Raw genomic sequence first — 55,584 nt, 5'->3', positions numbered from 1 at the left:
CAAACGATCCGACCTGCACCCGGATCGCAAACCGGCCATCCACCCGGGTCTGGGTCAGGTAGATCCGGCTATCATCGTTGATCCGGTTCAGAAGGTCTTCCGTCGCCGCGTCGTCCTTCAGGGCAAAGCTGAACAGCGACAGGCGCGGCTCGGTCACGATCTCGATCCCCGGCAAGGCGGCCAGCTGATCCCGTGCCGCCCTGGCCCAGGCGACATGGTTGCGGATCCGGCCCCGCAGGTTGTCCAGCCCGTAGGCCCGCAACACAAACCACAGCTTCAACGCCCGGAATCGGCGGCCAAGCGGCACGGTCCATTCGTTGAAGTTGACGATCTCCTCGCGTCCTGCCGTCTCCAGATAGGTCGGCCGCAGACCAAGGGTCCGCACCTGCGCTCCCGGGTCTTTCAGGAACTGGACGGAGCAGTCGAACTGCGCGCCAAGCCATTTGTGCGGGTTGAAGACGATGGAATCGGCCCCCTCGACCCCGGCCCAGAGATCGCGGAACTCGGGGCAGATCATCGCGCTGCCCGCCCAGGCCGCGTCGACATGCACCGGCAGGCCCTCGGCCTTGGCCACGGCCACGCAGTCTGCGATGCGGTCGAAGGCCCCTACCGATGTGCCCCCGGCGCACAGGATCACCCCCGCCGGATGCAGCCCCGCAGCGCGGTCCGCCGCAATCGCTGCCTGCAGGGCCGCGCCCGTCATCGCGCGGTCGCCGTCCGTCGCCACCTTCACCAGGTTCCGCTGCCCGATCCCCGCCACCCGGATCGCCTTGTCGACCGAGGAATGCGTCTCGGCGCTGGCATAGAACCGCAAGACCGGACCGCCCGACAGCCCCGCCTCCAGCCCCTGATACCCCAGGGCCTGTTCACGCATGGTCAGGACAGCGGACAGCGTCGCGTTGGTCGCCGAATCGTGGATCGTTCCCACGAAGTCGTCAGGCAGCCCCACTGCCTGCCGCAGCCAGTCGACCATCACCTGCTCGACTTCCGTGGCGGCGGGCGAGGTCTGCCAGATCAGCGCGTTGCTGGCCATCGCGTTGACCAGCTGCTCGGCCAGCATCGAGGCGGGCGCGGCATTGGCCGGGAAATAGGCGAAGAAGCGGGGATGCTGCCAATGGGTCATGCCATCTGGCACGATCCGCTCGAAGTCGCCCCAGATCGTCTCCATCGGTTCGGGTGCGTCAGGCGGGGCAGGGGGCAGTTGCCGCGCCACCGCCCCGGGCACCAGCGGCGCGCGGACTGGCCGGTCACGCAGGGTCGCGTGATACTCCGCCGCCCAGTCCGCCGCCCGTTTCGACCAGATCCGCAGATCTTCGTGATCCATATCCGCCTCCCATGCCCCGTCGCAAATGGGCATCTTGCCGCCGAAACGGCAAGGGGCGACCGCGATCCCGACACAGAGGCTCCTTTTTCCGGCCATTACCTGCCATTAAGAAATCTGTCGCAAGACTGTTGCCGAATACCTCCGCCCAAGAAATCCATGAGGCCCCCCCATGTCCCTGTCCCGCCGCGCCGCCCTTCTGGGGCTGTCCGCCTTGGCCCTGTCAGCCTGCGTCGGCGGCGGCACCTTCAAGACCGACTACAACCGTCTGCCACCCGAGGTGTCGCAAGGCTGGCGCCTGGCCGAGGTCCGGGTGGATGTGCCTCGCACGCTGGTCGTGTCCGAAGCGAAATCGCTGTTGCCCACGGCTGACATCGTCTGGCGCGAAGACCCGATGGGCGACCGTCACGTTCAGGTCGGCAAGATCATGCAGGCCGCCGTCCTGCGCGGGGCACAAGGCCTGCGCGGGTCGCGCCCGGTCATCATCAGCATCACCGTCACCCGGTTCCACGCCCTGACCTATGAGGCGGAACTGTCGAACTCTGACTGGGGCGTCCACAACGTCGACTTCACCGCCCAGGTCAACGATGCCCGCACCGGCGAGGTGCTGGTGCCCGCAACCGCGATCCGCGCCGAAACCCCGGCCTGGTCGGGCGCGCGGATGCGCGAGGCGCGGCGCAAGGGGATCACCCAGAAGTCGATGATCTCGAACCATGTCGCGGCCACGGTGGCGGGCTGGCTGGCGCTTGGCCCCGACAACCGGGGTGAGTTCAGCCGTCAAGGCAACTGAACGCTGCGCCGACGCGGAACCCAAGAATTTTCGCCGAAAATTCTTGGGCTGCGCAGGAGGCGGACCTTGAACTGCGACCTGCCGGTCTATCCCAGCGTGGACTGCACCCTTTTCGGCAGGCTTGCCCGGATCAGCGCGTAGGACGTGGCAACGCGTTCGGCCAGTTCTTCATCCGGGACCTGCCCATGCGGCAAAAGCATCCAGCTGGCGTGGAAATAGGGCGCCTTCATCGCCCGGCCCATCTCGATCACCAGGGCGGCGGTCTCAAGGCTGTCGGTCTTGACCACCGTGCCTTGGGCGCTGGTGACGGCAAAGATCTTGCCACCCACCTTCCAGACATCGGCGTCGGGACCGAACGGCTGGGATTTCTCGCCACCCGCCTGCCGGGCGCAGAGGGTGTTGGCAAAGGCCTGATCCTGCATGGCGGAATTTCCTTGGCGGCAGCGCGATGTCTGATGTATGTCTCCCACCCATGACGACATTGCGCAACATCTGCATCTGCTGCATTACCCGCTGACTTCGGTCGCGCGGGCGCTTCGTCATTCCCCTTGGATGAAAAGCCGGTCCCGCGCAGGGTGAAGCATGCCTGCAATCCGGGACGACCAAGATGACGACGATCCGCCTGACCAATTCGAAGACCCGCCGGAAGGAAGACTTCCAGCCGATCGACCCGTCGAATGTGCGGATGTATGTCTGCGGCCCCACGGTCTATGACCGCGCCCATCTGGGCAACGCCCGGCCCGTCGTGGTGTTCGACACCTTGTATCGCCTGCTTCGGCACGTCTACGGGGCCGCTCACGTCACCTATGTTCGCAACTTCACCGACGTAGACGACAAGATCAACGCCGAGGCCTTGCGGCGCCAGAAGGCGGGATCGCCCGGCACTCTGGAGGACCTCATCCACGAACGGACCGAGGAGACCATCGCCTGGTATCACGCCGATATGGACGCGCTGGGGGCGCTGCGGCCGAACCAAGAACCCCGCGCGACCGAGTTCATCGGCCAGATGATCGTGATGACCGAGGGGCTGATCGCAAGCGGTCACGCCTACGCGGTCGAGGGGCACGTCCTGTTCCGCGTCCGGTCCTACAAGGACTATGGCAAGCTGTCGGGCCGGTCGGTGGACGACATGATCGCGGGCGCAAGGGTTGAGGTCGCGCCCTTCAAGGAAGACCCGATGGACTTCGTGTTGTGGAAGCCGTCTTCGGGTGAGGAACCGGGATGGGCCTCCCCCTGGGGCAAGGGGCGGCCGGGCTGGCATATCGAATGCTCGGCGATGGCGCATGAGCTTCTGGGGGAGTCGTTCGACATTCATGGCGGGGGCCTCGACCTGCAGTTCCCGCACCATGAGAACGAGATCGCCCAATCCGCCTGCGCCCATCCGCACGGCGACTTCGCGCATTACTGGCTGCACAACGAGATGCTGCAGGTCGAGGGCAAGAAGATGTCCAAGAGCCTTGGCAACTTCTTCACGGTGCGGGATTTGCTGGACCAGGGCATCCCGGGCGAGGTGATCCGGTTCGTCTTCCTGATGACGCATTACCGCAGCCCGATGGACTGGACAGCGGAGAAGGCGCGGCAGGCCGAGGCGACGCTGCGGAAGATAGCGGATTTCCTTCATTCGGACCCGCTTACACAGCCTTGGGTAGACAGAAACTCGGTCAACGCTCCTCAAGAGGTGATTGACGCGTTGGCGAATGATCTGAACACCTCTTTGGCACTCACCCATCTGTCCAGATACCTGAAGGAAGGAGACTATGTCGCTTTGCTTGGGTCGCTGAGATTGCTCGGGTTCTACCCTGATGCTCTGAAAGTGAAGTTTGCGACGTTTGCCGCTGAGGCCCATGAGAACGACAGCACGAGTGGCTATAGCGTAAGCTCCCTAGGCCTAAGCAAACGCACTTCGGAAATCTTGGTCGAGAAACTGAAAGAGCTTACATCACTCCGGTCTTTAGCCATGGCCTCCAAGGACTTCGCCGCCGTCGACGCCCTCAAATCCGCCCTGATCGCCGCCGGCGTGGAAGTCCGCATGTCCAAGGCGGGCGTCGAACTTGTCCCCGGCCCCGACTTCGACCCGGCCAAGCTGGAGGCTTTGCAGTGACCGCCCAAGAAGAAAAATTTTCGTCCGAAAATTTTGCGGCCCCCCGCGACCGCCTTTTCCTTTTCGACACCACTCTGCGCGACGGCCAGCAGACCCAGGGCGTTCAGTTCTCCACCGCTGAGAAGGCCCAGATCGCCCAGGCCCTCGACCGGCTGGGAGTGGACCATATCGAGGGCGGCTGGCCCGGCGCGAACCCGACGGACTCTGACTTCTTCGCCGCCCCCCCGCAGACCCGCGCCACCCTTACCGCCTTCGGCATGACCCGCCGCGTGGGTCGCTCGGCCGAGAATGACGACGTCCTCGCCGCCGTCCTGAACGCGGGCACCCCGGCGGTCTGCCTTGTCGGCAAGACGCACGATTTCCACGTCACCACCGCCCTCGGCGTGACCCTGGAGGAAAACCGCGAGGCCATCGCCTCGTCGATCCGCCACCTCGTTGCGAAGGACCGCGAAGCCTTGTTCGACGCGGAACACTTCTTCGACGGCTACCGCGCAAACCCAAGCTATGCCCTGTCTTGCCTGAAAGCCGCGCTGGAAGCCAGGGCAAGATGGATCGTCCTCTGCGACACCAATGGCGGCACCTTGCCCGCCGAAGTGGGTCGCGTGACGGCCGAGGTCATCGCGGCGGGTATCCCCGGCGACAGACTGGGCATCCACTGCCATGACGATACCGGGAACGCCGTTGCCAACTCGCTTGCCGCGGTGGAGGCCGGGGCGCGGCAGATCCAGGGGACACTGAACGGCCTTGGCGAACGCTGCGGCAATGCGAACCTGACGACACTGATCCCGACGCTGCTGCTGAAGGAACCCTACGCGAGCCGGTTCGAGACCGGGGTCAGCCGCGACGCTCTGGCGGGCTTGCTGAAAACCAGCCGGATGCTGGACGACATCCTGAATCGGGTCCCTCTGCGCTCAGCCCCGTATGTCGGGGCCAGCGCCTTCGCCCACAAGGCGGGCCTGCATGCGAGTGCGATCCTGAAGGACCCGACGACCTACGAACACATCGACCCCGCGCTGGTGGGCAACGAGCGCGTCATCCCGATGTCGAACCAGGCGGGTCTGTCGAACCTGCGGGCGCGGCTGGCGGCGGCGGGGATCGAGGTTGACCCGAAGGACGCGCGGCTGGGCCGGATCATCGAGGTCATCAAGGACCGGGAGGATCAGGGCTATGCCTATGACGGCGCGCAGGCCTCGTTCGAACTGGTGGCCCGGCGCGAATTGGGCCTTTGCCCGGAGTTCTTCGAGGTCAAACGCTACCGGGTCACGGTCGAGCGGCGGAAGAACAAGTACGACCGGATGATCTCGCTTTCGGAAGCTGTGGTGGTAGTCAAGATCGGCGACCGCAAGAACATGTCGGTTTCGGACAGCATGGACGAGACGGGCAGCGACCGCGGGCCGGTGAACGCGCTGGCGAAGGCTCTGGGCAAGGACCTTGGGCCCTATCAGGCCTGTATCGACGACATGAAGCTGGTCGATTTCAAGGTGCGGATCACCAATGGCGGGACCGAGGCCGTGACGCGGGTCATCATCGACAGCGAGGACGGGCAGGGCCATCGCTGGTCCACGGTCGGGGTCAGCGCCAACATCATCGACGCCAGTTTCGAGGCGCTCTTGGACGCGATCCAGTGGAAGCTGATCCGCGACTTCGGGGCTCCGAAGTGAGCGTCGCGGCCTGCGCCGAGCTGGTGCGGCGGGGCGATCCGGACCGGTTTCTCGCCGTGATGGCCGCGCCGCCCGAGGCGCGGGTGCAACTTTTCCCGCTTTACGCCTTCAACCTGGAGGTCGCCCGCGCGCCCTGGGTCGCACAGGAGCCGATGATTGCCGAGATGCGGCTGCAATGGTGGCGCGATGTGGTGGAGAATGCGTCTTCGGGTGCGGCGCGGGCGCATGAGGTGGCGGGGCCGCTGCACGACCTGATCCGCGACTTCGGCCTGCCGGTCGATGTGCTGGACGCGCTGATCGCGGCACGGCGCTGGGACATCACCCGCGAACCGCATGCCGGGATCGAAGGGCTGACCGCCTATCTCGACGATACCGGGGGCGGGCTGATGTGGCTGGCCGGACGGGCGCTTGGCGCCCCCGACGCCGCGGAACATTCGTTGCGGGCCTTTGGCTGGGCCGCAGCGGCGGCAAGTTATCTGCAGGCGGTGCCGGAACTGGAAGCGCGGGGACGGCAGCCCTTGCCGCATGGCACCTCGGCGGAGGAGTTGGCCCGTCTCGCCTTGGTCAAACTCGCCACGGCGCGGCAGGCCCGGCCGCTGGTGCCAAAGGAAATCGCCCCCGCGTTCCTTGCGGGGTGGCAGACGAAAAGCCTGTTGCGTCAGGTGATTGCGACGGGGCGCTGCGACGTCCGCTTGTCCGAGTTCCAGCGCCGCTGGCGCCTGTTGTGGCAGGCCACGACCGGACGCTGGTAGGCGGCTCCTCGTTCGTCTCCGGCTTCTCGTCGAGAGCGTCACACCAGCGATGAGCGCATGAAATGCGACGAAGAGCGGCGGTCAGGCACGGGTTTCCTGCGGGCGAAGCCAGAGCCAGATCAACGCACCACCGGCCAGGACCAGGAAGGGCAGCATCGCCAGGTTGACCATCTGCCAGCCCGCCTGAACCGTTCCGCCCGAGCAGTTCATCAGCCCGCCCGAGGAGAACGAGGCCAGCGTCACCCCGCCAAAGACGACCAGATCGTTCAGGCCTTGCAGCCTCCCGCGTTCCTCGGGGCGTTGGGCGGAGGTCAGCATGGTCGTGGCGCCGATGAAGCCGAAGTTCCAGCCAAGGCCCAGAAGGATCAGGGCGATGAAGAAATTCTCCAGCTGGACGCCCGCCATCGCAACGGCCCCGGCGGCGGCGAGGATCGTCAGGCCAAGGGCGATGATCCGCTCGGTCCCGAACCGCGCGATCAGGTGGCCGGTGAAGAAGCTTGGGGCATACATCGCCAGGACATGGGCGGTGACCACATCCGCCGCATTGCCCTTGTCGAAGCCGCAGCCGACGACGGCCAGGGGCGAGGAGGTCATCACCAGGTTCATCAGCGCGTAGGAGACCGTGGCGCAGATCATCGCGACAAGGATGGTCGGGTTGCGCAAGAGTTCGGCCCGCGATCGGCCAGCCGGGCTGCCGGCAGCGGGGGCCTTGGGCTTCGGGATGTTCAGCGCCAGGAACAGCAGCGACCCGACAAGGTTCAGCCCGATGACGGTCAGGTAGGAGCCGAGGAAGGGCACGGCCATCTCGTCGGCGGTGATCTTCACCAGCTGCGGGCCGAAGACGGCGGACAGAAGGCCCCCCGCCATCACCCAGCTGATTGCCTTGGGGCGGAAGGCTTCGGACGCTGTATCTACAGCGGCAAAGCGGTAAAATCCGTTTGCGGACATGTAGATGCCGGACAGAAGCGCGCCGATGCAGAAGATCAGGAAGCTGCCGCTGGACAGACCCCAGGCGCCGATCGCCGCCCCGACGGCGCCCCCGGCGGCCCCGAAGAAGAACCCGGCGCGGCGGCCAAAGCGCTGCATCAGCATCGAGAGCGGCGTCGCAGTCAGCATTGAGCCGATGACCATCATCGTGATCGGCAGCGTCGCCCAGCAGGCGTTGGGCGCGAGGCTCGACCCGGCAAGCCCGGCGATGGTGAAGATCATCGGCAGTTGCGCGCCAAGGACGGCCTGGGCGGCGACAAGGACAAGGACGTTTCGGCAGGCGGTGGAGTCGTTGGTCATGCGCCAAGCCGTAGACCCGCCGACTGGCGGCGGCAAGGGGAGTTGCGGGGGAACCATAGGGATGCAAGGGTGCGCGCCATGGTGGGGCGGATCATCCAGACGCTGGACTGCGTGGCCGAGGGGGCGGACTGGCTTGCCCGGCAGGAGCCGCGCTTTGCCCATGCGCTGCCGCTGGTCGGCACCCTGCCGCTGCGGCGCGAGGCGGACGGGTTTGCGGCCCTGTTGCGCGCAATTGTCGGGCAGCAGGTGTCAGTCGCCAGCGCCCGCGCGATCTGGGCACGGCTGGAAGCGGCGGGTCTGACCGAGGCGGAGGCGATGGCGGCGGCCTCGGACGATGACCTTCGCGCGGCGGGCCTTAGCCGCCAGAAGGCGCGCTATGGGCGGGCACTGGCGCAGGCAGGTATCGATTTCAATGCCTTGCGCGGTGTTCCTGATGTGGATGTCGTGAAAACGCTGATCGCGGTGCCGGGGATCGGGATCTGGACGGCAGAGATCTATGCGATGTTCGCCCTCGGTCGCGCGGATGTCTTCGCTCCGGGGGATCTCGCGCTGCAAGAGGCGGCGCGGATGCTGTTCGGGCTGGAGGTGCGGCCCTCGGACAAGGCGCTTCGCGGGATGGCCGAAGCCTGGTCGCCGTGGCGGTCGGTTGCGGCGCGCATCCTTTGGGCCTACTACCGCGTGGCCAAGGAACGGGACGGGGTGATCTGATGCGGGAATTGCGGTTCGGCCGGAAGGGCATGGCGCAGGGAAAGGCCACCTCGCTGGTCGTCTTCCTGCATGGCTATGGCGCGGATGGGGCCGATCTTCTGGGACTGGCCGATGTGCTGGCCCCGCATCTTCCCGGTGCCGCCTTCGTGGCGCCCGACGCGCCCGAGCGGTGCGTGGGCGGCGGGTTCGGCTATCAGTGGTTCCCGATCCCCTGGCTGGACGGGTCGCCCCAGGCGGCGGCGGATGCGGGATTGGCGGCCTCTGTCAAGGACTTGAACGGGTTCCTTGATGCCCGCCTGACCGATGAGCGCCTGACTCCGGACCGCATGGTGCTGATCGGTTTCAGCCAGGGCGCGATGATGAGCCTGCATGTCGCCCCACGCCGGGACGCAGCCGTGGCAGGGGTGGTGGCGATTTCGGGGCGGCTTCTGCGCCCGGAGGCCTTGGCGACAGAGGCGCAGGTCAAGCCGCCGGTCCTGTTGATCCACGGCGATCAGGACCCGGTGGTGCCGTTCACCGATATGGCCAAAGCCGGCGATGCTTTGGTGGCGGCGGGCTTTCCGACCTATGGCCATGTGATGCAGGGCACCGGCCATGGTATCGCGCCGGACGGGTTGGGCGTGGCGTTGCAGTTCTTGAAAGAACGGCTGGCTTGACAGCAGCTTAGGGCTGGCTGTTCAGGTAGGCCGCGCAGCCGGTCAGCGCGGCGTAGTCGTCCTCGACCACGGTGACCGAGAAGTCCTTCAGCAGAAGATCGACGCGCCGCGCCTCGCGGAATGCGGTCTGCAGGCCGAAAGTCTGGAAATAGGGCGTCATCGCGCGGGACATCCCGCCGATCAGGAAGATCCCGCCATAGGGCAGGTGAATGAGGGCCAGATCGCCCAGCATCTGGCCAAGGATGTGTATATACAGGCGTGCGGCATGGGTTGCGACCGCATCGCCAGCCTCCAGCGCGCTCAGGACCTGCGCCGAGGTCAGTTCCGCCGGATGGCCTGCGGCATGGGCCGCGAAGGCATGCAGGTTGGCCAGCCCGCGACCGGCCAAAACCTCCTCCACACCCGCGTGGGGCACTTCGCCTTCGGCGCGCAGCCGCGCCTGGATGAAGCGGGCGAGCTGCACGTCTTCCTCGCTGCGGACGGGCATGTTGACATGGCCACATTCCGAAGGCGGGACAACACGGCCCTGCGGCCCGGGGTGAACGGGGGCGGCATTGACGCCGGTACCAAGCCCGACGACCAGCATGGACGCGCCGGTTTTCACCGGCCCGTCGATGACAGTGCGCAGATTGGCCGCTGGGATATGGCCAAGCGCCTGGCCCTGGGCTTGCAGGTCGTTCAGAATGGCAACCTTGCGCGCGCCGGTCGCGCCCGTCAGCTTGGCCGCATCCATCACCCAGTCGAGGTTGGTCATCGTCGCAACGCCGTCCTGCACGGGTCCCGCAGCAGCGACGCAAACGCCCGTCACCGTGGCCCCGGTTGCCGAAAGGTAGTCGCGCAGCACATGGGCGATGTCTTGGCCGCGCGCCTGATATTCAGCGTTGGGATAGCGGCGGATCGAGTCGAGTCGGACGGACGCTCCGTCGGCCAGCGCCACGCGGGTGTTGGTGCCACCGATATCGGCAAGGATCGCAAGGGTCATGGGCCGGGTCCGTCGTTCAGAAGACAGCTGCGTGATAGGGCGAAAGCGCCGGGCGCGCCAGTGGTTTCAAAGCGGTTCGAATCTGGTCAACGCTGCGGGGCCGGTCCGGTCGACATCCCTTCGACAAGCTCAGCCTCCAGGAGCTTCTGGACCTCGCCGGCACCTGGGTTTGCGATCCGCGCCAGCAGCATTTCCGCCACCAGCCGACCCGCCTCGCGCACCGAGGATCGCATGGCGGTGAAGATCGGGCGTTCCTCGCCGTTCTTCATGTAGCTCAGATCGTCGTCAAAGATGATGACCGAGACGTCGCGGCCAAGCTTCAGACCCGCCCCTTCGATCGCGCGGCGGACCCCCATGCCGGACAGCATCGAGGCCGCGACAAAGGCCGTGGGCGGATCGGGCAGGGCCAGCATGGCGCGCGCGGCGCGGTAGCCCGCAACTTCGGTCATCTCGTCAGAGGCCATCAGCGCCGGATCGGGCTCGATCTGCCGCGCGGCAAGCGCATCCAGATAGCCCCGGCGGCGGCGAATGGCGAAATCCATGAACTCAAGCCCGTTGACCAGCGCGATGCGGCGGTGGCCAAGATCTAGAAGATGCTCAGTCGCGCGCTGGATTGCGCGACGGTTGTTCACGTCCAGCCAGGAATAGTCCAGCGTGGCCCCGGTAGCACGGCCGTGCACGACGAAGGGCAGCCCGACTTCGTCCAGAAGCGCGATGCGCGGATCGTTTTCGCGCGGGCCATGCACGATGACGCCATCGACGTTGCCCTTCATCTTCATGGCGCGGTAGGTCTGTTCTTCCTCTTCATCGGGGACGACCGACAGCACCATGTCATAGTCGTTGCGGCTGTAGGTCTCGCCCGCGCCCGCGATGAAATCGGCAAAGACCGGGTTCACGATCTCATGCCGGTTGGCGATGGCGATGACATGGCCCACCGCCATCGCGCGGCCGGTGGCCAGACGGATGGCGCGGGCGTTGGGGTGGTAATTGTGTTCCTTGGCCGCCGCGATCACCCGTTCGCGGGTGGCCTCGTTGACCTCGGGATAGCCGTTCAGCGCCCGTGACACCGTTGTCGGCGACAGGCCAAGCCGATGAGCAAGATCCTTCAGGTTCATGTGGCAGCGCACTCAAGGCGGTTTGGACGCTAGGGACCATAGCCACAGCCCGCCGGTGCGTCAAAGCCTAAGGCAAGGAGTTTGGGCGGTCAAAGCCGCATCAACGCCACAAGCCCCAGCCAGAACAGGCTGAGGCCGCCACTGACGATCACCGGCACCCAGAGGGTCAGCCGGGGCGTGGGGGCAGGACAGCGTTTCAGCGAGACCTGTTTCATGGGACCGATTAACGCCACTGTAAGCTTTTCGTCCCGTTAATGGCGCATGGACAACTGCGCCGCATTCGACGGATTCCTGCCGTTCCAGCAAAGCGAGCCCTATGCGGCGGCGGCAGCAGCCGTGGGCGCGCGGCTGCGCTGGTGCGATCTGGACGCAGGCCGGGCGCTGGTGGTCGAACGCGGCCCGCTGCGGCTGATTTCGCGCGGGCCGGTCTGGGCTGCGGCGTGCAGCGCGCGGGATCAGCGCCGGGCCCTGCGTCAGCTGGCGCGGTGGCCAGGCCTGACCATCGCCACGCCCGAGGCCCCGGTGCAGGGGTTTGGCCTGGTTCCGCTGGTCACGCCGATGCACCACGCAGTCTGGCGGCTTGACACGGACCTGCGCACGGGACTTGCGGGCAAATGGCGCAACCGGCTGGCGGCGGCCGAACGCGCAGGCGTCACGGTTCGCCCCGGTAGCCGCGAGGCGTTTGACCGGCTGATTGCTGAGGAGTTGCGGCAGCGGCTGACCCGCGGCTACCGCAGCCTTCCCCGAGATTTCAGCCGCAACCTTCCCCCCGACGCGCTACGGGTTTGGGAGTGGCGGGAGAGGGGTGACCTTGCTGCCGCGATGGCCTTTGTCCGGCACGGCTGCTCGGCCACCTATCATCTGGGCTGGGCTTCTGACGCTGCGCGCGACAGGGGTGCACATGCCGTGATGCTGCTTGCCGCCGCCACTGCTCTGCAGGCCGAAGGGGTCCGCTGGCTGGATCTCGGCTCGGTCGATACCGAGCGGGCGCCGGGTCTTGCCCGGTTCAAGCTGGGGACCGGGGCCGTTCTGCGGCGGCTGGGGTCGACGATGCTGGTCCTGCCCTGACCCGCTTGCCGTCCCCATGCAACCGGGGCAGGGTGGCGGCAGCAAGGGGAGGCTGCCATGGTCACCGTGACGGATGAGATGATCGAGACCTACCAGCGCGACGGGGTCGTGCTGGTCAAGGGACTCTGGGCCGACTGGGTCGAGATGCTGCGCGCCGGGATCGCGCGGAACATGGCGAACCCGACGCAGCAGATGGCGACGCTGAAACCGGGCGAGCCGGGATACTTCTTCGACGATTACTGCAACTGGCAGAAGGTCCCGGAATTCGCCGCAGTGATCCGGCAGTCGCAGGCCGCCGAGGTTGCCGCCCGGCTGATGCGGTCGGACAGGGTGCAGCTGTTCCATGACCATGTCCTGGTGAAGGAACCCGGCACGACGAAGCCGACGCCCTGGCATACGGACGGGCCGTACTATTTTGTCGAGGGGCGGCAGACGGTCAGCTTCTGGTCGCCGCTGGATTCGGTGAAGGAGGTCTCTCTCCGCTGCGTGGCCGGCAGCCACCTCTGGCCCAAGGACGTGCTGCCGACCCGCTGGATGTCCGAGACGAACTTCTATCCCGGAGAGGATGACTACATGCCGGTCCCGGACCCCGAAGCCGAGGGGATGCGCATCGTCGAATGGGAGATGGAGCCGGGCGATGCGGTCGCCTTCAACTTCCGCACGCTGCACGGCGCGCGCGGCAATCTTGCGGCCACCCGGAGGCGGGCGTTTTCCTTGCGGCTGGTCGGGGACGATGCCCGCTATGTCGAGCGGCCGGGCCCGACCTCTCCGCCGTTTCCGGGCCACGGGATGGTTGCCGGTCAACGGCTGCGCGAGGACTGGTTCCCGCAGATCTGGCCGCAGGTGGCGTAGAGCATACCGCAGCTAACGAGTTGAGCGGGAAGGGTAATCGAGCAGTGCATATATGAAGGTAAATACAGCCGTATATACATTGCATTGTAGCCGCCTGTGTATACACGCAGGCACGTTTGGCCGCTCGACGTGTTGCACAAGGTTGAATGAGCTTTCGCTCGTTCGCCAATAGGGATGCGACATCCGGCGTGATCGACTGTGCGATCAGGCTGTGTTCAGTTAAAGGGAAAGGAGGAATTCCGTGGCTGCAGGTCCCGTCCGTCACCGGCCCAAGCTTTACCCGCCGCCGGAGTTCCCGCCGCGCAAGGTGAAGCTGTTTGCCACGACTCCGCCCGCGATATTTCCGCCGATCCTGGGGCTTCTGGGGCTGGCCACGGCCTTGCGGGTGGGGACCGCAGAGTGGGGCGTCGGGCAGGAACTTGCTGATCTCGCCTTCGGCCTTGCCCTGCCGCTTTGGGCCTTCGCCGCCTGTACATACATCGTAAAAATACTGCGGCGGATCAGCGTGGTAACAGATGATCTTAAGGTTATGCCCGCGCGGGCAGGGCTGGCGGCAGGAACCTTGGGCGGGATGGTGGCGGCGGGCCTGCTTGCTGGATTCGCCCCCAGTGCTGCTTCTGTCCTGCTTCTTGCGATGCTTGCGGCACATGCGCTGCTGGTCGGCCTGACCCTGCGGGTGCTGGCCAAATCGCCGCCGGAGGCACGGCAGGTCAATCCGGGGTGGCACATGACCTTTGTGGGGTTCATCGTCGCCACACCAGCTGCCGTGGCGCTGGGGCTAGACGGCCTTGCGCGTGGGATCTTCTACGCGACGCTGCCCGTTGCGCTGGCGATCTGGGCTGTCAGTCTCGTGCAATTGGTCCGACGGATTCCGCCAGCCCCCTTGCGCCCGTTGCTGGCGATACACTTGGCCCCGGCGGCCCTGTTGGCGACCACGGCAAACCTGACCGGGATGGCGATGCTGGCGCAGGTGTTCGCGGTGCTGGCACTGGTCATCCTGTTGGCCCTGGTCGCATCCGCGCGCTGGATTACCGAGTCGGGCTTCTCGGCCTTTTGGGGTGCATTCACCTTTCCGACTGCCGCCGCATCGACGGCGCTGATGCTGCAGGGCGGGGCGCTTGGCTGGCTGGGGCAGGGGCTGTTGGTTCTGGCGCTGGGGGTGATCCCGTGGATCGCCTATCGGGTGCTGAAGCTGTGGCCGCGCGGACACCTGGCGGCGAAGACCAACGCCGCCGAGGCCTAGATCAGCGCGACCCACGCGCGGGCAAGGGCAAGGCCGTGGGCATCGGCGGGCTTGCCTTTCACTTCCGCCTGGTCCGGATGGCGATCCGCCCAACCCGGCAGCATCCGGTCGATCACCTCGGGGAAGTGCGCGATCCAATCGCGCACGACTGTTCGACTGGCTTCGAAGTGGAACTGGGTGCCATAGGTAGCACGGCCGATGCGGAAGGCTTGGTGGGCTGCAGTCGGGCTTTGGGCCAAGTGGACAGCGCCTTCGGGCAGGGTGAAGGTGTCGGAGTGCCATTGGAAGATCGGAAAGGTCTTTGGCACCTGTGACAGGACCGGATCGGCACGGCCCGCATCGGTCAGGCTGACATCGACCCAGCCGAATTCCGGCGCGGTGCCAAGGTGGTTGTCCGCCCCGAAGGCGCGGGCAAGAACCTGGCTGCCAAGGCAAATGCCAAGGACCGGGCGGTCCATCGCGGTGTAGTCGGCCATCAGCCGGGCGAGGTCTGGCAGGTAGGGATGGGTATGGTCGTCACGCGCCGATTGCTCGCCGCCAAAGACCACCAGCGCGTCGGCATCCACGGTGCGGGGCAGGGGTTGGCCGGACCAGGGTTTGTAGAGGTCGATCAGGGCTGCGGCCTCGTGCAGGGCCACGCCGACCTGGCCGTGATGGGTGATCCGGGTGTTCTCGACAATGGCAACGCGCATGGGTGTCCCTTTGGTTCACGGGCCTAATCTGCATGGGGCGCAGGCGGGGGCAAGGGGGGACTCACGGGCGGATTTGCCCTTGCGCCCGGGCGCGGGGCGTGAAAAGGGGGACCGCCAAACGATGCTTGCTCCCGGAGGACCACCCCATGGAGATTCGTGAGGCTCTCACCTTTGACGACGTGCTTCTGGTGCCTGCGGCGTCCAGCGTTCTGCCGTCGGATGCGGACACCTCGACCTTCGTCACGAAGGCGATCCGGATGAACATTCCGCTTCTGTCGTCCGCGATGGATACGGTGACGGAAGGCCGGATGGCGATTGCCATGGCGCAGGCGGGGGGGATCGGGGTGATCCACCGCAACCTCGACCCCGAGGCGCAGGCGCGGGAAGTCAGCCGGGTGAAGCGGTTTGAAAGCGGGGTTGTCTACCAGCCGATCACGCTGACGCCGGACCAGACCCTGGCTGATGCCAAGCTGCTGATGGAGCGCTATTCAATCACCGGCTTCCCGGTGGTGGATGGCTCAGGTCGTGTCTTGGGGATCGTGACCAACCGCGACATGCGCTTTGCCAGCGACGACAAGACGCCGGTGCGGGTGATGATGACGTCCGAGAACCTGGCTGTCCTGCGCGAGCCCGTGGACCGGGCCGAGGCGATTTCCCTCATGAAGGCGCGGCGGATCGAGAAGCTTCTGGTGACGGACGGGCAGGGCAAGTTGACCGGGCTTCTGACCTTGAAGGACACCGAGAAGTCGGTGCTGAACCCGCATGCCTGCAAGGATGACATGGGGCGGCTGCGGGTCGCGGCGGCCTCGACCGTCGGGGATGCCGGGTTTGACCGGAGCCAGGCGCTGATCGACGCGGGCGTGGATCTGGTGGTGATCGACACGGCGCATGGTCACTCCGAAGGGGTGGCGAAGGCGGTGGAGCGGATCAAGAAGCTCTCGAACCGGGTGCAGGTCATCGCCGGGAACGTGGCGACGGCCGAGGCGACGCGGGCGCTGATCGGCGCAGGCGCGGATGCGGTGAAGGTCGGGATCGGCCCGGGGTCGATCTGCACGACGCGGATCGTCGCGGGCGTGGGCGTGCCGCAGCTGACCGCGATCATGGATTCGGCCCGCGCGGCGGGGGAGATCCCGGTGATTGCGGATGGCGGGATCAAGTATTCCGGCGACTTCGCCAAGGCGATCGCCGCGGGGGCATCCTGCGCGATGGTCGGCTCGGCGATTGCCGGGACGGACGAAAGCCCCGGCGAGGTGATCCTGTGGAACGGGCGGTCGTTCAAGGCCTATCGTGGGATGGGCAGCCTTGGCGCGATGGCGCGCGGCTCGGCGGACCGCTATTTCCAAAAGGATGCCGCCAGCGACAAGCTGGTGCCGGAAGGGATCGAGGGGCAGGTGCCCTACAAGGGCTCGGCCGCGGCAGTGATTCACCAGATGGTGGGCGGTCTTCGCGCGGCGATGGGCTATACCGGCTGCGCGACGGTGGCCGAGATGCGGACGCGGTGCCAGTTCGTGCGGATTACCGGGGCGGGTCTCAAGGAATCCCACGTCCATGACGTCCAGATCACCCGCGAAAGCCCGAACTATCGGGTGATGTGATGACGCCCGGCGCGCGGGCGGCTGCGGCGATCGAGGTGCTGGACCGGGTTCTGGCCGGAGAGCCCGCCGAGAAGGCTCTGACCAACTGGGGCCGCGCCAACCGTTATGCCGGCTCCGGCGACCGGGCTGCCGTCCGCGATCTGGTGTATGAGGCCCTGCGCCAGCGCCAGTCGGCCGCCGCACTGGGCGGCGGGCCTGGCGGGCGCGGGCTGGTGCTGGGGCTGGCGCGCGCGACGGGGCAAGAGGCCTGGTTCTCGGGCGAAGGCCATGCTCCGCCGCCGCCGGAAGCCAATGAGGCGGGGCGCGAGCCCACGGATACCGAACGCCTGGACCTGCCCGACTGGCTGGTGCCAGCCTTGCGCGAGAGCCTGGGCACGGATTTCCCGGCGGTGGCCGAGGCGCTGCGGTCACGCGCCCCTGTCTTCCTGCGGGCGAACCGGGTCAAGACGGATGTGGCGGGGGCCATCGCGGAACTGGCTGACGACGGGATCGTCGCCCGCCCGCATCCCTTGGCGAAGACCGCGCTGGAAGTCACCGGGAATGCTCGGAAAATCCAGAACTCGCGGGCCTATCGCAGCGGGTGGGTCGAGCTGCAGGATGCCTCGTCGCAGGCGGTCATCGAGGCCTTGCCGCTGGCTGACGGGATGAAGGTGCTTGACCACTGCGCGGGTGGGGGCGGCAAGACGCTTGCCGTGGCGGCCCGGGCCCGGCTGAAGCTGATCGCGCATGACGTGAACCCGCGCCGGATGGCCGACCTGCCAGACCGCGCCCGGCGGGCGGGGGTCGATGTCACGCTGACCGAACAGCCCGAAACAGGCACCCCCTACGATCTGATCCTGGTCGATGCACCCTGTTCCGGCTCGGGCAGTTGGCGCCGCGATCCGGAAGGCAAGTGGCGCCTGACCCCGGAGCAGTTTGGCCAGATCCTGAAAACCCAGGCCGCGATCCTGGACCGTGTCGCCCCGATGCTGCGCGAGACCGGCGTCCTTGCCTACGCCACCTGTTCGCTGCTTCGCGCCGAGAACCAGGATCAGGTGCAGGCCTTCCTGGCGCGCCATCCCGGCTGGCGGCTGCAGCATGAGCGGGTTTTCACCCCCTTGCAGGGCGGAGACGGGTTCTATCTTGCAATTCTTTGTGGAAACTGAATTTCCGCCTGCAACCTAGACGGGCTTTGGAAGTCGGTTAATTATGCCTTAACCCATTCGGGGGATGCTGCGGCCTGATCCGGTCGCGGGCAGCAGATTTGGAGCATGTAGCGCTTTGTCATTTGTGGGTGTGTCACCGCCAGTGAGGAACGGGTTCCTGGTCAGCTTGACAGCCTTGGGGCTGGCGCTGGTGCTTGTCGGGACCCTGTCGTGGGGCAGCTTTGGGCCGCCTCTGGCGTTTGGCGGGCTGGTCCTTTTGGGCCTTGCCCTCGCCCTGATGCTCCATTCCCGGATTGCCGCCCGGCAAGGTGACCGGGACAGCCATCTGGCCTTTCTTCTGGTGGCCGACGATCCGATTCCCTGTTTCCTGACTGATTCTGCGGGACGGATGGTGCTGCGCAATCGGGCCGCCGAGACACGCTTTGGCGCCGATGCGCATACGCTCCTTGCGGTGATTGGCCAAAGGACGCTCAATCCCGGTGAACTGCTTCACCGCCTGCAACAGACCGCGAACGCGGAAGGGGCTGCGCAGGAAGATCTTCTCGGGCACAACTCCGCTCTGCGACTGTCGGTCCACCGCGCCGACGTGGACCGCTATTTCTGGCGGGCCGAGGACCGGGCGCCGTCCGCTGACCTGCCACCCTTGCCGGCGGGGGCGCGGCCGCCGGTCGTGACGGTCGGGGCGGACCTGGAGGATGTGCCCGTCGCAATCATGACCTTCGGGCCCGACGGGGTGATGCGCACGGCGAACCTTGCCGCACGCGAGCTGATGTGGAACGGCGAGACGCGGGCGGCGATGTTCCACGATCTGTTCGAAGGCCTGGGCCGCCCGGTGTCGGAATGGCTGGCCGATGTGACCGCAGGGCGCCATCCGGGCGGGTCGGAAGTGCTGCGCCAACGAGGCGAGGCCGAGCGGTATCTGCAGATCACCCTGCGCCGCTATGTCGAAAACGGACGACTGGGCGCCCTGGCGATCCTGAATGACGCGACGCGGCTGAAAACGCTGGAAGCGCAGTTTGTCCAAAGCCAGAAAATGCAGGCAATTGGCCAGCTTGCGGGCGGAATTGCACATGACTTCAACAACCTTCTGACCGCGATTTCCGGCCATTGCGACCTTCTCCTGATGCGGCATGGCCGCGAGGACACCGATTTCGCCGATCTGGAACAGATCCGGCAGAACGCGAACCGCGCGGCCTCGCTTGTGGGACAACTTCTCGCCTTCTCGCGCAAGCAGACCCTGAACCCCGAGGTGCTGGACCTGGAGGATGTGCTGGCCGACCTCATTCACCTTCTGAACCGGCTGATGGTGGAAAAGGTCGACCTGTCGCTGGCGCATCTGGGCCGCGAGGGCAACCGCCCCCTGGGCCGGATCCGCGCCGACAAGCGGCAGATCGAACAGGTGCTGATCAACCTGGTGGTCAACGCACGCGACGCGATGCCCGATGGCGGCGATGTCCGGATCGAGACCGAGGCGGTGACCCTGGCCCAGGACCTGCAACGCGACCGGGCGACGGTGCCTGCCGGGGACTACACGGTGATCCGGGTGGTGGACCAGGGCATTGGCATCCCCGAACACCAGCTGCGGCAGATCTTCGAGCCGTTCTTCACCACCAAGCGGATCGGCGAAGGCACGGGGCTTGGCCTGTCGATGGCCTACGGCATCATGAAGCAGTCCGGCGGCTTCATCTTCGTCGATTCCGTGCTGGGGCAGGGCACCACCTTCTCATTGTATTTCCCGGTCTTCGATGGCGATGCGCAAGGCACCCTGCCCAGCGAGCCTCGGCGTGTTGCCGCCCGCAAGGGCGAGGGCGTGGTGCTTCTGGTCGAGGACGAGGCCTCGGTCCGCGCCTTTGCCAGCCGGGCGCTGACCTTGCGGGGCTATACGGTGCTGGAGGCGGCAAGCGCCGAGGAGGCGCTGGCGCGGCTGGAGGACAAGAGCCTGCACATCGACCTTTTCGTGACCGATGTGGTGATGCCGGGCATGGACGGACCCGCTTGGGTGCGCCGCGCGCATCTCAACCGGCCGGGGGTGAAGGTCGTCTTCATGTCGGGCTATGCCGATGACGGCCTGGCCGAGGATCAGGCGCGGGTGCCGAACTCGGTCTTCCTGCCGAAACCGTTCTCGCTCAGCGACCTGACCAACACGGTGCAGGGGCTTCTGAGCTGAGGCCCGCAGGTCCGGATCAGGGAAAACGAAGGGTTAATGTCCGCGCGCAAGATATTGATCTGGAATAGTTTCACGGATCGGTCCAGCGCGGGCAGGCGGGTGGGATCACTGCTCCAGGATCAGCGTTCCGCCGGAAAACTCCATCCGGAACTGCCCCAGATAGTCCATTCCCAGAAGCGACTGGTCCAGCTCTCCCTCGGTCACGAAGGCCTGGAACCCGTCGTTCCGGAACGGCCCCAGCTCGACCCGATCCAGCGTGACCCGCGCGGTCCGGACCACCCCGTTCGCCGTGTTCGCCTGCCCCAGGAAACGCAGGTCCTGCAGGTCGATCCCCAGCCTCTCGGCATCCCGCGCCGCGAGGACCATGCCCGAGGCCCCGGTGTCGACCATGAACGGCACCGACGCCCCGTCGATCGTCAGGGTCAGGTAATAGTGCCCGTCCGCCGCGCGCGGCACTTCGACCGTCCCGCCGGAACCGACTTCCTGGATCGGCATCACATCCTGCCGGATGTCGCTCCACAGCCCGTAGCCCGCCATGATCCCGACGACGATCAGACCCCAGGCCAGTCCCATCCGCAGCGCCTGGCCCATCCGTTCCCGGAATTCGACCATCACCCAGCCGCCCACCGCGACCAGTATGATCGCAAGATACCCCACGCGGGCCAGTGTTTCGCCGTCCATCCGCACCTCCGGTCTTGGGGGAATATGGGGGCAGGGGGCCCGCTTGGAAAGGTCAGCCGATCAAGCCGGTGCCCTTGACCCCGTCGATCACGAACTGGACCGACAAAGCCGCCAGCAGCATGCCCAGAAGCCGGGTGATGACGATGGTCCCGGTCCGACCCAGCATCCGCTCCAACGGCGGCGAGGCGAGGAGGAAGGCATAGGTCACCACGATCATCACGATCATCAGGCCCAGAACCCAGAACGTTCCGCCCCAGCCCGGCCCGGATTGGCCGACGAGCAGGATCATCGTCGCAATGGCGCCGGGGCCGGCGATCAACGGGGTAGCCAGAGGGAAGACCGAGGGGTCATGGTCCGGCTCCGCCTGCTGACCCTCGCGCCGCTGGGTGCGGCGTTCGAACAGCATGTCGAGCGCGGTCAGGAACAGGAGAATTCCGCCGGCAATGCGGAAGGCAGGCATCGAGATGCCGATGAACTCCAGGATCGTCTCGCCTGCCAGGCCGAAGAGGAGGAGGAGGCAGGCGGCGATGATGCAGGCCCGCTGCGCCATGGCCCGGCGCTTTTCGGGGCCCATCCCGCGGGTCAGCGCGATGAACAGTGGCACCAGACCCGGCGGGTCGATCACCACGAAGAGGGTGGCGAAGGCCGTGATCAGGAAGGCGGTCTCGGGCATCGGTTCCCTCTTTTGGGCAGGCTAGGGGAGGGACCCGCGTTTGGGAAGCGGAAGTTAGACGATCCGCGGCCCCAGCGTTGCCGGGTCGATGCCGGGGGTCGACCAGAACTCGGAGGCAAAGGGGGGCAGCGTGGCAAGCACGCGGTCGAGATCCTCGCGCACGACGGATTTCCGCAGGGCAAGGGCCGTCGCTTCGACGCAGTTCGGCGGGGTCAGGTTGTGGTGAGGCCGCAGCGCCATCGCTTCGGCTGTCCAGTCGGCGCGGGTTCCCGGGGGCAAGGGGCCTCCGTCCAGCCGCCAGTCGGCCACGAACAGCGCACGAAGCACGGAAGGCAGAACCTGCGCGAAGTCGATGGCCTGCTGCGGGGTCAGACGACGGCGGAAGGCCTGCAACACGCCCTGGACAGCGGTGTAGGTGACATTGTCGGTCTCCAGATTCATTGCCTGACGGGCGTCGGCAAGAAACGCTTGCCACTCGCGCGTCGCCTGACGGTAGGTCCAGGGCATGGGCATCTTGCGTCTCTTTGGTCTGACCGGCGCTGCAAACGCCTTGCATCAAGCATCAGCCCCAGGTCCGCGGACTTCAATCCTCAGATGCGTGTGAAGCATCAAGTTGTGCCAGAGCCGCCAGGTACTTGTTCAGGCGCCTGGCGTCTTTCTCGGTAACTTCCGTCAAGCGGCGTACATCGAGATTGTCGATCAGGTCCGCCCGCTTGACGCGCCGCGCTATCGGGTCCCTGGCGGCGCGGGCGATGAAATCCGGGTAGGGCTCGTCGTCAGAAAGCTTTGTAACAGCGGCCAACGCAGAAAGGACGTGGTTCGAAAAGCCTTCTTGTTGCAGTCGATTCATCGTCCACTCGGGGCAATCTTCAATCAGGTCATGCAGAACGCCAACGATCCGTTCGTCCTCTGTTGCAAGCGACTGCATCACCCGCAACGGATGAAGAATGTATGGGGCGCCAGCCTTGTCGGTCTGCCCAGCATGGGCTGCAACAGCGATTTCTATCGCACGCGCAAGGTTCATGCCGCTTGCTCCAGCTTTTCCTGCGCAGACAGCCACATCGACTCGGCCTTGTCGAGGGCTTGCATCACCTCGGCGTATTTGGCGTTCCAGGTGGCCAGTTCGCCCTTGCGGCTGTCTTCATAAAGCTCCGGATCGGCCAGCTTTTTCGCCAGCTTGTCGCGCATGTCGTTCAGTTTCTCCAGCCGCTCTTCGCACTTGCGGACTTCGGCCTTCAGGGACAGAAGCTCCTCGCGGCTGGCTTTTTTTGGCTTCACAACAGGTTGCGCGGCGGGCTTCACCTCTTCGTCGCCAGCCAGAAGCTGGCGACGATAGGCCTCCAGATCCTCGGTGTAAGGTGTGACGGCGCCGCCCTTGACCAGCCAGAGCCGGTCGGCCACCAGGCCCAGAAGGTGCATGTCGTGGCTGACAAGGATCACCGCGCCGGGGTATTCGGTGAGCGCCTCGACCAGCGCCTCACGGCTTTCGATGTCGAGGTGGTTGGTCGGTTCGTCGAGGATCAGAAGATGCGGCGCGTCGATGGTGGCGAGGAGGAGCGAGAGCCGCGCTTTCTGGCCGCCGGAGAGCCGCGCGACGACGGTGTCGGCCTGATCGGCCATCAGCCCGAAGCCCGCAAGCCGGGCGCGGAGCTTGGGCTGGCCTTCCGCGGGGCGCAGGCGCATGATGTGCTGAAGCGGCGTCTCGTCGAGGTGAAGCTCATCCACCTGATGCTGGGCGAAATAGCCGATCCGCAGTTTCGAGGACCGGGCAATCTTGCCTTCGGATGGTTGAAGTTTGCCAGCCAACAGCTTGGAAAGTGTTGACTTTCCTTCACCGTTCCGGCCCAGAAGGGCGATCCGGTCGTCCTGGTCAATACGCAGGTTCAGCCGTTTCAAGACCGGCGGGCCACCATACCCCACCGCCGCGCCGTCAAGGTTGATGATCGGGGGGGCCAGTTCCTCGGGCTTGGGGAAGGTGAAGACGACCTTCTTCGCCTCTTCCGGCGCGGTGATCGGCGTCAGCTTCTCCAGCATCTTCACGCGGGACTGCGCCTGCACGGCCTTGGACGCCTTGGCCTTGAAGCGGTCGACGAAAGACTGCAGATGAGCGCGGCGGGCTTCGACCTTCTTCGCCTCGGCCTGCAGGACCGCGCGGCGTTCGGCCATCTGGCGGGCGAACTGGTCGTAACCGCCCTGCCAGTAGGTCAGTTTGCGGTTGTCGAGATGCAGGATGCCCTGGACGGCGCGGTTCAGAAGTCCGCGGTCGTGGGAGATGATGAGGACGGTGTGGGGGTATTTCTGGAGATAGCTTTCCAGCCAGAGCGCGCCTTCAAGGTCGAGGTAGTTGGTCGGTTCGTCGAGAAGCAGATAATCGGGCTGCGCAAACAGCACGCCCGCCAGCGCCACGCGCATCCGCCAGCCGCCGGAAAAGGCGCTGCAGGGCATCAGCTGTTCCTCAGCATCGAAGCCCAAGCCCTTGAGAATGCTGGCAGCGCGGCCCTCTGCCGACCAGGCGTCGATGTCGGCAAGCCGGGCCTGGATTTCGGCGATGCGGTGGGCATCATGGGCGGTTTCTGCCTCGGCCATCAGCGCGGCGCGTTCGGTGTCGGCGGCAAGCACCGTATCGAGAAGCGAGGTTTCCGACGACGGAACTTCCTGCGCCACGCCGCCAATCCGGGCGCGCTGGGGCAGGGTGATCGCGCCGCCCTCCAGCGCCAGTTCGCCGCGGATCAGCCGGAACAGCGTGGTTTTTCCCGCACCATTGCGGCCGACCAGACCCACCTTGTGGCCGGTCGGAATCGTCGCGGAAGCGCCCTCGAACAAGGGGCGGCCTTCGACGTTGTAGGTGATGTCCTCGATCTTCAGCATGGGCCGGGAAGTGCCCTAAGCGCTGCGGAAGGTCAACTGCGCCCGTCGGGATATTCGGCGGGCCCCTTGATCTCCAGCGTGTTGCCGAACGGGTCCTTGATGTAGAAGGAATGGCCCATCCCGCGGGCACCGCCGTGGGTTGCCTCACGCTCGATCGCGACGCCATGCGCGGCCAGGTGCTGGCGCATCGCCGCAGGCGCGAAGGGAGAGGTGGCGATACAGAGGTGGTCGACGTTGCGCCCGCCAGAGACCGGTGGCACGGCGCTGGCCGCGCCAGGATGGGTGACGTCCCAAAGGACGATCAGCGACGATCCGCACCAGACCTGTTCCATGCCCAGAGCCGGATAGCTGTAGCCCGGCACGCAGCCGAGGACGTTGGCATAGAAGGCCATCGCGCGCGGCATGTCGTCGACAAGAAACACGACGTGGTCAAGGCCGACGAGACTGAACGGGGGCGGGGACTTTGACGGTTCCATGACCGGGACAAGACACCGGGCTATTCGACTTTTCAAGCCCGGCGGCGCGTGATAGCAGGGCCGCGCATCAATTCCGGCGCGAGGCAAGGGCTTCGCGCCTTGTCATCTGGAGAGAGCCTATGGCCGTTGAACGTACCCTGTCGATCATCAAGCCCGATGCGACCAAGCGCAACCTGACCGGCAAGATCGTTGCCAAGTTCGAAGATGCTGGTCTGCGTGTCGTGGCGTCCAAGCGCATCCACCTGACGCCCGCCCAGGCCGGCGCGTTCTACGCCGAGCACAAGGAGCGCGGCTTCTATGGCGAGCTCTGCGCGTTCATGGCGTCCGAACCGGTCGTCGTGCAGGTGCTGGAAGGCGAAGGCGCGATTGCCAAGAACCGCGAAGTGATGGGCGCGACCGATCCGGCCGCCGCTGCCGCTGGCACCATTCGCAAGGAGTTTGCGCTGTCCAAGGGCGAGAACTCGGTCCACGGGTCGGACAGCGAGGCTTCGGCCGCACGCGAGATTGCATTCTTCTTCTCGGGTCTTGAACTGGTCGGCTGACCGGTTTTCACGGGTGATAGGGCGGCCCGGTTTCGCGACCGGGCCGTTTCATTTTGCGATGGGTAGTCCCAGGCATGAATATCGCATAATCTATATTATGTAATGTAATGCTGTCTGGTAAGGCTGGACCTGCCGCGGTATGAGGCGGTCAACCGCCAAGGAGTCTGCCAGATGATCCAGCGTCCGATCAAGATTGCCCCCTCTATCCTGGCCGCGGACTTTGCGAACTTCGGCGCGGAATGTCGCGCGATCGAGGCTCAGGGCGCGGATTGGGTGCATATCGACGTGATGGACGGCCATTTCGTGCCGAACCTGACCTTTGGCCCGGCAATGTGTGCAGCACTGCGGCCGCATATCAAGGGCGTGATGGACGTGCACCTGATGATCGCGCCGGTCGACCCGTACCTGGAAGCCTATGCCAAGGCTGGCGCAGACAATATCACAGTGCATGTCGAGGCTGGCCCGCACATTCACCGCACGTTGCAAGCCATTCATTCGCTTGGAAAAACACCGGGCATTGCCATCAATCCGGGCACGCCCGTCGAAGCTATGGCCGAGCTTCTGGACATGGTCGGCCTTGTCTGCGTGATGACGGTCAATCCGGGGTTCGGCGGGCAAAGCTTCATCACCAGCCAGTTGGAAAAGATTGTGCGGCTGCGGGAGATGATCGGCGATCGGCCGGTGCTGATCGAGATTGACGGCGGCGTGTCGACCAAGACGGCCCCTCTGGTCGGCCGGGCCGGTGCGGATGTGCTGGTTGCGGGTGCGGCGGTCTTCAACGGCGGTTCGGCCGACAACCCGGCAGCCTACGGCGAGAACATCCGCATGATCCGTGCGGCGGCCGAGGCGGGCCGCGGCTGAGGCAAGAGCCCTGCCCCTTTCCTTCGCATCCCAGATGACAAGTTCCGTCATTCGGACGAATTGACGGCTTGCTGACGGTTCAACGTCTCGACAAGCCAAGGAAAGCTGCCGTAACTGACGTCCAAGTCACAAGTTCCGCAGGGTCAAAGGGAACCTTGCGTGGCTCTTGGGGACAAAGGGATGAAGACTATGGCTGACGCTTCCATACTGCCGCTTCTGAATGCAATCGCCGCAGCCCAGCGGATTGACGATGCCTGGGACCTGGCGACGGGCTATTTCGCCAAGATCGGGTTCGGCCGGGTGAACTATGGATTTACCCGGTTCAAACATCTGAAGACCATCGGCGACCCGGATGACGCGCTGTTCCTGACGACCTGCGACGCGGATTATGTGAAGCGCTATTTCCAGGGCGGGTTCTACGCCAAGACCCCGGTATTCCGCTGGGCCGAGCACAATTCGGGGATCTGCACCTGGGCCTGGGTGAAAGAGGCGTTCGAGGCGGGCCGACTGTCCGCAGAGGAGGCGGAAGCGGTCCGGCAGAATGTCGCAATGGGCATCGTCGCAGGGATGTCGGTCAGTTTCCCCGAGGTCCTGTCTCGGTCGAAGGGCGCCCTGGGGTTGATTGCCGATCCGGGGGTCAGCCCGGCGGATGTCGAGGCGATCTATGCCTCGCGCCGGGAGGAAATACTGGCGGTGGCCAACATGATGCACCTGACCATCGTGCACCTGCCGCAGCTGTCGCGGCACCGGGCGCTTTCCCCGCGTCAGCGCGAGGCGCTGGAATGGGTCGCGGACGGCAAGACGACGCAGGACGTGGCACTGTTGATGGGTGTCAGTCCCGCCATGGTGGAAAAGCACCTGCGCCTGGCGCGTGAGGCTCTGGCGGTCGAAACCACGGCCCAGGCCGTGGCAAAAGGTGCGCTTCTGAACATGATCTTCCAGCGGGTGCCCGAAGCCGCGCAGGCGGCGCGGTAGGACGGGACAGCGTGCTGATGAACCTTGGGTTGAAGGTAGGGGATTCCATACTCGCCCGCCACCCGGTCCTGTGCAACTCACGGAATTGACGCTACGGAAATTCCGCAGAGTCGCGTGGACCAGCAAAGACTGGCTGGTTCCAGTATATTTTCGTTCGACTGCGGGCATTTGCGGTCAACTTTTGTCCTGTCCTCCCGTCCCTTTATCCCCTGGGGTCTGGGCAGGACCATACGGCGCGGTTTCTCCCCAGGACCGCGCCGTTCGCATTTCTGCAAGGTGTCGGTGCAAAGCCTGATGCAGACATCCCCTTGATCTGACACGCAGAATGACAAAGGGGCCGATGCGATGCACCGGCCCCCTGCCCTGTCCGTGACGACAGTGTCAGCCCTGAAGAGCCTTCGCCACTTCGGCAGCGAAGTCTTCCTGCTTCTTCTCGATGCCTTCGCCGACAGCGACGCGCGCATAGCCGGTGATCTCGACCCCGGCCTCTTTCGCGGCCTGCTCGACCGTCAGGTCCGGGTTGATGACGAAGGCCTGGCCCAGAAGCGTGTTCTCGGCGAGGAACTTCTTCATCCGGCCCGGGATGATGTTGTTGTGGATCACCTGCTCGGGCTTCGGCTTGGCCGAGGAGGCATTTTCTTCCAGCGCCTTGGCGGTCTGGACGGACAGCTCACGTTCCACCACTGCCGGGTCGAGGGTGGCTTCCGACAGCGACAGCGGGTTCGTCGCGGCGATGTGCATCGCGAACTGCTTGCCGATTTCTTCCGCCTTGGCCTTGTCGCCCTTCAGCGCGACCAGCACGCCGATCTTGCCCATGCCCGCGGTGGCCGCGTTGTGGACGTAGGAGACGACGGTGTCGCCTTCCAGAACGTGCAGGCGGCGGAAGGTCATGTTTTCGCCGATGCGGGCGATGGCTTCCTGGATCACGGTCTCGACGGTCTTGCCGTTCAGATGCGCGGCCTTCACCACCTCGACCGAGTCGCCGGTGGTCAGCGCGACATTGGCCACGTCACGGACCAGCGCCTGGAAATCCTCGTTCTTGGCGACGAAGTCGGTTTCCGAGTTGATCTCGACCGCCACGCCCTTGCCGTTCGACACGGCGACGCCGATCAGGCCCTCGGCCGCGACGCGGTCGGCCTTCTTGGCGGCCTTGGCCAGACCCTTGGTGCGCAGCCAGTCAACCGCGGCTTCCATGTCGCCGCCAACCTCGGTCAGCGCCTTCTTCGCGTCCATCATCCCCGCGCCGGTCGATTCGCGCAGTTCCTTCACCATTTGTGCGGTGATCGTCATGTTTCCCACTCCTCGGAATCGATGTCCCGGCGGGGGCTAATCCCGCCGGGTGAAAGTCTGGTGACAGCCGGGGCTCAGGCCTCGGCTTCGGCGACCGCTTCTTCTTCCGGAGCCGCTTCCAGCGCGCCCAGGTCGACGCCAGCTGCGCCCATCTGGGCCGACATGCCGTCCAGCGCCGCACGGGCGACGAGGTCGCAGTAGAGCGCGATGGCGCGGGCCGCGTCGTCGTTGCCCGGGATGATGTGAGTCACGCCCTTGGGCGAGCAGTTGGTGTCCACGACGCCGACGACCGGGATGCCCAGCTTCTGCGCTTCGAGGATGGCGAGGTCTTCCTTGCCAACGTCGATGATGAAGATCAGGTCCGGGGTGCCGCCCATTTCGCGGATGCCGCCGAGCGACGCCTGCAGCTTGGCCTGGTCACGTTCCATGCCAAGGCGTTCCTTCTTGGTCAGGCCTTCGCCGCCTGCACCAAGAACTTCGTCCAGCTGCTTCAGGCGCTGGATCGACTGCGAGACGGTCTTCCAGTTGGTCAGCGTGCCGCCCAGCCAGCGGTGGTTCATGTAGTACTGCGCGCACTTTTCGGCGGCTTCGGCGATCGGCTTCTGCGCCTGGCGCTTGGTGCCGACGAACAGGATGCGGCCGCCCTTGGCGACGGTGTCGCGCACGACCTTCAGAGCCTGGTCCAGCAGCGGGACGGTCTGGGTCAGGTCGATGATGTGGATGCCGTTGCGGTCACCGTAGATGTACTCGCCCATGCGGGGATTCCAGCGGGCGGTCTGGTGGCCGTAGTGAACGCCAGCTTCCAAGAGCTGACGCATGGAGAACTCGGGAAGAGCCATGCCTTATCCTTTTCCGGTTTGAACCTTGATGAGGCCGTCTTCACCCCCGGATGGGGGCAACCGGCGGACCGAACGGGATTTCTCCCCGCCCAAGCCCAAGCCTCACCTGTGAAGTGCCGCGTCCTTATGCGATGTCGCCTCAGCGCGCAAGGGACCGAATTGAACTTTTCGCAAGCTTGCGACCGCCCACTGCTGTTGCGGGGGCGGTCGCTTTGGGCCTTAGCGCCTTTCGCCCAGGCCAAGCCCGACGAGGATGGCTGCATGGTGCGAGACAATCAGTGGCAAGCCGACGTCCCTGCGGATGTACGGGTTGAGCGGAGCACTGCCTGACTTCGGACGACGGAGAATGCGGCTCAGCATCGACGGACGCTCCGGATCACGCTGCATGGGCGTGAAGATGCGCGCAGGCCGAGGCCACATGCCGGTGATCCGACCCGCAGCACCCGCCGATGATCCGAAGGCCCGGCAGCAGCTGCCGAAACGCCGCGTAATCGGTGCCGAATTCTTGCGGGTTGCCGTCATCAAGTTCGGTTGCAGCGTCCAGTTCGGCATGGCTCAGCCGCGACGCATTGGCCCGGATACCGCCGATCCTGTTCCGCATCGGCCCGTCCAGACGGTGCGAGAAATGCGACGGGTGGGCGCAATTGACCATGTAGAAAAGCGCGCTGCCGTCCGTCGCAGCCTCGATTTCGGCCAGCGCCTCCTGCAGGTCTTGGCCCGAGGGCAGGTTGCCGTCGGTTTCGACGGTCAAGGACAGAACATGCGGCATCCCGGCCCGCTGCGCTGCCCGGGCGACCCCGATGGCTTCGGCAGTGTAGTTCATCGTCACCGCTGTCACGAGATCGGCCCCCGCCGCTGCCAGTGCCTGAACCTGCGGCCAGTGCAATTGCTCGGCCGCCTCCGCAGTCCGGGCCGCAGTGACGACATATCCGTCACCCGAAGGACCGACCACGCCGTTGACGAGGATCGGCAGCGTTTCGGTTTCGTGACGGTCGCGCCAATTCTTAGCGAATGCGACGGCGTCGGCGTTCACCCTGCGGATAGCGGCTTCGTCCAGTCCAAGCGCCCCGGCCCATCCCATGTTCGCGCGCCAGGTTGCCGTGTCCAGCACAAAGCCGGTCCCACCCCGACGGGCAAGATCGACAAAGCCATCGAACCAGCGCCCGAGAGCCGCCCTGCCCTTCGGGTCGTCCAGAAGGACGAACGACGCAAACTGCGGCAGATCGAAGCCTTCGTGAAAGATCATCGCCGTTTCCAGCCCGGCATCCGCCGGCCACGGTTTGGTCGCGGCCATCAGTCGGTCAATGCGTGTCATTGCAAGCTCCTTAGTTGCATATTCGGTGCGGGGTAGATGCCAGAGAGCGACCTTCATCCGACAGCCGACCTGTGGTATAGTCAGAGAAAGAGATATTTCTTATTCCTATCAGTGCCTTGTGTCAGTGCCTTGCAACGTGACCTTCGTTTCCGGGTCGCAAACTAGACTGTGAGTCAACCAAATGGAGCAAGACATCGCCGTGCGCTCTTCCCGGGGCAAGCGCGACCGCATCCTCGAAGTTGCCCATGACGCCGTCGTGGCCAAGGGCTTCGACGCCACTTCAATCGACGAGATCGCCGCCGCTGTCGAAATCAGCCGGGCGGGATTCTTTTACCATTTTCCAGACAAAAATGCACTCGCCCGTGCCTTGATCGAGCGACACATCGAGCAGGAAGCCGCGATGGTGCAGGGGATGCTTGCCCGTGCCGAAGAGCTTTCGGACGATCCCCTGCAACAGGTCCTGATCACCCTGCGCCTGATGGCCGAAAGCTTCGTCGAGATGCCGGGTGGCTATCCCGGCTGCATCCTTGCCTCGGCCACTTACCAGGACCGGCTCTTTGACGCCGAGGTGAAGGCGGCGAACCGTCGTGCGCTTCTGGCCTTCCGCGAGCGTCTGCAGGGCCTTTTTGCCCGGATCGCGGAAGCCTATCCGCCCCGCGAACCGGTGGATTCCGGTGAAATGGCGGACATGGTCAATACCGTGCTGGAAGGTGCAATCATCCTTGCCCGCGGAATGGGCGAACCGGAGGTCCTGGTCCGTCAGGTCCTGCTTGCCCGCCAGATGATCAAGGCGCTTTACCAGCGCGGCTAGCGGCGGTCTCAGGCGTCCAGCAGCCACCGAAGCAGCGGCAGATGCGCACAGGTGATGGCGGCAAGCCTTTCGGGAGCGTCGGGGCCGAACAACCAGTCGGGGGCCGCACGGTTGCCTTGCGCCCTCACGATCAGGCTCTTGCGTCGCAAAAGGTGATCCCATTCGGGCTTGGCATCATAGCCCTTCGGTATCCGTGCCAGGTCGGGCGGATCGAGTGTGCTATCCACAGTCCCAGCCGCATCTAGCGCCGCCAGAAGCCGCGCGCGGTCCGTCGGGTCACAGATGCGCTGCCGCATGCGGTCCAGCGCTGCCGGGTCCAGCGCGTAGTGCCCTGCCCCGTAGCCAAGGCCCTCTGGCGTAAGCACAATATGCATCCCCGGCACCTTGTTGAAGGCGGGGCTCGTGGACAGGATCAGGTGCAGCCAGGGCTGGAAAGGCGTCTTGTCCTTGGAAAATCGCGTGTCGCGGTGGATGCGGCGCAGCGACTGGTTCAGCTTTGGCACGGCCAGAAGCCGCGGCTCCATCGCTGCGCAATGCGGCCCCAGCGCCTCGATCAGGTCCAGTCCTGCCTTAAGCCAAAAGGCCTCATAGTCGTGGCGGTGCGCCTCGAACCAGTCGCGGTCATTGTGAGCGGCCAGCCCATGCAGGAAGGAAAGGCTTTTGCGGGGCAGACCGGCGTAGGACATGGCAGGCTCCTTTCACGCAATATCTTCGCACGCATGAGCGTCTGGCAGAAAGCCGTCAGGGTGCCCCAAAGGTGTCGCTGGCGGGCAAGACCTGACTGTCCCTGCGTGGAAAGCCTAGCGAAAAGCGAGGTCCCGATGAATATCCGCCAGATCCGCGCGACGCCGGTCAATATTACCTTCCGCGCGCCATACCGCTTTTCCTACGGCGCCATCGCCTCGCTGACGAAGACGGTGATCGAGGTCGAGACGGAGGATGGCGTCATCGGCCTTGGCGAATGCGCTGATGGCGACCGGGCCGCGGATGTGGTGGCGATGGGGGCAAAGCTGATCGGCCATGATGTCCGGGAGATTGGCACTGCCGAGGCCAAGACTGTCCCCGGCATGCGCTATACGCCCTGGGGCAATGTGCTGGCCGCCCGTCGTGTGTTTGGCGGAATCGAGATGGCGATGTGGGACGCGCGGGGCAAGACGGAAGGCGTCTCGCTGGCAACCCTGCTTGGCGGGGCACGCCGCGACCGGATCGAGTTGACGGAATATTTCAGCTATCGCTGGCCCGGGATCGACCCGGGTGAGTGCTCGCCCACCGAGGTTGCCCGCTACTGCGCCTCGATGATCGAGCGTCATGGCTCTACCCGGTTCGAGGGCAAGATGGGCACCGTGGATCTGGCCGAAGAGGTGCACATGGTGGCCGAGGTCCGCGCGGCCATCGGCGACCGGCCCTTGCAACTGGATGCAAATGGGGTCTGGACAGTGCCCACCGCGCGAGAAGCCCTGCGCCGCGTGGCCCCCTTTGACATCAGCTGGTTCGAAGAGCCCTGCGAAACTTATGAGGAAATGGCCCGGCTCCGTCGGTTCAGCGACATTCCCTTTTCGGCGCACAGCATCGACCTGCCCAAGGCCCATGCCCTTGGCTGCCCCGAGGCCATCGTCACCAACATCAACGAACATGGCGGGATCGCGCGCACCGTGGCCTTCATCCGGGCCTGCGAAATGTTCGGCGTGGGGTTTCGTTTTCATTCGGGTGAGACGGGCATCGCCTCGGCGGCCTATCTGCACCTGACCGCCGCGCTGGACCACGTTCGTGACCCGAGCCAGACCCTGTTCCACTGGTATGCCGACGACGTGATCGAGGGCGGCCCGCATCGGCATGACGGCGGTTTCGTCGCCCTGCCCCATGGCCCCGGTCTGGGCGTGACGCTGGACCGCGCGGCCCTTGCCCGATGCCACCAGCGGTATCTGGACGAAGGCCCCTTCCCTGATGGCCGCAAGGGTGGGTACGGCGGGCAGTTCCGCAAACGCTAGACCGGTTGACCGCACCCGCCCTGCCGGGGCAGAAGGCCGCCATGACACCTGACATCCTTTGCATCGGCTCGGTCCTGTGGGACATCATCGGCCGCTCGCCCACCTCGATGCGGCTTGGCTCGGACGTGCCGGGGCGGATCACCCGGCTGCCCGGCGGGGTGGCGATGAACATCGCGATGACGCTGCGCCGGTTCGGGATGACCCCTGCCCTGCTGACCGCCATCGGCCGGGACGCCGAGGGGGATGAGCTGATCGCGGCCTGTGACCGGCTGGGGCTGGTGACCGACACCGTCTACCGGTCCGACGATCTGCCGACCGACCGCTACATGGCGATCGAGGGGGCGAACGGGTTGATCGCCGCCATTGCGGATGCCCATTCGCTGGAAGCGGCGGGCGACAAGATCCTGCGCCCGCTGGCCGATGGGCGGCTGGGAACGGAGGGGGCAGCGTGGTCTGGGCCCATCGCCCTGGACGGCAACCTGACTGAGGGCCTTCTGGCCGAGATTGCAGGCTCGCCCCTGTTCGCGCGGGCCGACCTGCGGGTGGCCCCGGCCTCGCCCGGCAAGGCGGGGCGGCTTCTCCCGCTGCTGACCCATACCTCTGCCACGCTGTATGTGAATCTGGAAGAGGCGAACATCCTGGCCCGCAGCGAGGCGGCAACGGCCGTCGAGGCGGCCCGGGCGCTCCTGGACCGTGGTGCGGCCAGGGTTCTGGTAACCAACGGCGGCAAACCCGCGGCCGAAGGTCGCCGGGGGGAAGGTGTCATCGAGGGCCATCCGCCGCAGGTGCTGGTGACCCGCGTCACGGGCGCAGGCGACACGTTCATGGCCGCGCATCTGGTCGCCGAACGTCGTGGCGCGACCCGACAAGAGGCGCTGGACGAGGCGCTGCGCGCCGCCGCAACTTATGTATCGGGAGATATCGGATCATGACGCTGCCCCTGACCTTTTCGCCCGACGTGGCCAAGGCCCGTGCCGAAGGCGCCCCGATTGTTGCGCTTGAAAGTACAATCATCACGCATGGCATGCCATTCCCGCAGAATGTTGAAACGGCCAGACGGGTGGAGGCTGAAGTCCGGTCGCAGGGAGCCGTACCGGCGACGATTGCCATCATGGATCACCGGATCCACATCGGGTTGACGGAGGCCCAGCTTGACAGCCTTGGCCAGGCGCAAGGCGTGGCCAAGCTGTCGCGGGCCGATCTGGCGGTGTGCCTCGCCTCGGGCGGGATAGGGGCGACGACGGTTGCGGCGACGATGATCTGCGCGCAACTGGCAGGGATCAGCGTCTTTGCGACCGGGGGCATCGGCGGCGTCCATCGCGGGGCGGAACGCACATTCGACATCTCGGCCGATCTGCGCGAACTGGCGGAAACGCCAGTGACGGTGGTTGCGGCTGGGGCGAAGGCGATCCTCGATCTGCCGAAGACGCTGGAATATCTGGAAACCATGGGCGTGCCGGTCATCGCCTTCGGCCAGTGCGAATTCCCCGCCTTCTGGTCACGGTCGTCGGGACTGGACGCGCCCTTGCGGCTGGACAGCGCCGCCGAGATCGCCGCGGCGCACCGCATGCGCGCGCGCCTTGGCCTTCCGGGCGGCCAGCTGGTCGCCAACCCGATCCCGGAGCAGGCGGAAATCCCGCGCGAGGAGATCATGCCCCATATCGAGGCCGCTCTGGCCGAGGCCGAGGCGCGGGGGATCGCTGCGAAGGCGGTAACGCCGTTCCTGCTGCAGCGCATCTTCGAGATGACGGCGGGGCGGTCGCTTGCGGCAAACATCGAGCTTGTCCTGAACAACGCCCGGCTTGGGGCTGCCATTGCCCGGGAACTGGTCGAACAGGGCTGAATTTCCCGCGATTTGCCGCGCGCATCCTTGCGAAGCGCGTGCGCGACCCCCTAGATAGAAGTCGAAGGGGACATCCACTCGTGACCGAACCGACCACGCATCATCGTCGCGGCTTTCTTGCCAGCCTGCGCGCCAGTTTTCTGACGGGCCTTGTCGTCGTGCTGCCTGTGGGACTGACGATCTACATCGTCTGGGCCTTCATCGGCTGGCTCGATGGCTGGATCCTGCCGCTGATCCCGGCCTACTGGCAGCCCGACGCCGTGATCGGTCGCTGGTTCGGCCCGGACTACGAGTTTCCGGTCCGTGGCGTGGGCGTTCTGGTCTTCCTGATCGTCACCATCATCATCGGCTGGCTTGCCAAGGGGATCATCGGGCGTTCGGTCATCCGGTCCGGCGAGAACCTGGTGGAACGGATGCCGGTGGTCCGCTCGGTCTACAGCGGGATCAAACAGGTGGCCGAGACCTTCTTCAACAAGAAGGACAAGAGCTTTGACAAGGTGGTCCTGGTCGAATTTCCCCGGCCGGGGTCCTGGGCGCTTGGCTTCATGTCGACCCGCCCCAAGGGAGAACTGGCCGAGCGACTGGCGGCCCTTGGCCCCGACATGTCGGCGGTCTTCGTCGGCCTCACGCCCTTCACCAGCGGAATGCTCCTCTTCGTGCCGACGCAGGACCTGATCGTGATGGACATGGGCGTCGACGATGCGGCCAAGCTGATCGTCTCGGGCGGGCTGGTCTATCCGGTGCCGAAAGAGCCCGTGGTCTAGCCGAGCAGGCCCTCAAGATCCGCGCTCGGCTCCTGCCCGATCTTCGAGCTGCCGTTCCCAAGGAAGCGCTCTGCCGCCGCGCGCCCTGCGGCCTTGAGCCGCTCCAGCAGATAGGGTGTCGGCGACAGTTTGGAATCGGCCGACAGCTCGTTCATCAACCCGTCATCGGCAATCATGTGGACGTTGACGGCCTTCATCTTGCCCGCTTCCATCCGCCCCTCGGCGATCAGGCGGCGGACGAAGTTGATCGCGCGCAACTCGCCCAGAAGGCTGGCGTTGAAGCTGATCTCGTTGAGCCGGTTCTGGATTTCCAGAGGCGTATCGGGAATGTCGTCGCGCCGCATCGGGTTGATCGACACGACCAGAATGTCGTCGGGCAGATCGGGTTCGTACAGGGGAAACAGCGCCGGGTTGCCGGAATAGCCGCCGTCCCAATAGCCTTCGCCGCCAATCTCTACCGTCTGGAAGACAGTCGGCAGGCAGGCCGAGGCGAGCAGTGCCTCGGGCCCGATCTCCTGACCCTGGAATACCTTGATCTTGCCGGTCCGCACATTCGTCGCACTGACGAAAAGCCGAGGGCCGTCCGCCGCACAGACCTGGGTGAAGTCGAGATCGCGGACCACCGGCTCCAGCGGATTGGTCCAGCGGTTGCCAAAGGCATATGGCGTGTAAAGCTGCGCTGCCACGCCCTGCGGCGAGAAGGGCAGGAAAGCGGCACTTGCCGTCTGCCAGAACCGCAGCGCGGGCAGGAAGGCCGCCATCCACGGCAGCATCCGGAAATCCCCGATCTCACCCACCTGTTCCCACATCCGGTCCAGGCGCTTGCGGGCCGCGCCCCGGCCCCCGGCGCGAAGCCCGGCCTTCAGGGCAGCCCCGTTCAAAGCACCCGCCGAGGTGCCGGAAATTCCCGCAATCTCCAGGCTGTCGTCTTCCAGAAGCCGGTCCAGCACACCCCAGGTGAAGGCTCCATGCGCACCGCCCCCCTGAAGCGCCAGGTTGACGCGTCTCACAGCGCGGTCCACCCGCCGTCGACGCTGATCGTCGTGCCCGTCACCTGATCGGCGGCGGGAGAGCAGAGGTAGACTGCGGTCCCGCCGATCTGCTCGACTGTGGCGAACTGGCGCGAGGGCTGGCGGAGGAGCATGACTTCGCGGATCACGGTTTCCCGGTCCATGTTGTGCACCTTCATCTGTTCGGGGATCTGCGCCTCGACCAGGGGCGTCAGGACATAGCCCGGACAGATCGCATTGCAGGTGATCCCCTGCCCCGCAGTTTCCAGCGCGACGGTCTTCGACAGGCCGACGATCCCATGCTTGGCCGCGATATAGGCGGACTTGAAGGGCGAGGCGGTCAGCCCATGCGCCGAGGCGATGTTCACCACCCGACCCCAGCCCTTATTCCGCATCCCGGGCAGCGCCGCCGCCGTGGTGTGGAAGGCGGACGACAGGTTGATCGCCAGGATCGCATCCCACTTCTCGACCGGGAACTCGTCGATGGGCGCAACGAACTGGATGCCCGCATTGTTCACAAGGATGTCGCAGCCCCCGGCCTTTTCGATCAGCGCCCGGCAGTCCGCGCCCTTCGACATGTCGGCGGGGATGTAGCGGGCCGCGACGCCATGCCGGGCCCCCAGCTCGCGCGCAAGGTCATGATCTTCGGGCCGGTCGGTGAAGCTGTTCAGAATCACCTCGGCCCCGGCCGCGGCCAACGATTCGGCCACGCCAAGGCCTATTCCCGAGTTCGATCCGGTGATGACCGCCCGCTTGCCCGAAAGTGTCATCCCACCCTCCAAATGCTGCAACTGCAAAAGCATTGCATGGCTGGCGGCGGAACGGAAGTCACAGGTGCACGATGAAAAAAACGCCGGCACAAGGCCGGCGTTAAGTCTTTGAGGCAGGTTTCATACAGGCAAGAAACCTATCGAGCAGTAAGCTCTGTATAATCCGCTCTCTGCCGATGGCCAAGCTAAAAGTTTGAATTGCCTCAATCTCCGTCTTACTCTTGGCGGACACAACCGCAGGGAATGGGGAGCATGGGGCAATGACAACGGCACGAGGAAAGAGTTTACGCAAGGTCGGGTTTGCCGCGGCGCTTTCCGCTCTGGCGGCAAGCGCATGGGCCGAGCCGATGCACGGCATAGCTATGTATGGCGAGCCTGCCCTCCCCCCGGATTTTGTGTCCTTGCCGCAGGTGAACCCCGATGCGCCGAAGGGCGGCAGCTTCCGTTGGGGCGAGGCGGGCAGCTTTGACAGTCTCAACCCCTACGTCACCAAGGGGCGCCCTGCGACCGGCATCTCTACCCTGACGGTCGAGACGCTGATGGGCCGGAATTATGACGAGGCCTTCTCGCTTTACGGGCTTCTGGCCGAATCGATAGACACCGACGAGGGGCGAACCTACGTCGAATTCACCCTGCGGCCCGAGGCCCGATTCTCCGATGGCTCGCCCGTCACGGTCGAAGACGTGATGTGGTCGGTGGAAACGCTCGGCACGCAAGGCAACCCACGCTACGCCGCCGCATGGAAGAAGATCGCCTCGATGGAAAAGACCGGCGAGAGGTCGGTCAAGTTCACCTTCAACGTCGAGGACCGCGAACTGCCGCTGATCCTGGGCCTGCGCCCGATCCTGAAAAAGGCGCAGTGGGAGGGCAAGGACTTCGCCGAGGCGACGATGGAGGCGCCCATCGGCTCTGGCCCCTATGTTCTGGCCAGTTCGGAACTGGGCGTCCACGCGACCTACAAGCGCAACCCGGACTGGTGGGGCAAGGACCTGCCCTTCAACAAGGGTCAGTGGAACTTTGACGAGATCCGCTATGACTACTACGCCAACCCGCAGGCGATCTTCGAGGCGTTCAAGGCCGGCCAGGTCTCGGCCTACCGCGAGGCGAACGTGTCGAAGTGGCTCTCGTCCTACGACTTCCCTGCCGTAACCTCGGGTGACATCATCAAGGCCGAAATCCCGCATGGCCGCCCCTCGGGGATCGAGGGGTTCGTGATGAACACCCGCAAACCGATCTTCGCCGACTGGCGCGTGCGCGAAGCGCTGATCCTGGCCTTCAACTTCGAGTTCATCAACCAGACCCTGAACGGTGGGCTGCCGCCGCGCATCCCATCCTACTTCGGCAATTCCTTCCTCGGGATGGAACCGGGAACCCCGGCCAGCGGGCATGAACTGGACCTGCTGGAGCCGTTCAAGGCCGAACTCCCGCCCGGCGCGATCGAAGGCTATGCACTGCCGGTGTCCGATGGCGACCAGACCAATCGCAAGAACATCCGCGCGGCTGCGGCGCTGCTGGAAGAGGCAGGCTGGACCGTCGGCGACGACGGCGTGCTTAAGAACGCCAAGGGTGAGCCCTTCACCTTCGAAATCCTGCTGGTCACCGGTCAGGACGAGATGGCCTCGGCCGCCGAGGTCTACATCGAGGCGCTGAAGGTGCTTGGCATCACGGCCAGGCTGAACAAAGTGGACGACGCCCAGTACAAGGACCGCACGTCCAACTACGACTTCGACATGACCCACTACATCCGGTCCTTGTCGCTGTCCCCGGGCAACGAACAGATCCTGTATTGGGGCGCGGGCGGGGTGACGGAACCCGGAACGCGGAACTGGATGGGCGTCAACTCCCCTGCGGTCGAGGCGATGATCGCGGCGATGGTAAAGGCACCCAACGCCGAAGAGTTCACCGCAGCGACCAAGGCGCTGGACCGGGTGCTCACCTCGGGCCGTTATGTGATCCCGATCTGGTATTCCGACCTTTCCCGCTTGGCATATTCCGCCGACCTGAAGTATCCCGAAAAGATACCGCTTTACGGTGACTGGACAGGCTTCCTGCCCGACACCTGGTGGTATGAGGCAAAGTAAGAGGCATCGAGCAATGAAGAAACTGGCACTTCTGGCCGTTCTGGTCGCACTTGCAGGCTGCAACACCATCGCCGGCGTGGGCGAGGATATCTCGGGCACGGCGCGCACGGTGCAGGATACGTTCTAGGGCTGATGGGCCCCCAACGCGGGGGCCGTCGCTTCAGACGAGGGACGTGACCCAGAGGATCGTCGCATCGTCCTCGGACAGGCTGATGACGTTGTGCCCCATGGCCGCGTCGTAATAGGCGCTGTCGCCCCGGCGCAGGTCGACCGGCTCGTAGAATTCGGTGTAGAGCCGGATCACCCCGGTGAGGACGTACAGAAACTCCTCGCCATCGTGGCGCACCCAGCCGTCGAACTCCTCGAGATCCCGCGCCCGGATCGTGGCGCGGTAGGGCAGCATCTGTTTCTTGGTAAGTCCGCTTGCCAGCAACTCATGCTCATAGGTGACGGTGGCCTGAGATTGCCCCTCCCCGGCCTTCGTCACCGCCATCCGCCCCATGACCTGCTGTTTCGAGGGTGGCGTGAACAGCTGTGGCACCGAAATCGCCAGGCCCCCGGCCAGCTTCTTCAGCGCGTCATAGGTCGGGCTCATCTGCCCATTCTCGATCTTCGACAGGGTGGATCGCGCAAGGCCCGCCCGGGTTGCCGCCTCCTCCAGCGTCCAGCCGAGGGACCGGCGCAATTCGCGCACCCGCTCGCCCAGGTTCAACGGCTCGACATGCGCCTCCCCGGCCTGGCCGTTCCCGGCCTCGCGCGCCACGCGGATCATGCTTTTCGGATCGGTCAGTGCCATAAGCCCCGATAGATCAGCCGCCCAAAGCTTGCAACTGCCACGCGGGCCCCCTACCCCTTGCCCATGCTGTCCGAGATCGACACCCGCCCCTTTCCCACGGTGCCCCCGGCGTTCAACCTCGCAGGCCACGTCCTTGCCCGCGCCGCGATCTTGGACACGCCCGCCCTCACGATCCTCCATCCCGAACGTGATGAAACCCTCAGCTATGCCGACCTCCTGCGGCTGACCCAAGGCTGCGCCACCGCGCTCCTGTCCCTCGGTCTCACGCCCGGCGACCGCATCCTCCTCCGCCTCGGCAACACGCTGGCCTTCCCGATCCTCTATCTTGGCGCCATCTGGGCCGGCCTTGTACCGATCCCCACGTCATCGGCCCTGACCGGACCCGAAATCACCAGACTCGCCGCCCTGGTCCGGCCCAGCTTGATCGCCGCCGAGCCCGGGATCGCCCTGCCCGACCACCCCGCGGCCGTCCTGGCCCCGGACCTCGCCGCCTGGTCCCGCCTGCCGCCTGCGACGCTGCACGAGGGCGACCCGAACCGGGAAGCCTATATCATCTTCACTTCGGGCACCTCCGGCACGCCGATGGCCGTCAGCCACGCCCACCGGGCCATCCTTGCGCGCGGGCAGATGCATAGGCACTGGGAGGGCCTGGCCAGCACCGACCGCCTCCTCCATGCAGGCGCACTGAACTGGACCTACACGCTCGGCACCGGTCTTCTCGATCCCTGGACCGTCGGCGCGACGGCCCTGATCCCCGCCAACTGCACGCCGCCGACCCGGCTCCCCGCGCTCATGGCCCGCAGCAAAGCGACGATCCTCGCCGCCGCCCCCGGCGCCTACCGCCAGCTCCTGCGAACCGAGATCCCGCCGCTGCCGAACCTCCGCCACGGTCTCTCGGCCGGGGAGAGCCTGCCTCACGCCCTCCGCAGCCAGTGGCGCAACCAGACCGGAACTGACCTGCATGAGGCCCTCGGCATGTCCGAGGTCTCGACCTACCTCTCCGGCTCGCCCGGCCGCCCCGCACCCGAGGGGACTACGGGCTATCTGCAACCTGGCCGCCACATCGCGATTCTGGACAACGCGGGCCATCCCGTTCCGCGCGGAGAACCGGGGGAACTCGCCCTCTCCACGGCCGACCCCGGCCTGATGCGGCACTACCTCGGTCATCCCCCGCCCCAAGGCGAATGGTTCCGCACCGGAGACGCCGCGGTCATGGCGGAAGACGGGGCCATCACCCACCTCGGTCGCAAGGACGACCTGCTGAATGCCGGGGGCTTCCGCGTCTCGCCCGTCGAAATCGAGGCGGCTTTCCACGCTTTGCCCCAGATCACCGCCTGCGCCGCAACCCAGGTAGAGCCCGCCCCCGGCACCACGATCCTCGCGCTCTTCTATGAGGCCCCCTGCGAAATCGCCGTCTCGACCCTGCAGGAATGCGCCGAAAAGACCCTTGCCCGCTGGAAACAGCCAAGGCACTACCAGCGCCTCGAAGCCCTGCCCCGCACCGGCACCGGCAAACTGATCCGCAAGGCGCTGGCCGCCCAGTTCAGGAGACCGTAATGACCCGCGCCCCGATCCGTCTGGACATCTTCTCCGACCCGGTCTGCCCCTGGTGCTACGTCGGCAAGGCCAACCTTGACCGCGCTCTGGCGGACCATCCGGACCACCCGTTCCTGATCCAGTGGCACCCGTTCCAGCTGAACCCGGACATGCCGGAGGAAGGCCTGTCCAAACGCGCCTATCTGGAGCAGAAGTTCGGCGGCAAGGCCCGGGTCGATGCCGTCCATGAACGCCTGCGCGAAGTGGCCCGCAACGCCGGGGTCGACATGGACCCGGACAAGCCGCAGCGAATGCCGAACACGCTGAACGCCCACCGCCTGATCCACTGGGCCGGGATCGAGGGCGTCCAGCAGGCGGTCGTCAACGCCCTGATGCGCGCCTACTGGACCGAGGGTCGTGACATCGGCGACCTTCCCACCCTCGCCGACATCGCCGGAGAAAACGGCATGGACCGCAAAGCAACCCTGCGCCTTCTCCAATCGGACGCTGATGCCGATGATATCGCCGCGCGCGATCAGGACGCCCGGCGCAAGGGCGTCAACGCCGTGCCGACCTTCCTCATCGCCCAGCAATATGTCGTCAGCGGCGCGCAGCCGCCCGAGACCTGGGGCAAGGTCATCGAGGAACTGGCGGGCCGCGCCGAGTGAGCCAGTCCCGCCCCTCTCAGACCGAATTCGTGGCGCTTATCGCCATGCTTTTCGCTACCATCGCGATCTCGATCGACGCGATGCTGCCCGCGCTGCCGGAAATTGCCGCAACCCTCTCGCCTGGCGCACCCAACGCAGCCCAACTCGTCGTCACAAGCTTTGTGCTTGGGATGGGGATCGGCACCCTTTTCACCGGCCCCCTCTCGGACGCTTTCGGCCGCAAACGCGTGATCCTTATCGGCTCCGGCCTCTATGCCCTTTGCGCCCTTGCGTGCTATTTTGCCCCCTCGCTTGAAATCCTTCTCGCCGCCCGCCTCCTCCAGGGTCTTGCCTCCGCCGCTCCGCGCACGGTGGCGATAGCGATGGTCCGCGACCTGTACTCCGGGCGCGAGATGGCGCAAATCATGTCCTTCGTGATGATGATCTTCACCATCGTCCCCGCGATTGCCCCCCTGATGGGCCAGGGGATCATCGCGCTGGGCGGGTGGCAGTCCATCTTCCTGGCCTACATCCTTTTTGCGGGCCTTTCGATGCTCTGGCTCGGCCTGCGCCAGCCCGAGACGCTGCCTCGTGACAACCGCCGCCCCCTTCACCTGGCCACGCTCTGGTCCGGGACGAAGCAGCTCTTGACCTACCGCATCGTCGTCGTCTCGACCCTCTTGCAGACGCTGACTCTCGCCTGTCTCTTTGCGACCCTGTCCAGCCTGCAAGGCATCTTCGAACGCCAGTTCGACCGGGCCGAGACTTTCCCGCTCTGGTTCGCCGTCATCGCCGTGGCGTCGATGGGCGGCAGCCTCTTGAACAGCAGAATCGTGATGACCCTCGGTATGCGCCGCGTCGTGCAACGCACCTATGCCGGTGTCCTGATCCTGTCAGTGGTGGCGCTGGCTGCCTTGGGCACCGGTCTATTGACTGGGCACCTCAGCTTCTCCGTGCAAATGCTTTGGTGCATTGGGCTTTTCTCGATGATGGGTCTCACGATGGGCAACCTGAACGCCCTTGCAATGGAGCCGGTTGGCCACATCGCAGGCCTCGCAGCCTCGGTGATCTCGTCGTTGGCGACCGTCGGCTCGGTGCTTCTCGCGATCCCTATCGGTCTTGCCTTCAACGGCAGCTCGACGCCCCTTATCCTCGGGGTCACCGTCCTGACGGCACTGAACCTGATCCTGTCGCTGAAGACCCTGGGCGGGCCGCGCAGCTAAGCCTTCTTACCGGCTTTCACCACCTCGGCCAGGTCGCGGGCAATGTTGAACGCACCCTTGATCCGGTCGGCTTCCGTCTTCATCTCGCCGGTCAGCACGATCTTGTTGCCGTTCACCCGCGCCGCGGGACCCTGCGCCTTTAGGAAATCCACAAGGCCAGCCGGATTGGCGAACTTGTCGTTGTGGAACTGGATCGTCGCACCCTTCGGCCCCGCATCGAGGCGGGAAATCCCCGCCCGCTTGCACATCGCCTTGATCCGCACGATCAGCATCAGCGTGTTCACTTCCTTGGGCAGCGGCCCAAAGCGGTCGATCAGTTCCGCCGCGAAGCCCTCCAGCTCCACTTTCGTCGTCAGACTGGACAAGCGTCTATACAGACCCAGCCGGATGTCGAGGTCCGGTATATACGTCTCGGGGATCATCACCGGCACGCCCAGATTCAGCTGCGGCGACCAATCGTCGTCAATGCTGGTCAGCCCCTGCAATTCGCCCGATTTGATCTTGGCAATCGTTTCCTCAAGCATGTGCTGGTACAGCTCATAGCCCACCTCGCGGATGTGGCCCGACTGCTCCTCGCCCAGAAGGTTGCCCGCCCCGCGCAGGTCAAGATCGTGGCTTGCCAGGTTGAACCCCGCACCGAGGGAATCGAGACTTCCCAACAACCGCAGCCGCTTCGTCGCCTGCGGCGTCAGTGGCGCGCGGGGCTTTGTCGTCAGGTAACAGTAGGCCCGCGTCTTCGACCGCCCGACCCGGCCGCGGATCTGATACAGCTGAGACAGGCCGAACATGTCCGCCCGGTGAACAATCATCGTGTTGGCTGTGGGAATATCCAGCCCACTTTCAACAATCGACGTGGCAAGCAGCACGTCATACTTGCCGTCGTAGAACTGGTTCATCCGGTCGTCGAGGTCGCCTGCCGCGAGCTGCCCGTGCGCGATGACGTAACTCGCCTCTGGGACATGGGTTTTCAGGAAGTCTTCGATCTCAGGCAGGTCGGCGATGCGCGGCACGACATAGAAGGTCTGCCCACCGCGATACCGTTCGCGCAGAATCGCCTCGCGTATGGTGATTGTGTCGAATTCTGAAACATAGGTGCGGATTGCCAGTCGGTCCACCGGGGGTGTCGCGATGATCGACAGATCACGCACGCCGGTCAGGCTAAGTTGCAAGGTCCGCGGGATGGGCGTCGCGGTCAGTGTCAATACATGGACCTCTGACCGCATTTCCTTCAACCGTTCCTTGTGCGCGACGCCGAAGTGCTGTTCTTCGTCGATAATCAGAAGGCCGAGCTTCTTGAACGTCACGCCCTTGGCCAGAAGCGCATGGGTGCCGACGACGATATCCACCGATCCGTCGGCCATGGCTGCCCGTGTCGCATTGGCATCCTTTGCGCTAACAAAGCGCGACAAGGGCCTGACAGAAATCGGAAATCCACGGAATCGCTCCGCAAAGCTCCGATAGTGCTGCCGCGCAAGCAGTGTCGTCGGACAAATCACTGCGACCTGCATCCCCGACAAGGCAGCGACGAAGGCCGCCCGCATCGCGACTTCGGTCTTTCCAAAGCCCACGTCGCCCACCACCAGCCGGTCCATCGGGCTGCCCTTTTCCAGGTCCGCCACCACATCGGCAATTGCCGCCAGCTGGTCGTCGGTCTCCTGATAGGGGAAGCGGGCCGCGAAGGCCTCCCAGATCGAATGTGGCGCTTCAAGGATCGGCGCGTGCCGTAGTGCGCGTTCGGCCGCGACCCGCATCAGCCGGTCGGCGATCTCCTTGATCCGCTCCTTGAGCTTGGCCTTCTTCGCCTGCCAGGCCCCGCCGCCCAATCGATCAAGCAGACCCTCTTCATGCCCATAGCGGCTGAGAAGCTCGATATTCTCCACCGGCAGGTAAAGCTTTGCATTCTCGGCATATTCCAGCATGACGCAGGCATGCGGGGCGCCAAGCGCGGTGATCGTTTCGATCCCCAGATAGCGCCCGACGCCGTGTTCGACATGCACCACCAGATCGCCAGGGGACAGCGTATCGACCTCGCGCAGGAAGTTGTCGGCCTTGCGCTTGCGGCGCGGTTTGCCCACCAGCCGTTCGCCCAGCACATCCTGCTCGGAAATGACTGCCAGCCCCGGCGCGACAAACCCGGCCTCCAGCGGCCAGACGACAAGGAAGAGGCCACCCTTCCCCTCCGGCACCTCGCGGAAATCCGCGATTTCCTTCGCCCCGGTCATTCCGTTGTCGGCAAGCAGGCCCTTCAACCGCTCGCGCGCGCCCTCGGACCACGAGGCGACAACCACCTGCCCCGTTCTGGCAAGCACTTGAACATGTTCAGCCAAGGCACCGAAAAGATTTATCTTCTCCTGCTGCCGCTCCGGCGCGAAGTTCCGCCCCGCGCGCGCGCCCGCATCCAGCACTCCAGGGCCAGGGCTTTGGGCCAGCGGCGACAGTTGCACCACCCGATGGCCAGCAACGGCTTCCTCCCAGGCGGAATCGGTCAGATAGAGTTCTTCGGCCGGCACCGGCTTGTAGACCGTGTCGATCCGCCCCTTCGCCCCCATCGCCTCATGGCGTGCATCGTAGCTGTCCTCGATCCCCTCCCACCGGGCCAACCGCGCCGGGGTGACCTGATCGTCAAGCAGGACGGCCGCATTGGGCAGGTAGTCGAAGATCGTCTCCAGCCGCTCGTGGAAGAAGGGTAGCCAATGCTCCAACCCCTGATGCTTCCGGCCTGCGCTGACGGCCTCATACAGCGGGTCATCCGTCCCCGCCGCGCCGAAGGAAATCCGGTAGTTCTGCCGGAACCGCGCAATGGCGGCCTCGTCGAGGATCACCTCGGAAACCGCTGAGAATTCGACTTTCTTCAGCTTTTCCGTGGTCCGCTGCGTTTCGGGATCAAAGCGCCGCGCGCCGTCCAGCACGTCGCCGAAGAAGTCCAGCCGGATCGGCCCCCCGCGACCGGGCAGAAAGATGTCGACGATCCCGCCCCGCAGCGCATAGTCCCCCGGCTCGGCCACTGTAGATACAGGCGTGAACCCCATCCGCGCGAGGAACCCCTTCAGCCGCGCCTCGTCCACCCGCTCACCGACCGAGGCCCGGAAGGACGCGGCCCGAACCACCTCTCGCGTCGGTACCTTCTGGGTCGCCGCATTCAGCGTGGTCAGCAGCACGAACGGCCCTTTCACCCCGTCGGCCAGCACCGCCAAGGTCGCCATCCGCCGGGCCGAAATCTCGGGGTTGGGGCTGACACGGTCGTAAGGCAGACAGTCCCAGGCCGGGAAGTCCAGCACCACAACCTCGGGTGCCATCACCGCCAGCGCCGCTCGCATCGCCTCGGCCCGCTTGTCGTCGCGGGCGACATGCACAACCGAACTGCCCCGCGCCAGCTCGCGCTGGACAAGCCGGGCATCAAACCCTTCGGGCGCACCGCCCAGCAAGATACGTTCAGCAGTCATGGCGGGTTTCGCAGGTATCAGTACAGGATCGAGACACTGACATTCTGCCAGGTACCGTAGAAGGCTGTCACCGCGATCGAGACCATGCCAATGACCTGAAGCACGCGGCGATGCACGGTCAGGCGCCGCAACAATGCGTCACCCTGGTTGGCGCCAGCGGCAATCCGGCGACATTCCCTGACGCTGACCCAAAGCACCAGCACCAGGGGGCCCAGAAGCAGCAGGACGGCCTGCGCGAATTCGACGTCGTAATAGAAGCCAAGGACCGCAAGCGTCGACAGCCAGAACCCCGCGACCCCGACCAGAACAAGTGCGCCACCGTCGACGATGTGCAACAGCCGGTTTGCGTTGATCCGGACCATGTCCTCGACATCGGCAAGGGCCTGCCCACCCTCGCGGCGCGCCCGCTGGATCATGTCATGCGGCACACCCAGCGACCAATGGCTGACCGAGGACCACAGGGCAGCAAGCGCGATCCAGTACCAGAGGTTTGAAAACGACCGCAGGTCGATGACTTCCAAGGCTGTATCGAAGACGTCCACTCTGCAAGCTCTCCCACGTCCGCCGCCATTTCGTCATCTGCCGACTTGAGGCGCATGCCTTTCCATGGCAGGCAGAGGGGCAAGCCGCAAGTCCCTGCTTGTCAAGGGAAGAAGGAGCCGCTCATGCAACCAGTCCAGGCACCCTACCCGCTGACCCGCTTTCGCCGGGTCCGGCGCACGGCCGCAATGCGCGCCTTGACGCAGGAGACCACCCTGACTGCGGCAGACCTGATCTGGCCCGTCTTCCTGTGCGACGGGACGGCTCAGCGCCAGCCTGTGGCGTCCATGCCGGGGGTTGAGAGGAAGTCGCTCGACCTGGTGGTCGAAGCGGCGGCAGAGGCAAGGGATCTGGGGATTCCGGCCATCTGCCTGTTCCCCTACACCGATCCAAGCCTGAAGACGCCGGGCTGCGAAGAGGCCTGGAACCCGGAGAACCTCACGAACCGGGCGATCCGCGCCATCAAGACTCAGGTGCCCGACATCGCTGTGATGACCGATGTGGCGCTTGACCCCTACAACGCGCATGGCCACGACGGTCTGGTGGTCGACGGGATCATCCTGAACGACGAGACGGTCGAGGCGCTGGTGCGAATGGCGCTGGCCCAGGCCGAGGCGGGTGCCGACATCCTGGGTCCCTCGGACATGATGGATGGCCGGATCGGCGCGATGCGGGCGGCCCTTGAGGCGGCCGGACACAAAGATACCGCGATCCTCAGCTATGCTGCCAAATACGCCTCGGCCTTCTATGGTCCGTTCCGTGATGCGGTCGGGGCCTCGGGCGCGCTGAAGGGCGACAAGAAAACCTACCAGATGAACCCCGCGAACCGGGATGAGGCGCTCCGGCTAGTCGCCCGCGATCTGGCGGAAGGGGCGGACATGGTGATGGTCAAGCCGGGGATGCCCTATCTCGACATCTGCGCCCGGGTGAAGGAGGCCTTCGGGGCACCGACCTTCGCCTACCAGGTGTCGGGCGAATACGCGATGATCAAGGCAGCGGCGCAGAACGGCTGGCTTGATGGCGAGAAGGCGATGGTCGAAAGCCTGATGGCCTTCAAGCGCGCGGGCTGCGACGGCATCCTTACCTATTTCGCGCCCGCGGTGGCGAAGGCGCTGCGCCACGGTTGATCCTTGCGGTTCAGGCAGACGGGGACTTTTCCGCCTTCTTTTCCCAACGGCCTGACTCCTCGGACCAATACTGGGCAGGGTGCCCCCTGTCGGTCACGGCCTTCCACTGCGCCCGGGCAGCCTGCAGACGGTCGGGATCATTGCCGTCGAACAGGACCCAGACCCGCTCCATCGCGGCGATCTCGGCATCCGTGGCGTCGGCCCCATCGATCAGGGCCAACACTTTTGCGCCGTTCATCGCAGAGCCTGTGCCCAGAAGCACCGGCTGATCGGCATCATGGGGGCCACCTTCCTGGCCATGCGGCAGAAAGCTGTCGTCCCCGCCCTTCAGCCACAATGCCTGATCCAGCCGGTCCAGAGCCTCGGCGTCAGTCCCGCGTACCATGACACGCCAGCCCTGACCCAGGGCGCGAGGCGCGTTGATCGCCAGCGTATCCGCCGGGGCCGACTGCATGAGATGAAAGAACATCACCGTGCCCATCGGTCCCGGCCTTCGACTATTTCTCGAACCGGTCGCGGATCAGCCGGTCCAGCGCCATGACGCCCCAGCCCGTCGCCCCCTTGGGAGCAAGCGTCGAGTCCGATTTCAGCAGCGCGGTGCCCGCGATGTCGAGGTGGCACCACGGCGTTTCCGGCTTGACGAAGCGCTGCAGGAACTGCGCCGCGGTGATCGCGCCGCCGTCGCGGCCGCCGACGTTCATCATGTCGGCGATGCGCGATTTCAGCTTGGCGTCGTAGGCATCGCCCATCGGCATCCGCCAGGCGCCCTCGCCCTCGGCCTTGGCGGCGGCAAGGAATGCGTTGCAGAGGTCGTCGTTGTTCGAGAAAACTCCTGTGTTTTCATGGCCCAAGGCGATGATGATCGCGCCGGTCAGGGTCGCAAGGTCGATCATGCCCGTCGGCTTGAACCGTTCCTGCGCGTACCACATCACGTCGGCCAGCACCAAACGCCCCTCGGCGTCGGTGTTGATGACCTCGATCGTGTCGCCCTTCATCGAGCGGACCACGTCGCCCGGACGCTGTGCGCGCCCGTCCGGCATGTTTTCCACCAGCCCCACCAGGCCGATCACATTCGCACGCGACTTCCGCAGCGCCAGCGTCCGCATGACCCCGGCGACCACGCCCGCGCCGCCCATGTCCATCGTCATCTCTTCCATGCCGGCGGCCGGCTTGATCGAGATGCCGCCGGTGTCAAAGACCACGCCCTTGCCGATCAGGGCAAAGGGCGCCTGGCCTTTCGGACCGCCATGCCACTGCATCACCACGACCTTGGATGGGCTTTCCGACCCCTGCCCCACCCCGATCAACGCCCCCATGCCGAGCTTCATCAGCTCGTCCTCCTCAAGGATCTCGACGTCGAGGCCCAGTTCCTGCATGGCAGCCAGACGGGCGGCAAAATCATGGGTGGTCAGCACGTTCGCCGGTTCGTTCACCAGATCGCGGGTGAAGAAGACACCCTCGGCGACCGCCGCCATCGGTGCCGCGACCTTGGCGACCGCCTCTGGGTTTGCGGCCATCAGGGTCACCGGGCCGGGAGCGGTCTTCTCGCCCGTCTTGTGGCTGTCGAAATCGTAGGCGCGCATCGCAAGGCCAAAGGCGATGTCCGCCGCCCGCGCGTGGCTTTCAGCCAGGATCAGCGAGCCCTTGGTCGCATGCGTGCGGCCTATCACCGCCCCGGCCTTGCGGGCCTGAGCTTGATCCGCCTTCTTGCCCAGCCGGATCAGCTGGATGGCATCCGCGGCAATTCCGGGCGGAAAGGCCAGATCCATTGCCTCGCCCGGCTTCAGCTTGCCGAAGGCCTCGGACTCGAAGGCCCGGAGCAGCGCGCCTTTGGTCAGCCGGTCAAGACGGCGGAAACCGGGGCTAGTCGGCTGCCCGGCATCTGCCAGAACGGCAATCCGGCCCTTCTGGCCAGCAAGGGCTTCAAGATCGGTGGCCTGGAACTGGATCGGCAGGGGCTTGGGCATCGGGGCTCTCTTCAGGTCGGGTTTTCCGCGCCTTGGCGGTGGATCGGCGGGAGGCTACAGCCGGACCCGCCGATTGGCCAGATAGCAGTTTTCGCCGCCGGGGAATTCCTTTAGGGTCGCCGCAAGATGTAGTAGAGGCCGAGCCGGGCGTGTCTAGATTCGACAGATACCTTTTGTCACAACTCCTCGCGCTGTTTGGCTTTTTCGCCCTGGTGCTGGTCGCGGTCTACTGGGTCAACCGGGCCGTGGGCCTGTTCGACCAGCTGATCGGAGACGGTCAGTCGGCGCTGGTCTTCCTGGAATTCTCGATCCTGACCCTGCCGAACGCGATCCGACTTGTCTTGCCGGTCGCTGCCTTCGCTTCGGCCGTTTATGTGACCAACCGCCTGATGCAGGAAAGCGAGCTTGTCGTCATGCAGGCCACCGGTTTCTCCTTCTTCCGCCTGGCCCGTCCGGTCCTGTATTTCGGCCTGACCGTGATGATCATGCAACTGGTCCTGACCAACATCCTAGTCCCGGCCAGCCAGCGCATCTTAAGCGAGAGGTCGGCCGAGATTTCGCAGAACGTCACTTCACGCTTCCTGAACGCCGGGCAGTTCATGCACCCGGCAGAAGGTGTCACGCTCTACATCCGGGAAATCACCCCGACGGGTGAGCTTCTGGATCTGTTCCTGTCGGACGAACGCTCCCCCACCGAGCGCGCGATCCATTCGGCGCGCAAGGCGTTCCTCGTGCGGGGCGAGGTCGCGCCGAAACTGGTGATGGTCGACGGCTCGACCCAGACGCTGACGCGGGACGGCGCGCGGATGTCGGTCACGCGCTTTGCGGATTTCACGCTGGACCTTGCGGGGCTCGTCTCTGTCGAAGGCGGCGGCCAGATTGCCCTGAACGCCCTGCCGACGCGGGCGCTGCTCGAAGCTTCGGATGCGGCCCAGGTGGTAACAGGTGCGACCGTGGCGCAACTGCTGGAAGAGGGTCACGGACGGCTGGCCGCGCCCATCCTGGCCGTCGCGGCGCCACTGATCGGCTTTGCCGCGCTGATGCTGGGCAGTTTCTCGCGTTTCGGCCTCTGGCGGCAGATGGCGCTGGCGGTTGGCCTTCTGATCGGGGTGCAGCTGGTCTGGACCTGGTCGGGCAGCGTCGCCCTGACCTCGGCATCGGCCTGGCCGGTCCTCTACCTGGCGCCCTTTGCCGGTATCTTGGTCGGGGTCGCCCTCTTGTGGCACGCCCAGCAGCCCCGACGGCGACGGGGGCTGGCATGACGCTGAACCTCTACATCGCGCGGCGGTTCCTGGGGACGGTGGGCAAGGTCTTCCTGGTCTTCTTCGCCATCCTGATGCTGATCGACATGATCGAGCAGCTGCGCCGCTTCTCCGATGCCGGGATCGGGCTGGCAGGGGCTGCGGAACTGTCGCTTCTCAGCGTGCCGGAGACGCTGTACCGCATCCTGCCGCTCATCATGGTGATGGGCGCGATTGCCAATTTCCTTGGCCTCGCCCGTTCGTCAGAGCTTGTGGTCGTCCGGGCGGCGGGGCGGTCTGGTCTACGCTTTCTGATGACGCCGCTTCTCGTGTCGCTGGCGCTTGGCCTGCTGGCCGTCGCCTTCTTCAACCCCTTGGTGGCTGCGACGTCCAAGGCCTACGATGACAAGCGGTCCCAGCTCAGCCAGGGCGGGCGTTCTGTCCTGTCAGTGGCCGACACCGGCCTCTGGCTGCGGCAGGGGTCCGAGGACGGGCAGACCGTGATCCAGGCCGCCCGGTCAAACCTGGACGGAACCGAGCTGTTCGGGGTGACCTTCGTCGGCTTCGACATCGACGGCACCCCGGGCAAACGGGTTGAGGCCGAACAGGCACGGCTGGTCGAAGGCGCTTGGGAACTGACGGGAACCAAAAGCTGGGACCTGATCTCACCCAATCCCGAACTGACCGCCGTCGTCGACCAGGGCCCGATCGCCCTGCCTTCCGACCTGACGCCCGAACGGATCCGCGACAGCTTTGGCACCCCGTCCGCTATCGCCTTCTGGGACCTGCCCGCGTATATCGACGATCTGGAACGTGCCGGATTTTCGGCGCAGGCCTACAAGCTCTGGTATCAGATGGAACTCGCCCTGCCCCTCTTGATGGTGGCCATGGTGCTGATCGCAGCCGGCTTCACCATGCGCCATGTCCGCTTTGGCGGGACCGGGCGGATGGTGCTGTTCGCGCTTCTTGCGGGGTTCGGCTTCTACTTCCTGCGCAACTTCGCCCAGGCCCTTGGCGACAGCGGCCAGATCCCGGTGCTGCTGGCGGCGTGGAGCCCGCCGGTTGCCGCGGTGATGCTGTCGCTGGGCCTCCTCCTCCATCTGGAGGACGGCTGACATGCGGCGCCTCCTGTGCCTTCTGGTCACGCTTCTTGCCCTGCTGCAACCTGCCCTCGCGCAGGATCAGGCGACGCTGATCTCGGATAGCCTGGAGATCACCGGCGACACGCGCCTGATCGCGGACGGCAATGTCGAGGTTTTCTTCAAGGGCCGCCGCCTGAAGGCCTCCCGCATCGTCTTCGACCAGTCCAACAACCGGCTGGAGATCACCGGACCCATCGTCCTGACCGAAGAGAGCGGCCAGACCCTGATTCTCGCCAGTCAGGCCGACCTTGCCGCCGACCTGTCGGAAGGCATCCTGACTTCGGCGCGGTTGGTGCTGAACCAGCAGCTGCAACTGGCTGCAAACCGGATGGTCCGGGTTTCGGGCCGCTACACGGCGTTGCAGACGGTCGCCGCCTCGTCCTGCAAGGTCTGCGAAGGCGACCCGACCCCCTTGTGGGAAATCCGGGCCCGCCGTGTGGTGCATGACGAACAGGAACGCCAGATCTACTTCGACCGCGCCCAGTTCCGCCTGGCCGGAGTGCCCGTGCTGTATATTCCGCGCCTGCGGATGCCGGACCCGACGCTCAAGCGCGCCACTGGCTTCCTGATGCCGTCGATTCGCACGACCTCGGACCTCGGGACCGGAATCAAGGTCCCCTACTTCATCGTGCTCGGGAAATCCAAGGACCTCACGCTGACGCCCTACCTGACCGCCCGGCAATCGCAGACCCTGGGCCTGCGCTATCGTCAGGCCTTCGCCACCGGCCTGATCGAGGCAACGGGTTCGATCACCCGGGACAGGCTGTTTCCGGGCGAAACCCGCGGCTATCTTCGGGTCCAGGGCGATTTCACCCTGCCGGAAAAGTTCCTACTGACCTTCGACGGCCAGACCGTGACCGACCCGGCCTACATGCTGGACTACGGCCTTGGGAATTCCGACCGCCTGGACAGCCGGGTCGAGATCAAGCGCACGCGGCGGAACGAACATATCTCGGCCCGGATCATCAGTTTCCAGTCGCTGCGGGACGATGAGGACAACACCACACTGCCCACCGTCACGGCGGACTTGACCTTCCATCGGCGCTTTTCGCTGGGCCCGCTGGGCGGTGAAGGCGGTCTTCGGCTGCAGACGCACAACCATTTCCGCAGCTCGACCAGCCCGCTGGATGGCAATGGCGACGGGATTGCGGACGGTCGCGACGTCGGACGCATCTCGGCCCGGATCGACTGGCGGCGAAGCTTCCTGCTGCCGATGGGGGTCGAGGGCACGGTCCTGGGCGAGCTGACAGCCGATGCCTACACGATCACCGATGATGCGACCTTTGGCGGCAGCACCTCGCGCACGCACGGGTCGGCCGGGGTGGAGCTGCGCTGGCCCTGGGTCAAGGCTGGGTCAAAAGGCGCAACGCATGTGATCGAGCCTGTCGTGCAGCTTCTCTATGCCTCGAACACCTCAGAAAGCCTTCCGAACGAGGATTCGTCCCTGGTCGAGTTCGACGAAGGTAACCTCTACGCCCTGGACCGCTTTCCGGGTTCGGATGCCGTCGAACGCGGGGCCCGCGCAAACATGGGCGTCACCTGGACCCGGTTTGATCCGCAGGGCTGGTCGATGGGCGTGACCGTGGGCCGCGTGTTCCGCGAGGCGGATCTCGGCCAGTTCGGTCCGGGCTCGGGTCTGGCTGGGGCGACCTCCGATTGGCTGGCGGCCGTGAACTTCACACTTGCCGACGGGCTGGCCGTTACCGGGCGGCTGGTGCTGGACGACGATCTCAGCGTCACCAAGGGCGAGGCGCGCGTGACCCTTAACGGACCGAAGACTGCCATCGCGACCTCCGTGATCTGGGCCGTCGCGGATCCCTCTGAAAACCGGCCCGATCCGACCCAGGAATTCACCTTCGACGCGCGCCGCAAGGTCACCCCGAACTGGACGGCGAAGTTGTCTGGACGCTACGATTTTGTCGCCGACCGTGGCTCCGTCGCGGGCATGGGTCTGGAGTTCCTGAACGAATGCGTGCGGTTTGATGTTTCCCTCTCGCGTC

General features: G+C 65.4%; 53 protein-coding genes (2 of these 53 running past the window's edge). 29 read left to right on the top strand and 24 right to left on the bottom strand.

Features of this window, described 5'->3' with window-relative positions; genetic code table 11:
- Window positions 1-1,324 carry the 5' portion of a pyridoxal-dependent decarboxylase gene (locus E8M84_RS16860; protein ID WP_137112368.1) on the bottom strand. Its footprint begins 89 nt before the window's first position, so the window shows 1,324 of its 1,413 coding nt (coding positions 1-1,324); the start codon lies at window positions 1,322-1,324; its stop codon lies beyond the left edge, outside the window.
- Window positions 1,325-1,493: 169 nt separating this feature from the next.
- Between E8M84_RS16860 and E8M84_RS16855 the strand changes: the two genes are divergently transcribed.
- Entirely contained in the window at window positions 1,494-2,111 is a 618-nt protein-coding gene (locus E8M84_RS16855; protein ID WP_137112367.1) for a DUF6778 family protein, read from the top strand.
- Window positions 2,112-2,197: 86 nt separating this feature from the next.
- Here E8M84_RS16855 and E8M84_RS16850 read toward each other — a convergent pair whose 3' ends face one another.
- Window positions 2,198-2,533 carry an MmcQ/YjbR family DNA-binding protein gene (locus E8M84_RS16850; RefSeq protein WP_137112366.1) on the bottom strand — a complete coding sequence of 112 codons (336 nt, stop codon included), beginning with the start codon at window positions 2,531-2,533 and terminating at the stop codon, window positions 2,198-2,200.
- A 185-nt stretch (window positions 2,534-2,718) separates the two neighbouring features.
- Here E8M84_RS16850 and cysS point away from each other — a divergent pair, with 185 nt between their 5' ends.
- From cysS to E8M84_RS16835, 3 genes are read left to right on the top strand one after another with little or no spacing between them, the layout of a single operon-like run.
- On the top strand, window positions 2,719-4,212 hold the full coding sequence (cysS, locus tag E8M84_RS16845) for a cysteine--tRNA ligase (protein ID WP_137112365.1): 1,494 nt from the start codon (window positions 2,719-2,721) through the stop codon (window positions 4,210-4,212).
- Complete coding sequence (gene cimA, locus E8M84_RS16840) at window positions 4,209-5,873, top strand: citramalate synthase (RefSeq protein ID WP_137112364.1); 1,665 nt, start codon at window positions 4,209-4,211, stop codon at window positions 5,871-5,873. The genes cysS and cimA overlap by 4 nt, the downstream gene beginning before the upstream one ends.
- Complete coding sequence (locus E8M84_RS16835; protein ID WP_137112363.1) at window positions 5,870-6,625, top strand: squalene/phytoene synthase family protein; 756 nt, start codon at window positions 5,870-5,872, stop codon at window positions 6,623-6,625. The genes cimA and E8M84_RS16835 overlap by 4 nt, the downstream gene beginning before the upstream one ends.
- Before the next feature lie 81 nt (window positions 6,626-6,706).
- Here E8M84_RS16835 and E8M84_RS16830 read toward each other — a convergent pair whose 3' ends face one another.
- Window positions 6,707-7,912, bottom strand: coding sequence for an MFS transporter (locus tag E8M84_RS16830; RefSeq protein ID WP_137112362.1), 1,206 nt, complete (start codon window positions 7,910-7,912; stop codon window positions 6,707-6,709).
- 78 nt (window positions 7,913-7,990) lie between these two features.
- On the opposite strand from E8M84_RS16830, the gene E8M84_RS16825 reads away from it, so the two are divergent.
- A complete protein-coding gene (locus E8M84_RS16825) occupies window positions 7,991-8,620 on the top strand; it encodes a DNA-3-methyladenine glycosylase (protein WP_137112795.1) in 630 nt (209 codons plus the stop codon).
- The gene (locus E8M84_RS16820) at window positions 8,617-9,276 is read left to right on the top strand and encodes an alpha/beta hydrolase (protein WP_137112794.1); all 660 of its coding nucleotides are present in this window, start codon (window positions 8,617-8,619) and stop codon (window positions 9,274-9,276) included. Before E8M84_RS16825 ends, E8M84_RS16820 begins: the two co-directional genes overlap by 4 nt.
- 7 nt (window positions 9,277-9,283) lie before the next feature.
- Here E8M84_RS16820 and E8M84_RS16815 read toward each other — a convergent pair whose 3' ends face one another.
- The 3 genes from E8M84_RS16815 to E8M84_RS21815 all read right to left on the bottom strand — a co-directional run bounded on the left by E8M84_RS16815 (window position 9,284) and on the right by E8M84_RS21815 (window position 11,588).
- Window positions 9,284-10,258, bottom strand: coding sequence for an ROK family protein (locus tag E8M84_RS16815; protein WP_137112361.1), 975 nt, complete (start codon window positions 10,256-10,258; stop codon window positions 9,284-9,286).
- A gap of 86 nt (window positions 10,259-10,344) precedes the next feature.
- Complete coding sequence (locus E8M84_RS16810; protein ID WP_137112360.1) at window positions 10,345-11,373, bottom strand: LacI family DNA-binding transcriptional regulator; 1,029 nt, start codon at window positions 11,371-11,373, stop codon at window positions 10,345-10,347.
- Between the two features lie 89 nt (window positions 11,374-11,462).
- Window positions 11,463-11,588: a hypothetical protein gene (locus tag E8M84_RS21815; protein WP_276607130.1), complete on the bottom strand. Its 126-nt coding sequence runs from the start codon at window positions 11,586-11,588 to the stop codon at window positions 11,463-11,465.
- A 46-nt stretch (window positions 11,589-11,634) separates the two neighbouring features.
- Here E8M84_RS21815 and E8M84_RS16805 point away from each other — a divergent pair, with 46 nt between their 5' ends.
- The 3 genes from E8M84_RS16805 to E8M84_RS16795 all read left to right on the top strand — a co-directional run bounded on the left by E8M84_RS16805 (window position 11,635) and on the right by E8M84_RS16795 (window position 14,536).
- Complete coding sequence (locus E8M84_RS16805) at window positions 11,635-12,441, top strand: GNAT family N-acetyltransferase (protein ID WP_137112359.1); 807 nt, start codon at window positions 11,635-11,637, stop codon at window positions 12,439-12,441.
- Between the two features lie 57 nt (window positions 12,442-12,498).
- Window positions 12,499-13,293, top strand: coding sequence for a phytanoyl-CoA dioxygenase family protein (locus E8M84_RS16800; protein WP_137112358.1), 795 nt, complete (start codon window positions 12,499-12,501; stop codon window positions 13,291-13,293).
- Between the two features lie 241 nt (window positions 13,294-13,534).
- A complete protein-coding gene (locus E8M84_RS16795; protein ID WP_137112357.1) occupies window positions 13,535-14,536 on the top strand; it encodes a tellurium resistance protein in 1,002 nt (333 codons plus the stop codon).
- Here E8M84_RS16795 and E8M84_RS16790 read toward each other — a convergent pair.
- Window positions 14,533-15,228 carry a type 1 glutamine amidotransferase gene (locus tag E8M84_RS16790; RefSeq protein WP_137112356.1) on the bottom strand — a complete coding sequence of 232 codons (696 nt, stop codon included), beginning with the start codon at window positions 15,226-15,228 and terminating at the stop codon, window positions 14,533-14,535. The genes E8M84_RS16795 and E8M84_RS16790 overlap by 4 nt on opposite strands.
- 146 nt (window positions 15,229-15,374) lie before the next feature.
- Between E8M84_RS16790 and guaB the strand changes: the two genes are divergently transcribed.
- The 3 genes from guaB (at window position 15,375) to E8M84_RS16775 (ending at window position 20,135) form a co-directional block, all read left to right on the top strand.
- Window positions 15,375-16,823, top strand: coding sequence for an IMP dehydrogenase (gene guaB, locus E8M84_RS16785; protein WP_137112355.1), 1,449 nt, complete (start codon window positions 15,375-15,377; stop codon window positions 16,821-16,823).
- Complete coding sequence (locus E8M84_RS16780; protein WP_137112354.1) at window positions 16,823-17,968, top strand: RsmB/NOP family class I SAM-dependent RNA methyltransferase; 1,146 nt, start codon at window positions 16,823-16,825, stop codon at window positions 17,966-17,968. The genes guaB and E8M84_RS16780 overlap by 1 nt, the downstream gene beginning before the upstream one ends.
- Before the next feature lie 277 nt (window positions 17,969-18,245).
- A complete protein-coding gene (locus E8M84_RS16775) occupies window positions 18,246-20,135 on the top strand; it encodes a PAS domain-containing sensor histidine kinase (protein ID WP_240790452.1) in 1,890 nt (629 codons plus the stop codon).
- A 105-nt stretch (window positions 20,136-20,240) separates the two neighbouring features.
- Here E8M84_RS16775 and E8M84_RS16770 read toward each other — a convergent pair whose 3' ends face one another.
- The 6 genes from E8M84_RS16770 to E8M84_RS16745 all read right to left on the bottom strand — a co-directional run bounded on the left by E8M84_RS16770 (window position 20,241) and on the right by E8M84_RS16745 (window position 24,833).
- Complete coding sequence (locus tag E8M84_RS16770) at window positions 20,241-20,816, bottom strand: TIGR02281 family clan AA aspartic protease (protein WP_137112352.1); 576 nt, start codon at window positions 20,814-20,816, stop codon at window positions 20,241-20,243.
- A 52-nt stretch (window positions 20,817-20,868) separates the two neighbouring features.
- Window positions 20,869-21,489, bottom strand: a complete 621-nt coding sequence (locus E8M84_RS16765) for a MarC family protein (RefSeq protein ID WP_137112351.1) — start codon at window positions 21,487-21,489, stop codon at window positions 20,869-20,871.
- Window positions 21,490-21,543: 54 nt separating this feature from the next.
- Window positions 21,544-22,002, bottom strand: a complete 459-nt coding sequence (locus E8M84_RS16760; RefSeq protein ID WP_137112350.1) for a DUF2267 domain-containing protein — start codon at window positions 22,000-22,002, stop codon at window positions 21,544-21,546.
- Between the two features lie 70 nt (window positions 22,003-22,072).
- Entirely contained in the window at window positions 22,073-22,513 is a 441-nt protein-coding gene (locus E8M84_RS16755; protein ID WP_137112349.1) for an HD domain-containing protein, read from the bottom strand.
- Complete coding sequence (locus tag E8M84_RS16750) at window positions 22,510-24,357, bottom strand: ABC-F family ATP-binding cassette domain-containing protein (protein ID WP_137112348.1); 1,848 nt, start codon at window positions 24,355-24,357, stop codon at window positions 22,510-22,512. The genes E8M84_RS16755 and E8M84_RS16750 overlap by 4 nt, the downstream gene beginning before the upstream one ends.
- Before the next feature lie 32 nt (window positions 24,358-24,389).
- The gene (locus E8M84_RS16745) at window positions 24,390-24,833 is read right to left on the bottom strand and encodes a VOC family protein (RefSeq protein WP_137112347.1); all 444 of its coding nucleotides are present in this window, start codon (window positions 24,831-24,833) and stop codon (window positions 24,390-24,392) included.
- A 119-nt stretch (window positions 24,834-24,952) separates the two neighbouring features.
- On the opposite strand from E8M84_RS16745, the gene ndk reads away from it, so the two are divergent.
- The 3 genes from ndk to E8M84_RS16730 all read left to right on the top strand — a co-directional run bounded on the left by ndk (window position 24,953) and on the right by E8M84_RS16730 (window position 27,211).
- Entirely contained in the window at window positions 24,953-25,375 is a 423-nt protein-coding gene (gene ndk, locus E8M84_RS16740; protein WP_137112346.1) for a nucleoside-diphosphate kinase, read from the top strand.
- Window positions 25,376-25,546: 171 nt separating this feature from the next.
- A complete protein-coding gene (gene rpe / locus E8M84_RS16735) occupies window positions 25,547-26,236 on the top strand; it encodes a ribulose-phosphate 3-epimerase (protein ID WP_137112345.1) in 690 nt (229 codons plus the stop codon).
- Between the two features lie 189 nt (window positions 26,237-26,425).
- Window positions 26,426-27,211, top strand: a complete 786-nt coding sequence (locus E8M84_RS16730; RefSeq protein ID WP_170971972.1) for a LuxR family transcriptional regulator — start codon at window positions 26,426-26,428, stop codon at window positions 27,209-27,211.
- A 381-nt stretch (window positions 27,212-27,592) separates the two neighbouring features.
- On the opposite strand, the gene tsf is transcribed toward E8M84_RS16730, so the two are convergent.
- The 3 genes from tsf to E8M84_RS16715 form a co-directional block, all read right to left on the bottom strand.
- Window positions 27,593-28,501, bottom strand: coding sequence for a translation elongation factor Ts (tsf, locus tag E8M84_RS16725; protein ID WP_137112343.1), 909 nt, complete (start codon window positions 28,499-28,501; stop codon window positions 27,593-27,595).
- A gap of 74 nt (window positions 28,502-28,575) precedes the next feature.
- On the bottom strand, window positions 28,576-29,340 hold the full coding sequence (gene rpsB / locus E8M84_RS16720; protein WP_137112342.1) for a 30S ribosomal protein S2: 765 nt from the start codon (window positions 29,338-29,340) through the stop codon (window positions 28,576-28,578).
- A 376-nt stretch (window positions 29,341-29,716) separates the two neighbouring features.
- Window positions 29,717-30,655 carry a homocysteine S-methyltransferase family protein gene (locus E8M84_RS16715; RefSeq protein ID WP_137112341.1) on the bottom strand — a complete coding sequence of 313 codons (939 nt, stop codon included), beginning with the start codon at window positions 30,653-30,655 and terminating at the stop codon, window positions 29,717-29,719.
- 181 nt (window positions 30,656-30,836) lie between these two features.
- Between E8M84_RS16715 and E8M84_RS16710 the strand changes: the two genes are divergently transcribed.
- Complete coding sequence (locus E8M84_RS16710) at window positions 30,837-31,466, top strand: TetR/AcrR family transcriptional regulator (protein ID WP_137112340.1); 630 nt, start codon at window positions 30,837-30,839, stop codon at window positions 31,464-31,466.
- An 8-nt stretch (window positions 31,467-31,474) separates the two neighbouring features.
- Here the strand turns inward: E8M84_RS16710 and E8M84_RS16705 are convergent, their stop codons facing one another.
- Window positions 31,475-32,152, bottom strand: a complete 678-nt coding sequence (locus tag E8M84_RS16705) for a DUF2461 domain-containing protein (RefSeq protein WP_137112339.1) — start codon at window positions 32,150-32,152, stop codon at window positions 31,475-31,477.
- 135 nt (window positions 32,153-32,287) lie between these two features.
- Here E8M84_RS16705 and E8M84_RS16700 point away from each other — a divergent pair, with 135 nt between their 5' ends.
- The 4 genes from E8M84_RS16700 (at window position 32,288) to E8M84_RS16685 (ending at window position 36,061) form a co-directional block, all read left to right on the top strand.
- Window positions 32,288-33,454 carry a mandelate racemase/muconate lactonizing enzyme family protein gene (locus E8M84_RS16700; RefSeq protein WP_170971971.1) on the top strand — a complete coding sequence of 389 codons (1,167 nt, stop codon included), beginning with the start codon at window positions 32,288-32,290 and terminating at the stop codon, window positions 33,452-33,454.
- Window positions 33,455-33,495: 41 nt separating this feature from the next.
- Window positions 33,496-34,386, top strand: coding sequence for a PfkB family carbohydrate kinase (locus E8M84_RS16695; RefSeq protein WP_137112337.1), 891 nt, complete (start codon window positions 33,496-33,498; stop codon window positions 34,384-34,386).
- Entirely contained in the window at window positions 34,383-35,297 is a 915-nt protein-coding gene (locus E8M84_RS16690) for a pseudouridine-5'-phosphate glycosidase (RefSeq protein WP_137112336.1), read from the top strand. Before E8M84_RS16695 ends, E8M84_RS16690 begins: the two co-directional genes overlap by 4 nt.
- An 80-nt stretch (window positions 35,298-35,377) precedes the next feature.
- On the top strand, window positions 35,378-36,061 hold the full coding sequence (locus E8M84_RS16685) for a DUF502 domain-containing protein (RefSeq protein ID WP_137112335.1): 684 nt from the start codon (window positions 35,378-35,380) through the stop codon (window positions 36,059-36,061).
- Here E8M84_RS16685 and E8M84_RS16680 read toward each other — a convergent pair.
- Window positions 36,058-37,071 carry a patatin-like phospholipase family protein gene (locus E8M84_RS16680; protein ID WP_137112334.1) on the bottom strand — a complete coding sequence of 338 codons (1,014 nt, stop codon included), beginning with the start codon at window positions 37,069-37,071 and terminating at the stop codon, window positions 36,058-36,060. The two genes, E8M84_RS16685 and E8M84_RS16680, sit on opposite strands and share 4 nt — an antisense overlap.
- The gene (locus tag E8M84_RS16675; RefSeq protein WP_137112333.1) at window positions 37,068-37,841 is read right to left on the bottom strand and encodes a 3-hydroxybutyrate dehydrogenase; all 774 of its coding nucleotides are present in this window, start codon (window positions 37,839-37,841) and stop codon (window positions 37,068-37,070) included. Before E8M84_RS16675 ends, E8M84_RS16680 begins: the two co-directional genes overlap by 4 nt.
- A gap of 260 nt (window positions 37,842-38,101) precedes the next feature.
- Between E8M84_RS16675 and E8M84_RS16670 the strand changes: the two genes are divergently transcribed.
- Together E8M84_RS16670 and E8M84_RS16665 are read left to right on the top strand one after the other, a co-directional pair.
- Window positions 38,102-39,922 (top strand): extracellular solute-binding protein, encoded by a 1,821-nt coding sequence (locus tag E8M84_RS16670; RefSeq protein ID WP_394347431.1) that lies wholly within the window; start codon window positions 38,102-38,104, stop codon window positions 39,920-39,922.
- A gap of 13 nt (window positions 39,923-39,935) precedes the next feature.
- Entirely contained in the window at window positions 39,936-40,049 is a 114-nt protein-coding gene (locus tag E8M84_RS16665) for an entericidin EcnA/B family protein (protein WP_137112332.1), read from the top strand.
- A gap of 33 nt (window positions 40,050-40,082) precedes the next feature.
- On the opposite strand, the gene E8M84_RS16660 is transcribed toward E8M84_RS16665, so the two are convergent.
- Window positions 40,083-40,718, bottom strand: a complete 636-nt coding sequence (locus tag E8M84_RS16660) for a helix-turn-helix domain-containing protein (RefSeq protein WP_137112331.1) — start codon at window positions 40,716-40,718, stop codon at window positions 40,083-40,085.
- A gap of 63 nt (window positions 40,719-40,781) precedes the next feature.
- Between E8M84_RS16660 and E8M84_RS16655 the strand changes: the two genes are divergently transcribed.
- From E8M84_RS16655 to E8M84_RS16645, 3 genes are read left to right on the top strand one after another with little or no spacing between them, the layout of a single operon-like run.
- Window positions 40,782-42,275: a class I adenylate-forming enzyme family protein gene (locus E8M84_RS16655; protein WP_137112330.1), complete on the top strand. Its 1,494-nt coding sequence runs from the start codon at window positions 40,782-40,784 to the stop codon at window positions 42,273-42,275.
- Entirely contained in the window at window positions 42,275-42,922 is a 648-nt protein-coding gene (locus E8M84_RS16650) for a DsbA family oxidoreductase (RefSeq protein ID WP_137112329.1), read from the top strand. The genes E8M84_RS16655 and E8M84_RS16650 overlap by 1 nt, the downstream gene beginning before the upstream one ends.
- On the top strand, window positions 42,919-44,124 hold the full coding sequence (locus tag E8M84_RS16645; protein ID WP_394347430.1) for a multidrug effflux MFS transporter: 1,206 nt from the start codon (window positions 42,919-42,921) through the stop codon (window positions 44,122-44,124). The genes E8M84_RS16650 and E8M84_RS16645 overlap by 4 nt, the downstream gene beginning before the upstream one ends.
- Here the strand turns inward: E8M84_RS16645 and mfd are convergent.
- Window positions 44,121-47,567: a transcription-repair coupling factor gene (mfd, locus tag E8M84_RS16640; protein WP_137112327.1), complete on the bottom strand. Its 3,447-nt coding sequence runs from the start codon at window positions 47,565-47,567 to the stop codon at window positions 44,121-44,123. The two genes, E8M84_RS16645 and mfd, sit on opposite strands and share 4 nt — an antisense overlap.
- 17 nt (window positions 47,568-47,584) lie before the next feature.
- Complete coding sequence (locus E8M84_RS16635; protein WP_137112326.1) at window positions 47,585-48,109, bottom strand: component of SufBCD complex; 525 nt, start codon at window positions 48,107-48,109, stop codon at window positions 47,585-47,587.
- 123 nt (window positions 48,110-48,232) lie between these two features.
- On the opposite strand from E8M84_RS16635, the gene hemB reads away from it, so the two are divergent.
- On the top strand, window positions 48,233-49,234 hold the full coding sequence (gene hemB, locus E8M84_RS16630) for a porphobilinogen synthase (RefSeq protein WP_137112325.1): 1,002 nt from the start codon (window positions 48,233-48,235) through the stop codon (window positions 49,232-49,234).
- 10 nt (window positions 49,235-49,244) lie between these two features.
- Here the strand turns inward: hemB and E8M84_RS16625 are convergent, their stop codons facing one another.
- Together E8M84_RS16625 and E8M84_RS16620 are read right to left on the bottom strand one after the other, a co-directional pair.
- Window positions 49,245-49,715 carry a DNA polymerase III subunit chi gene (locus E8M84_RS16625; RefSeq protein ID WP_137112324.1) on the bottom strand — a complete coding sequence of 157 codons (471 nt, stop codon included), beginning with the start codon at window positions 49,713-49,715 and terminating at the stop codon, window positions 49,245-49,247.
- A gap of 16 nt (window positions 49,716-49,731) precedes the next feature.
- The gene (locus E8M84_RS16620; RefSeq protein WP_137112323.1) at window positions 49,732-51,201 is read right to left on the bottom strand and encodes a leucyl aminopeptidase; all 1,470 of its coding nucleotides are present in this window, start codon (window positions 51,199-51,201) and stop codon (window positions 49,732-49,734) included.
- A gap of 149 nt (window positions 51,202-51,350) precedes the next feature.
- Here E8M84_RS16620 and lptF point away from each other — a divergent pair, with 149 nt between their 5' ends.
- The 3 genes in view from lptF to E8M84_RS16605 are tightly spaced (at most 1 nt apart) and all read left to right on the top strand, a layout consistent with a single transcriptional unit that may run on beyond the window.
- A complete protein-coding gene (lptF, locus tag E8M84_RS16615; protein WP_137112322.1) occupies window positions 51,351-52,463 on the top strand; it encodes an LPS export ABC transporter permease LptF in 1,113 nt (370 codons plus the stop codon).
- Window positions 52,460-53,557 carry an LPS export ABC transporter permease LptG gene (gene lptG, locus E8M84_RS16610; RefSeq protein WP_137112321.1) on the top strand — a complete coding sequence of 366 codons (1,098 nt, stop codon included), beginning with the start codon at window positions 52,460-52,462 and terminating at the stop codon, window positions 53,555-53,557. Before lptF ends, lptG begins: the two co-directional genes overlap by 4 nt.
- 1 nt (window position 53,558) lies before the next feature.
- Window positions 53,559-55,584 carry the 5' portion of an LPS-assembly protein LptD gene (locus tag E8M84_RS16605; RefSeq protein WP_137112320.1) on the top strand. 113 nt of this gene lie beyond the right edge of the window, so 2,026 of the gene's 2,139 nt are visible here — the first part of the coding sequence; the start codon lies at window positions 53,559-53,561; its stop codon lies beyond the right edge, outside the window.

The sequence above is a fragment of the Rhodobacter sp. SY28-1 genome (assembly GCF_005222785.1).
Lineage (GTDB): Bacteria > Pseudomonadota > Alphaproteobacteria > Rhodobacterales > Rhodobacteraceae > Tabrizicola.
The sequence above is the reverse complement of the archived record's forward strand: the minus strand, read 5'-3'. Positions and strand labels throughout refer to the sequence as shown.

Excerpts from the sequence above, each read along its gene's own strand:
- E8M84_RS16855 (WP_137112367.1), top strand. The coding sequence starts at position 1,494 with ATGTCCCTGTCCCGCCGCGCCGCCCTTCTGGGGCTGTCCGCCTTGGCC.
- E8M84_RS16850 (WP_137112366.1), bottom strand. The coding sequence starts at position 2,533 with ATGCAGGATCAGGCCTTTGCCAACACCCTCTGCGCCCGGCAGGCGGGT.
- cysS (WP_137112365.1), top strand. The coding sequence starts at position 2,719 with ATGACGACGATCCGCCTGACCAATTCGAAGACCCGCCGGAAGGAAGAC.
- E8M84_RS16830 (WP_137112362.1), bottom strand. The coding sequence starts at position 7,912 with ATGACCAACGACTCCACCGCCTGCCGAAACGTCCTTGTCCTTGTCGCC.
- E8M84_RS16825 (WP_137112795.1), top strand. The coding sequence starts at position 7,991 with ATGGTGGGGCGGATCATCCAGACGCTGGACTGCGTGGCCGAGGGGGCG.
- E8M84_RS16815 (WP_137112361.1), bottom strand. The coding sequence starts at position 10,258 with ATGACCCTTGCGATCCTTGCCGATATCGGTGGCACCAACACCCGCGTG.
- E8M84_RS16810 (WP_137112360.1), bottom strand. The coding sequence starts at position 11,373 with ATGAACCTGAAGGATCTTGCTCATCGGCTTGGCCTGTCGCCGACAACG.
- E8M84_RS21815 (WP_276607130.1), bottom strand. The coding sequence starts at position 11,588 with ATGAAACAGGTCTCGCTGAAACGCTGTCCTGCCCCCACGCCCCGGCTG.
- E8M84_RS16805 (WP_137112359.1), top strand. The coding sequence starts at position 11,635 with ATGGACAACTGCGCCGCATTCGACGGATTCCTGCCGTTCCAGCAAAGC.
- E8M84_RS16800 (WP_137112358.1), top strand. The coding sequence starts at position 12,499 with ATGGTCACCGTGACGGATGAGATGATCGAGACCTACCAGCGCGACGGG.
- E8M84_RS16790 (WP_137112356.1), bottom strand. The coding sequence starts at position 15,228 with ATGCGCGTTGCCATTGTCGAGAACACCCGGATCACCCATCACGGCCAG.
- guaB (WP_137112355.1), top strand. The coding sequence starts at position 15,375 with ATGGAGATTCGTGAGGCTCTCACCTTTGACGACGTGCTTCTGGTGCCT.
- E8M84_RS16780 (WP_137112354.1), top strand. The coding sequence starts at position 16,823 with ATGACGCCCGGCGCGCGGGCGGCTGCGGCGATCGAGGTGCTGGACCGG.
- E8M84_RS16775 (WP_240790452.1), top strand. The coding sequence starts at position 18,246 with ATGCTCCATTCCCGGATTGCCGCCCGGCAAGGTGACCGGGACAGCCAT.
- E8M84_RS16770 (WP_137112352.1), bottom strand. The coding sequence starts at position 20,816 with ATGGACGGCGAAACACTGGCCCGCGTGGGGTATCTTGCGATCATACTG.
- E8M84_RS16765 (WP_137112351.1), bottom strand. The coding sequence starts at position 21,489 with ATGCCCGAGACCGCCTTCCTGATCACGGCCTTCGCCACCCTCTTCGTG.
- E8M84_RS16760 (WP_137112350.1), bottom strand. The coding sequence starts at position 22,002 with ATGCCCATGCCCTGGACCTACCGTCAGGCGACGCGCGAGTGGCAAGCG.
- E8M84_RS16755 (WP_137112349.1), bottom strand. The coding sequence starts at position 22,513 with ATGAACCTTGCGCGTGCGATAGAAATCGCTGTTGCAGCCCATGCTGGG.
- E8M84_RS16750 (WP_137112348.1), bottom strand. The coding sequence starts at position 24,357 with ATGCTGAAGATCGAGGACATCACCTACAACGTCGAAGGCCGCCCCTTG.
- E8M84_RS16745 (WP_137112347.1), bottom strand. The coding sequence starts at position 24,833 with ATGGAACCGTCAAAGTCCCCGCCCCCGTTCAGTCTCGTCGGCCTTGAC.
- ndk (WP_137112346.1), top strand. The coding sequence starts at position 24,953 with ATGGCCGTTGAACGTACCCTGTCGATCATCAAGCCCGATGCGACCAAG.
- rpe (WP_137112345.1), top strand. The coding sequence starts at position 25,547 with ATGATCCAGCGTCCGATCAAGATTGCCCCCTCTATCCTGGCCGCGGAC.
- E8M84_RS16730 (WP_170971972.1), top strand. The coding sequence starts at position 26,426 with ATGGCTGACGCTTCCATACTGCCGCTTCTGAATGCAATCGCCGCAGCC.
- tsf (WP_137112343.1), bottom strand. The coding sequence starts at position 28,501 with ATGACGATCACCGCACAAATGGTGAAGGAACTGCGCGAATCGACCGGC.
- rpsB (WP_137112342.1), bottom strand. The coding sequence starts at position 29,340 with ATGGCTCTTCCCGAGTTCTCCATGCGTCAGCTCTTGGAAGCTGGCGTT.
- E8M84_RS16715 (WP_137112341.1), bottom strand. The coding sequence starts at position 30,655 with ATGACACGCATTGACCGACTGATGGCCGCGACCAAACCGTGGCCGGCG.
- E8M84_RS16710 (WP_137112340.1), top strand. The coding sequence starts at position 30,837 with ATGGAGCAAGACATCGCCGTGCGCTCTTCCCGGGGCAAGCGCGACCGC.
- E8M84_RS16705 (WP_137112339.1), bottom strand. The coding sequence starts at position 32,152 with ATGTCCTACGCCGGTCTGCCCCGCAAAAGCCTTTCCTTCCTGCATGGG.
- E8M84_RS16700 (WP_170971971.1), top strand. The coding sequence starts at position 32,288 with ATGAATATCCGCCAGATCCGCGCGACGCCGGTCAATATTACCTTCCGC.
- E8M84_RS16695 (WP_137112337.1), top strand. The coding sequence starts at position 33,496 with ATGACACCTGACATCCTTTGCATCGGCTCGGTCCTGTGGGACATCATC.
- E8M84_RS16690 (WP_137112336.1), top strand. The coding sequence starts at position 34,383 with ATGACGCTGCCCCTGACCTTTTCGCCCGACGTGGCCAAGGCCCGTGCC.
- E8M84_RS16675 (WP_137112333.1), bottom strand. The coding sequence starts at position 37,841 with ATGACACTTTCGGGCAAGCGGGCGGTCATCACCGGATCGAACTCGGGA.
- E8M84_RS16670 (WP_394347431.1), top strand. The coding sequence starts at position 38,102 with ATGACAACGGCACGAGGAAAGAGTTTACGCAAGGTCGGGTTTGCCGCG.
- E8M84_RS16665 (WP_137112332.1), top strand. The coding sequence starts at position 39,936 with ATGAAGAAACTGGCACTTCTGGCCGTTCTGGTCGCACTTGCAGGCTGC.
- E8M84_RS16660 (WP_137112331.1), bottom strand. The coding sequence starts at position 40,718 with ATGGCACTGACCGATCCGAAAAGCATGATCCGCGTGGCGCGCGAGGCC.
- E8M84_RS16655 (WP_137112330.1), top strand. The coding sequence starts at position 40,782 with ATGCTGTCCGAGATCGACACCCGCCCCTTTCCCACGGTGCCCCCGGCG.
- E8M84_RS16650 (WP_137112329.1), top strand. The coding sequence starts at position 42,275 with ATGACCCGCGCCCCGATCCGTCTGGACATCTTCTCCGACCCGGTCTGC.
- mfd (WP_137112327.1), bottom strand. The coding sequence starts at position 47,567 with ATGACTGCTGAACGTATCTTGCTGGGCGGTGCGCCCGAAGGGTTTGAT.
- hemB (WP_137112325.1), top strand. The coding sequence starts at position 48,233 with ATGCAACCAGTCCAGGCACCCTACCCGCTGACCCGCTTTCGCCGGGTC.
- E8M84_RS16625 (WP_137112324.1), bottom strand. The coding sequence starts at position 49,715 with ATGGGCACGGTGATGTTCTTTCATCTCATGCAGTCGGCCCCGGCGGAT.
- E8M84_RS16620 (WP_137112323.1), bottom strand. The coding sequence starts at position 51,201 with ATGCCCAAGCCCCTGCCGATCCAGTTCCAGGCCACCGATCTTGAAGCC.
- lptG (WP_137112321.1), top strand. The coding sequence starts at position 52,460 with ATGACGCTGAACCTCTACATCGCGCGGCGGTTCCTGGGGACGGTGGGC.